Raw genomic sequence first — 57,671 nt, 5'->3', positions numbered from 1 at the left:
CATGTACTTATATTTATTATGCTTATTAATATTGCAATAAAAAGTAATAGAAAAGCTTCTTTACGTACACTTGGGTAACCAAAATAAAGCCCTAAAAATAATAATAAAAGCCCTTCGACACCCCAAATTAAGCCTAAAAAGTTGGGGGAAATCATCATTAATAATGCAATACCAATAAAAAGACCCGATAGGATAATAGAGATAATGTTTATTTCTTGCGTATGAGGCACTTGCATTTTTTTTAGCTTAAATTTGCTTATTAAAAATAGACTGCCTGTAATACAGGCGTTCAATAATAACAGATAAGCGTATTGGGTATTGTTGAGCGTTGTCTGTTCTAAGGTTAATAAAATAAATGCAACAATAGTACTGAGTTGAATTATGCAATTTGCATGACTTGATTTGAATTTATACCATTGAAAATAAATATTAATGAGTAGTTGATAAAAAAAGATGTGCAATAGGAAAAGTATAAAAAATGAAGGGGTTAAATCGGCTTGAGCTAATATAAACTCCACCATTGCGATGCTTAAAACAAGACTCATTTGAGATAATAGTGGCCAACGTATGGAAAATGCTAGTGGCAAAGCACCTATACAGATCAAGCATAAAAAGGATAAATAAAGTAGTGGTGTTTGCTCTGCAGTACCAGATATCAAAATTGGCGCTATTGCCCCACCTAATAAGCTAATAAAAGCCACAATGCGGGTTTCATATTGTTTAGCTAATATATAACCTATTAAAGTAATTAAACTGAGTAATATAAACGTAACTAAATCAGAAGTCAGTTGATAAAAAGGGCCTAAGAAATAACTGCTGAGATAAAATAAGATTAAACTTAAACCGATAAGACTGGCTGAGAATTCTGACATGTCAGGTCGTTTTTTATGTAGCTTCATTGCAAAGATCATAAGCGTTATACATATTAGGTAAGCGCAAACAACCTTTCCAGATGGGGGAAGATATTCATTAAAAGAATATTGAAGCAAATATCCAAAGCCCATCACCAAAGTAATAATACCTGCAATCGTTAAGAAAAAAGCCGGTGCTTTTCCTTGTTTTTTGTAATGTTGATAGATATCAATAAATGAGCTTAATAAAGCTGTAATGGGTCCAAAAATAGTTGATAAAATTGTTTCTGATATTTTAGAAAGACATCTGCTAATTAAATGATGATTGTTTGAGGTGACAATGCTTTTTTCATCGCTATGAAGTGTTGACTCGGGCGGTGTTAAGTTTTGCTCTTTTATAATTTGTGTATGTTCATTTGTGTATTGTTCTTCGGCTGAAAAAGCTTTGCTAATAGTTGGGCCCTCGAATGATTCTGTTAAGGGGATAGCAGTGGGCTCATTTGTTATTGGGTTGTCTATTGAATTTTCTTTATCTAACTGAGCTTTTTGCTTAGGAATATGTGTATTTTTTTCTAATAAAAAAACTCTGTGTTTTAATTTGTGATTGCTATCAAATAGATAAAAAAACATGGCGATAGTAAAACCATAGAAGTATTCTTCCATAACTATGCCTATAATAAAAATAAATATAGCAATAATACCCATCTGAAATCCTTTTTATTTTTTATTTTAATAGGTTATGTTTTTTATGTTTCATTTACAATTTTTGTTTCATACAGAATTATAAATCTACTCTGCTACTATTAATTTAAACCAAAATAGGAAAGCATTTATTTTATGATAAAACTGAGATTGATTGCTCTAATATTAAGTCTTTTATTACCTGTAACTGTTTTAGCAGAACAAAAGAAAGAGCAAAAAAGCACAGTTGAGATATTGCATAGTAATATCAATATGATGATGCAAGATACGGCATCTTGGCTTGATAATTTAGCTGGAAATGACAATGAAAATAAAGTGGCATCTGCTAATGGTTATTTATTGTTAGGTTGGCTTCCCAGAACTTCAGACTTAGCAGATATTGATGCTAAATTTAAAGTGCGTTTAAAATTGCCTAATTGGAATGAGAGGATAGCACTAGTGATAGATAATGATGAGGACGACCTTAAATTAGACTATGAAGCCGATGAAATTGAAACTAATCATGAAAATGAAGATATTAATTTGGCTGTTCAATATATAAAACAGGTTAATTCAAATTTCAAAATCAAAAATCGCATTGGGATTTCAAGAGCGCAACTCTATGCACGAACGGAATTAAAACGTACTTGGCAGTTTGAGTCGTATCAAGTTCAGTTAACACCCAGAATAGACTATTTTAGCAGTGATGGCTGGGCACCTGCCGTTAAAACAGCATTTGAATACCCGCTTATGTCTAGCTCATTATTGTCACTCTCAGCAAGTTGGCAAAAAGTGAAAAAAGAGAAAAATCCAAGGCAAAAAGTCGGTTTTTATCATATAAAAAAAATCCAACAAAAGCAGCTGCTAGTGACTGGGTTGCAATATACAAATAATAAATATTCTGATGAAAGTTATTTAGCTTCAGTGCGATTTAGAAATCAGTTTTATAAAAAATGGCTGCATTTCGAATTAGAGCCTTTCGTAGAATTAAATCAAGATAATCGCTATAAAACTGAACTGGGCCTAGCATTACGTTTGATAGGTTATTATGGCAAGTAACGCTAATTCTGTGTTATTAAACTATGCACAGAATGCATAAATACTATTATGTTTGTATCCTGTAAATAAATGAATCTCTAATTGACTGGGGCTTAAGTGTTGCCAAATTGAATGTGCTTTGTTTGGACAAATTGCCTTTTGAATGTAATTTTGTTGGTATTGTTTATCAATTTGAAGTTTTTCTGGGATTTGAATAAAAACTCGGATTTCATTTTTTATTATTTCAGAGTTAACATAGCGCCAAGAACCCATTCTAAATTTGTGAGAGATAAAATTACTCACTAAGTTTAAATGTTCAGTGGTGAGTTCAGTCTGTATGTCTTGTATTTGAGAATGACTGTCATTAGAAATGAAAGTATTTATTTTAAAGCAAGTCAAAATGATCAACAAAAGTAAAAAGAGCATCACCGCAACAATTTTGATATTTTTATATAGACGACTTTTTATTCCTAATTTTAAGGAAACCCAAGATTCATTTGGCATCGTTAATTTTGCTTGAGAATCTTCAATATATTGATTTTTTTGTATCATCATTTTAGTTACAGGTTTATTTTCTATGGCTTCATTAAACTGTGAAAATGTGTACAGAATATGGAGAAACTAATATTTAAGTTATGATTTATTTAAAAGTTAAACTCCATAATTCATCCACAATTATCATGTTTAATGTCTGTGAAAATTGTAATTGCAGTTCAATATTAAAGTGAGTAATTATATAATTCATTTTAATTGAGTTAATGATGTCAGTGAATGAGTAGTGCTTGTATGGAAGATATTTTAATTGTTGAAGATGAGCATGAGATAGCCGATCATCTTGCGCGTTTTTTTCAAGCCAGTGGCTTTTCAACCAGTCATATAGATGAAGGAACGGGTGTTGTTGATGCTGTAAAACGCAAGCAACCAAGTTTAATTGTGTTAGATTTAATGTTGCCTGGTAAAGACGGTTTAAGTTGCTGTAAAGAAATCAGGGAATTCTCAAATGTACCTATTATAATGCTAACTGCCAAAGTAGATGAAATTGACCGATTAATCGGGTTAGAAGCTGGAGCAGATGATTATGTCTGTAAACCTTTTAGCGCACCTGAGTTAGTTATGCGTGTGAAAGCAATTTTAAAACGTACTAAAAATCAAGTGTCGTATCAATTATTAACAGTTGATACCGACAAACAGTTGGTTTTTTATCAAAAAACAAAAATAAACCTTACTTCGCTCGAATATGCACTATTTTCGTTGTTGTATAAATATCCAGAACGAATTTATTCGCGTCAACAGATTATAGATTCAGCATATCCTGACCTAAGAGATATTACTGATAGGGCGATCGACAGTCATATCAAAAATATTCGAAAAAGATTTAAACAAGCAAGTGTTGAAGAAAAAATAATAGAGTCTGTTTATGGTGCTGGATATAAATTGGTTTTACCTTAGTGCATATATTCCTATTGTTATTCGTGTTTTTTTCATCTTTTTCTTTAGCAAAAACAAGTTTATCTGAACACGTTGAGCACGCTTTCAATCAAGAAAATAATGATGAAAGGGTCAGATTATTAAATTCTCTTTCTATTGAAGTTAATCAACAGCAAAATACCAAACTAAAAATGCGATATTTTAGACTATTAGCACGTAGTTTAAAAAATATATCTGAATATGAAAAAGCCCATGAATCAATAGACTTGGCTATTTCGTTTGCAAAAACGCACACTTCTAATTTAGAGTATGGCAAGTTAATTCATACTAAGGGTGTCATTTATAATAAACAGCAAAAGTATCAGCAAGGTATTAAGTTATTATCAGAAGCCGTTGTAATATATAAACAATATAACTTATTATTGCTTGAAGTTAATGCGATGAGAAAAATCGCGACTGCTCATGAGAAAATGTCAGATTATCAAAATGCTTTACGGTTATTAACACCATATTTATCTCGATTAGGTGAAATAAATGATCAAAAAGAGGTATCTTATTTATATTCTTCAATTGCACGCATTCACGGTAGTTTACAATTATACCCAGAGGCTTTGGAGTTAGAACTAAAAGCACTGAATATATTGAAAAAAAGTGGTGAACCAGATATAAATTTGACAGAAAGTTTTTATGCAATAGGGGAGATCTATCGTGCGCTAGAAGAGTTCAATTCTGCAAAAATTTATTTTAGCAAAGCGTTATCTCTGGATTTAGCATCAGGAAATAAAAATGATTTAGGTCACAGCCAAGTAAAGATGGCCCAGGTTGTTTTAGGATTAAATCAAACAGAAGATTCATTAGAGTATGCACAACACGCTTTTGAAACCTTTAAAAATGATAAAAGCGTAAGAAACCAAGCCTGGGCGCAATCAAATATTGGTTTGGCTTATTTTAAATTGAATCAATTAGAAAAAGCTGAAAATAACTTATATCAAGCCTACCTTGTTATTAAACAAGAGCCTAACGATAATTACCTTTTGAGTGGGATTTTACATGAATTGGCTGATGTAAAGTACCAGCTTGAGCAATATGGCGAAGCACATGACTTGGCAAGGAAATCTTTGGCAATAGCAATAGAAAAATCTTATATAAAATATAAGGTTAATGCTTTAGAGATTTTGGTTAAAATTGAAATTCAGATACAAAATTTTGAAGCCGCCTCACAGTTCCAAAGTCAACTTTTAAGTGCGACAAAACATTTTAATCATAAAGTATATAATAATCGTCTTTCGGTTGTTATGAACTCCTTAGATATAGTCAATAAAGACCTAGAAATTAAGGCTTTAGAGCTTGAAAAGTCAAATAAACAGACCCAGTTAGATCAAGAAAAAGCACATAATAAGATAACTTTACTGATATTTGTCATCGTTTTTATTTTACTTATTGGCTTTATTCTTAAGTTATGGAATAAACGTAGATTAATTAAATTAGAAAAACAACTATTGTCAGAATCAATAGAGCGGAAAAATGCTTTATTTTCTGATATATCTCATGATTTACGTACACCGCTATCAGTGCTTAAATTACAGTTAGAATCGTTAGAATTTGATCTTGTAAATGATAGAAATGCAGAGTTCAAAAGCATGCATCAAAAAATTCATGACATTAATCAATTAATCTCTGATATATATGAATTATCTCGTTTAGAGAGTGGCACGTTAAAAATTCAAAAAGAAGTTTTTGAATGCAAGGCTTGTCTCAATAATTTTTCCAATGAGTTCAAAGCACTTGCAAGAAATTTTAATTATACCCAAGAAATTACTCTTAAAGATGATGTAAAGTTATATGCCTGCAGGAAAAAAATACAGCAAGTATTGGTTAATTTAGCCTCTAACTCGATTAAATATACAGATGTACCAGGACGTATTCATTTCTCATGCAAACAAACAAGAAATAAACTTATTTTAAGTGTTTCAGACTCTTCACCTGGCGTGAATAAAAAAGCGCACAATCAAATTTTTGAACGTTTATACCGGGAAGAAAAGTCTCGTAATAGAGATTTAGGTGGCAGTGGTTTAGGTTTAGCTATTTGCAAAAGTATTATTGAATTACATCAAGGGTCGATTATGGCAAAAGACAGTAAATTAGGGGGGGTAAAAATAATCGTTACTTTACCTTTAATTGAAAATGAAGCGCATAACTTAAATGTGTAATAATAAATTTTAAGTATTAATTAAATCAGTATTTAATTAATATGACGTTTTGTTATTTTAAGAAATAAAGCAGTGACTGAGCAAAAAATTTTTATTATCGGGTTGCCTCGAACAGCCACAACCAGTGTATGTGTTGCAATGTTAAACTTAGGGTTTAAAACGGCGCATACGGCTTATACCAACCAATCAATGCATCATGCACAAGTTATTGCTGATACGCCTATTTTTTGCGATTACCAAAAGTTAGATACAGAATATAAAAATGCAAAATTCATTTATCTAGAACGCGAATTTTCAGTATGGTTACCTTCTATCAGGCAGCTTCTTAAGCGCATGTATAAAAATTTACAACGCACTGATGGTGGTTTTAATCCAACTTTAAAGCGATGCTACAACAGTGTTTTTTATCCGCTAACTGAAGACAATATTAATAACGATGCGTTTTTATTATCATGTTATCAGCGACATCAAAAAAATATAAATGAATTTTTTAAAGGGCGAGAGCAAGACTTACTTACAATTAATGTCAACGATAAATCAAGTTATCGGAATTTATTAACATTTTTAGATATTAATATCCCTGAGTCTGAACAAACAGGCTTTGAGCGTATTAATATCGGTGGAAAAGTGACAGCTTGGAAACAAATTAAAAGCCCATTAAAAATTGAAGCAACACAAAAGGGTAAAGTAGATAAAGTTAAATAATTTCAACTAGCCCTTTTTTAGCTTGGTGAACACAGGTAAAATTACGTTTTTTATTAGTAAGTTTTTATGGTTTTGAAATGTTTGAATTAAAATACGATACCCCTTTTGAATGGACCGAAGCAGTTCTTTGTGACTTTGATAGTTTCTTACAAGATCACGCATCAGCAGAGAAAAAAGCGTCAGGTATGGCAACATCCATGTTATCTCATTACCCAGATAGAGAAACGCTTGTCAGAACGATGACTGATTTAGCAATTGAAGAACTCTTCCATTTTAAAGAAGTATTAAAGCTGTTAACAAGTAAAGGTCTTACTTTAGGAAATGACAAAAAAGACAGTTATATCAAGCAAATGCGTGGAGTATTTCGTGGTGATCCGCTGCAATTCTTTTTAGATAGATTATTACTTGGCGCAGTCATTGAAGCCAGAGGCTGTGAGCGTTTTGCACTTGTAGGTGAAGCCTTACCTGAAGGGAAAGAAAAACAGTTTTATATTGAAATTGCAGCTTCTGAAGAAAAACATAAAAATTTATTTGTAGAATTAGCATATGAATATTTCGAGAAAGAAGAAGTTGATTTACGTTTAGAAGAAATCTTAATTTATGAAGCAAAAGTATGTGAAAGTTTGCCGCATAGAGCTGCATTGCATTAATTTTTATTTCAGAGATATTCAATGGAAATAATCGCTGGATTCACCCAAATAAATCAAAAGCAGACTGAGCGTTATACAGCTGCTTTTAAAGATTTCTCTCATAAAGTCAGTGATATTGAACAACTTGGTTTTGATATTACAACTTTAACAATTGACCCACTTTCAACTGATTGGCATAGCCCTGAAAAAATGAATCATTTTCGCAGTGGTTGTGCGCCGATATTAGCGTTAAAACATGCCCAACATTTAGTTCAAAATGGGTGTGATGCGGTGGTCATTAGTGGTGAAGAACCATTAAAAACGGGTTATAGTAAAGCTGAACGCCATAAATTGATGTCTATTTATAATGACAAAACGAGCATTGCTCAGTTATATGATGAATTAGCACATAAATTTATAGATCATCATGACTCTGATAAAGAAACTTTTTTGTATTTTGCAGATTTAATATTTCAAAATCATACTAAAAGTCATTCACTGGCGATTAATGAACAACGTGCTCATTTTGAGTCTCCAGAGCCAAAGTGGTTTAATCATGTAACAAGTTTATTTAGAGGGGTCGACTGCGCTAATCCTTTAGTCGACTTTACAGGTAAGCTTTTACTATGTAGTGAAAAGTTAATTGATAAGTTAAAAATAGAGAATAAAAACCGCGTATCAATAAAAGGGGTTGGTTTAGGTATACTTGATATTGATGAGCCAAAATCTTTATCACAAATCGTTAAATATACTCATTTGACTCAAGCGTATAATACTGCGTGTGATCAGGCTAATTTAGACTTTAATCAATTAGTGCATGATAAAAAAGCACTCATGAAAGTTTATACTTGTTACCCTGTTGTTCCCATGGCTTTTTTACTCAATACCGGATTAGTGAATTCCATTGACCAGATCCCCGATTTTTTGTCTGAACATTTATTAACGCTAAGTGGTGGAATGAACTTGGCACGTGCACCGTGGAATAATCCTGCACTTTATGGCTTGATTGAAATGTATCATCAGTTATGTCAAACAGATATTAACTATGGCATGGTGCATGGTAATGGTGGTATAGGGTATAAACAAGGCGTCGCAATACTCTCATCTGTTTAATATCAATAATTAAGATATCAGAAAAGTAAAAACCTGAGCTGAGCTCAGGTTTTTTTATGACTATTTTTTAGGGCCAATTGTTAAATAGATGTCATGTAAAAGTATTGTTTAAATTAATTAATCACTTAGCCTTAAAATACGATTGTAATTGATAATGATTTCCAATAGCATTCCGTTTTGTCAGGTAAATGAATTTATTTAGGATTATTATGAAGCATTCAACAATGTATTTAGCGATTTCAATTGCATTATCGGTTCCTAGTGTATACGCAAGCGATAAAAATTTAGAAGTGATTGAAGTTCAAGGTTCATATTTTAATGATTACAAAATTAATGATGCAAGAGGCGCGATGCGTACAAATACTTCATTATTAAGCACTGCACAGTCTGTGACGGTGATCCCAGATACAATTATAAGTGAACAGTTAGCAACAACATTAGGTGAAGTACTACTCAATGATGCAAGCTTAACAGCTGGCTCTCAGCAGAGAAATCGAGAGGTATTTAATTTACGTGGTTTTACACTTAGCTCATCAAATGGTTATTTAAGAGACGGGCATCAGCATTGGTCTCATTATCAGCAGCCTATAGAAACACTTGAAAGTGTTGAAGTTATTAAGGGACCATCAAGTATTTTATACGGCCAATCAGCGCCTGGTGGCTTAGTTAATATGGTCACTAAAAAACCAACGAGTAAAACGCTTTTAAATGTAGGGGCAGATGTTGATGGACAAGGATCAACGCGCTTTGTATTAGATGCCGGTGGTGCGCTTACTGAAGATGAATCATTAAGATATCGTAGTATATTAGTTAAGCAAGATGTTGAATACTGGCGTGAATACCAAAATGATGAACAAAGACAGCGAGATAGGTTTTTAGGTGCCGTTGTTGTTGATTATGATTTATCTGACAATGCTGTGGTTAGCGTTCATTTTGACCGAACTGATGATAAAGCGGGTTTAGATACCGGCGCTTGGTTAAATAGCGATGCTGAGGTAATAGGGGAGGATAAAACAATACGTGATATGTCTTGGGCCTTTACGGATATTACAGTTGAAAATATGGGTTTTGATATTAATTACTTTTTCAATGCACAGTGGCAAGTAAAACTCGGTTATAACAAACAAAACTTTAGCCGTCAGCGTTTTGAATCATCACCTAGAAAGCCTGATGATAACTTTAAAGAAGGTGAAAGTTATATATCAAAACCTTACGACAGGTTTGATGATTGGCAATTTGAAACTCTGTTTGCTGATTTTATAGGTGAATTTGAGCTCGCAGGTATGGAACATCAATTATTGATTGGTGCGAATTCATTAGATTATTATTATGGTCAGTTAAGAGTCAGTGGTGATAATTTTGAATATCAAGCTGGCATGAATGAACCTGAACGTCCAGATATCTCTTATACAACAGATGACTCTTTATATACCAGTGAATATGATTATTATGGTATTTATGTCCAAGATTTAGTGACTTTAAATGAGCAATGGCAAGTATCCTTTGGTGGTCGATATGATAAACAAAATAAAGAGGGCGCAGATAACGAATCTTTTGTACCTAAACTTGGTGTGCTTTATCATCCATTAGATACAGCTACAATTTATGCCAGTTATTCTGAAGGGTTTGAGCCGCAAAGTAGTGATACACTTGATGAAATTGATGATAGAAATCATGGTATGAAGTTAGATGCAAAGACATCAAAACAACTCGAGATCGGTGCTAAATGGCAGTTATTTGATGAACGCTTATTATTAACAAGCGCTATATATGACATCAGTAAAACTGGAACGCTCATTACTGAAAATTTAGAAAGTGACCCTGATTATAAAACGATTACAACACAAGCGGGTGAGCAACGCCATAAAGGGTTTGAATTAGCAGCACAAGGCGCGGTAAATGATAAATTATTTATTATGGCATCAAGTGCTTATTTAGATGCTAAATATGAAAAAGATAACGAGAAATATCATGGGAAAACACCTATTGATGCACCTAACTGGTCAGCTTCTTTATGGTCTCGTTATGAATTCAATGAAGCACTGGCAGTTAATGCTGGCATTTTTTATGAAGGTGAACGTTTCGCAAATACAGACAATACAATAATTAAAGAGGCTTATACAAGAGTTGATATTGGTGCAACTTATGAAGTGGCATTAGGTCAAAAAGATGTAAACTTTAGATTTAATATTGAAAACTTATTTGATAATGAGTATCTAGCTGGTGGCTCTGATTCTAATGTCACAATAGGTGAGGGAGCTAATTTTAGATTTGCGGTACAGTTTAGTCTATAAGCGCATTTAAAATGAATTTAAAGCACCTATCGGTAAAGAATAGGTGCCTTTATAAAATAGTTTATTTAAACAATCTATCAGACTCTTTAATTGGCATTTCATTAATGCTGGCATCTCGTGTTTGCATTAAACCCTCAGAGTCAAAATGCCAATTTTCATTGCCATACGCACGATACCATTGGTTATTATCATCATGATATTCATATTGAAAATGGACCGAAATTTTATCATCAGAAAAAGTAAACAACTCTTTTTTAAGTGTGTAGTTAAGTTCTTTATTCCACTTTCTTTTTAATAACTGGGCAATTGCAGTGCGACCTTGAATAAACTCATTGCGATTTCGCCACTTACACTCAGGTGTATAGGCTAAAGCGATTGCTTCTGGGTTTTTACCATTCCATAGGTCTTCAGCACGTTGTATTTTTTCTTTTGCAGATCCCAATGTAAAAGGAGGTTTTATTTGTTTAGCCATGTTTTGATCCTACGTAATTTAAAGGAAACCGATCGGTTTCTTTTGTTGATAGTAAACCGATCGGTTTATTGTGTCAATAATAAAAACTGGTATGCTACACCAATTGGTTTTCATCTAATTTAAATTATCTATGGCATCAGTTTCTAAACGTGAACACATCATTTCCCATGCATTGCCTCTTTTTTACCAAAATGGTTTTAATGCGACAGGTATTGAGCTGATTATTTCGCAAGCGGGCGTTTCAAAAAAAACCTTATACAAGTATTTTAAATCTAAAGATGATCTTATTTTATCTGTATTAACCAAGCGAGATGAAATATTTAGACGTAAACTTATTGATAAAACTGAGTTTTTAGGGAAAACAGCTGAAGGAAAATTACTCGCACTTTTTGATTTTTTACATGCTTGGTTTAATGAAGTGAATTTTTTTGGTTGTATGTTTATTAATGCTTCAGCTGAATTCACAGATATAGAACACCCAAGTCATATTGTATGTTCAGAACACAAAAATAAAATAAAAGCGTATATAAAATCTTTGGCATTTGAAGCTAATATAAAAAAATCAAGTGAACTGAGTGCGCAATTAAATATATTAATGGAGGGAGCGATAGTAGAAGCACATGTGAGTGGTGATAAAAATTCGGCCATTAAAGCAAAAAAAATGGCGGAGGTTTTTATAAATTTAGCTTTATCAACCGACTAAAACGAAGTTAAATCTAGCGGATTTTCAATAATGCGATATTTAACTTTTAGTTTTTGAACAAAGTCAGCATTTTGTTGCAAAAACACGTTAAATTTAGAAATTATTTCAGGGTGCTTAATTGTAGATAAGTGAAATACAATTTTTTGATATGGTAAATTTTTATTCATAATCAATTTCTTGTTTTGTTTTAATTGATTTAAGTGAAAGTTAATAACAGAGTAATCAAGATTGGTTACATCAACGATATTGTGAAGGACCATTTTTATCACAGATAATACCGTTGTATCTTCAATTAAAAGCAGTTGTTTATTTTTTATTTTTTTTAGCCATAAAGTGGAAGAAAAACCAGAAATCGTACCTAAACGCTGTATGTCTTTAACTGTATAATCTGAATGTTTATCTTGAGTTATACCCCCAGCTAATGATGAAACCACAGCGATACTATATTTGATTGATTGTTTTATTGATTCATCTTGTCGCCAAATAGCATTATCAGGGTATTTTAAATCGATATGATCTTTTAAATACCATTGATGAAACCTTTTAAGCGGCAAGGGTACAAATTCATACTTTATTTTGTTTTTGTTGAAAAAAGTTTCAAGTAATTCTTTTGTAAAACTATTTTTTCTATGACCAAAAGCATAGTGAGGATAATAATCTATATTCTCAACACCGATTTTATAAATTTTTTGCTGTTCGGCAGAAATTGAAAAGCTGAATATAAAAAAAATACAAAGCAATTTAATAGCTTTCATATCATTATCTTCAAATTTATTCTTAACTACAGTCTAAACTATAAAAAAAAGCTTTGTGAAGGTTTATTAATGAAACTCACTATTTTGGTTATATTTATGCTTTTCATTTGTAGTTGTCAAAATGTAAACAACAATACCAACATTATTGCTGTCTTTGCGCATCCTGATGATGAGACTTGGATTTCGGGTACATTGGCTAAATTAGCATCTCAAGGATTAAATGTTACTCCTATTTATTTAACATCGGGGGATAAAGGAAGAGATCTGTCTGGTTCAAAATTGTCAGGAGCCCAATTAGCTATAAAAAGAGAAAGTGAAGCAATAAATGCGTGTCAGGTTTTAGGTTTGTCATCACCTATATTTCTGCGTTTCCCCGATGGTAAAGTTCATTTAAATCAAATTGAGGTTAAAAATAAATTACACCAAGTGATTCATGAAAAAAAACCTATGGCTATTTTTACTTTTGAAGCTCAAGGTATTACGGGGAATAGAGATCATAGATTTGTTAGTAAAATAGTCAGGACTGAATTTGATAATAAAGTCATTTCATTTGCTGTATCACAAAATAGGGCTAATAAATTTTATGATTATGCAAAAAAACACGCAGTTGAGTATAAAATTAAAAACCCAATTTTAGATTCTGAGGTTTTTTATCAAATAGATGTTGGAGCGTTTCATCAAAAAAGAGTTGAGGCGATGTCGCAATATAAAACACAATTTCCGATGGAATTAGTATCTGCATTTTCAGACTTTGCTAAAGAAATAAAAGTTGAAGAATTGACTTCACCTCCAAAAGATCCCAGCTTATCGTATTTTAAATCAAAGTATCTTTTAAACAGTATTATAGCCAATTAATCGCTGTGTATTTTGCAGTTCCTTGATTCCATTCTACACTCTAAAAGGGTTAATTTATTGCACTTTTCTGAATACTTGTAATTATTTGTTCAAGATTTAGTTGGAATACTTCTTATGATGCATTATGAAAAAGACCATATAAATTTATTGTTAATTGAGGGAGATGATAGCGTTCGCAATATTTTTATTGGTTTCATTAAAGAGACATCGCTCAATATAAGCATAACAGAAGCGATAAGTGGTCAGTCAGCCATAGATTTTTGTAAAAAGAATACTTATCAATGCATTTTATTAGACAACGAACTACCAGATATGAATGCACAAAACATTATGTCGTATTTGCATGAAGGTAAAAATATTTCTACACCTGTCATTGTATTTACCGATAATGAACAATACAGCTTAGATTTAGAGATTTTAGAGGCCGGGGCGATTGATTTTATTCCAAAGCATCATTGCAATGTTGTGCTTTTGAAGCGACTAATTTTATATGCACTGGTTAGAAATCATTATCAAAGATCCCATACTGATTATTTAGAGCAAGAAAGGCAAGTCAAAGAAAAGGAACGTTTGCATGCAATTTTGGTTGCCATGGAGCGAGCTGAGGCAGCAAATGAAGCAAAATCACAATTTATTTCTTCAATGAGCCATGAATTAAGAACTCCGCTTAATGCGATTTTGGGTTTCGCCCAATTGCTTGAGTATAAGCAAGAGCCTCCTATAACGGATGAGCAAAGATCTTTTGTTGAAGAGATACTAAAAGCCGGAGGGCATTTATTAAATTTAATAAACGAAGTGTTAGATTTATCAAAAATTGAAGCCGGACAATTACATATTAATATTGAAGAGGTTTTATTCTCTAAAGTCTTAGCTGAGTGTTTAACACTCACGCAAGACTTAGCAAAAACACACAATTGTACGCTTATCGACCAATCTGAAAATTATAGTAATACGCTTGTTTTAGCCGATCATACAAGATTAAAGCAGGTATTATTAAACCTGATCACAAATGCGATTAAATATAATAAGGATAAGGGCACAGTCTCTATTAGTTGTGATATTAAAGCGGATTATTTACATATAAATGTAATAGATACTGGGATAGGCATATCTGAAGACAAGCTAACAGAAGTATTTGAACCTTTCAGTCGTATTAATGAAACTAAACTTAATGTGGAAGGTACCGGCATAGGTTTAACAATAGCTAAAAAAATGATGTCTTTAATGGGCGGTGATATTTTTTTAGAAAGCACATTAACTAAAGGAAGCCATTTTTGGCTTGAGATCCCAATAAAGCTGGATGCAGAGATAGTGAGTAATGCGCAATTTAATGAAGTTAAAAAAAATAAAAGTGAATTATTGTTTATAGACTGTAATGCACAATTAAACCATTCAAAAAAAGTATTTATCCAAACAGTGGAAGAGTATGAGTTTATTAAAATAGAATCGATTGAAAATGGTATTTTATGGGCTGAAAATCAGTCTATTTCATTTGTTTTTATTTATATGGATGCATTATCAGATTCAATATTAAATTATTTTTGTAAATTAAAATCCTTAGCATCACTTTCAAGTGTGCCTATTGTCGTAATTATACAAAATAGCTCTCAAAACGATATTACAAATATACTGCAAACAGGTATAGAACAATGTTTAACAGAACCTTTAGAAAAAAATACCTTACAACAAATAATTAATTTTAATTTAAATGAAGTTGATAAAACAATTTAATCATTTTTGAGTCCAAAAATAAGGAGGCTTAATGTCTCATTTAAAAATACTTGCAGTGGATGATAACCAACAGAATCTTAATTTACTTAACGCAGCGCTAAGTAAACAGTTTAGTGTTACTTTATCTGATGGGACTGAGTCATTAGAGTTACTTTGTAATGAACATAAACCGGACCTTATTTTATTGGATATTATGCTAGGGGATAAAAGTGGTTATGATTTATGTCGCCAATTACGTCAATCAGATGTAAGTGATGATATTGTAATTATTTTTGTTTCGGCACTGTCTTCATTAGAAGATAAATTAATCGCTTATGGTGCTGGTGGTGATGACTATATTTGTAAACCAATTGACATAAAAGTACTTGAACAAAAGCTACTATCTTTAGAAAAACGCATAGATCAACATCACATGCTTGAAGAGCAATGTGAAATAGCATCCGATGCTGCATTTACTTCAATGACATACTCAAATGAATTAGGGCAATTGATGTCTTTTTTTTCACAAACTCTCAGTATTTCAGATGTGCAATCATTATATAAAGCAACAGAAATGATCATGAGATCTTTTGGTGTTGTATGTTTAGTGGAATATAAACTCGAAAATGAAACATGTCGTTTTCCCGAAAAAACGATTTCATCTCTTGAAATGGAAATATTCGAGATGAGTTCTCGTGCAAAGCGTGCAGTTAGTTTTGGCAGTAATTTATTGCTACATTCAAAATATTGCACTTTACTTATTAAAAAAATTCCGATTGGTGATGAAGAAAAGTCAGGGCGTTTAACTGAGCATTTTTCGATGTTACTTGAAATTATGGATAGCCGATTATTATTTATAAATAGTGAAATGCAACGAGATAAAGAGCGCAGCCGCGCGATTGCAGAGCTTAGCTGTAAATTAGAGCAAGGGTTTGAAAAAATCAAATCAAGTATCAGCATCCAAGAGCATGAATCTCAGCGTATTTTATCTCAACTAGAAATGTCACTTAACTTAAAATTAGTATCAATTGGTTTAGCAGAAGAAGAAGAAACTGAAATAATTGGTGTTTTACAAGATACAAAAGAACAGTTTGAAGAAATGATGAATAAATCAATTAATCTTGATAATGATATTAGAGACATTATTAATTTACTCAATAATGTGAATTAATGATTGTTGGCACGGTGGTAACATGACTTATAAAAACAGTAAAATTTTCATTGTAGATGATAATCCGGCGAATACTTTAATGTTGCATAAATTATTGGAGTCGGAAGGATATTTGAATGTTAAAGTTTTTAATGATCCCGAGCTTGCGTTAAAAGCGTTTTTTTTACACCAGCCACAGTTAGTGCTATTAGATTTGGTTATGCCTAAAATTGATGGCATAAGTTTTTTAACAAAGATTCAAACTAAAATAACAGTAGCGGATGTTTCAGTCATTGTATTAACGGCAAGCCATGTTGAAGAAATGAAATATAAAGCACTTACGTTAGGTGCCCAAGATTATATTGAAAAACCAATTAATATCATTGAAACCATGCAAAGAGTTAAAAATGTATTGCATTCGCAGTTAAATAAAAACAAATTTAAAGACTTAAATGAAAATTTAAATATTGAGTTACTAAAAAGAAATCAAGATTTATCGTCTATTTCGGTTACCTTAGATACTATTTTTGAAACCTCTTCTGAATTTGTATTTATTACAAATGAAAATGGTGAGCTGACCAATTGTAATAAAATCGCAAGCCAAAGGTTTAATATTTCAACCGAAGGTCACTGGAACTTATTTGACTTTTTTAAAATTGATTTAAACTCTTTAACTAAAAACAATCAAGAAATGACGGTTAAAGATGCTAATAAACACCGTTTAATTGTTTCTGTTAATTCAACTAAAGTGCTTATTAAAGGTGTCATTAGTTATATTTATATATTTAAAGATATTACTGCACAAAAAGAAGATGAACTTAATCTAAAATATTTAGCCGAAACCCATTACATCACGCATTTACCAAATCGATTACAGCTAAATAGTGTTTTAAATAAATGCCTTGATAATCACTTAGAGCTGTCAATTATCTTTGTTTCTTTTTTTGATAACAATAAAATAGTTGAAGTATACGGACATGATAAGCTTGAATATTTACTACTTTGTATCGCGAGTAAATTACGAACCCTCTCGGATGAAAATAATGCTGGATTACTTCATTGGGGAGGCAATGATTTTGTGATTGCCGTTGAGGCCAGCATTTATTCAAACTTAATTGAAAAGTTATTTTCAGACTTTAAAGAACCGATGAATATTTTAGGTGTTGAATTATATTCTATGCCTACAGCAGGAGTATTTTTAAACGAAGCTAGGTCTAAAGCAATGGTATATGATGATTTAGTACATAAAGCACTACTAGCTAGTTATGAAGGATTTAGAAATAATCAAAAAGTAACAGTATATGATGAAAAGCTACAGCACAAGATTCAATATCGGGCACTTATTGAAAAAGAGTTAGTTGAAGCAATTGATAATCATGATTTTAAAATAGCATATCAACCTAAAGTGGAGTTAGACTCTAAAAAAATAGTGGGAGTAGAAGCATTGGTGAGATGGAACCACCCTAGCTTAGGTTTGGTAAGCCCTTCAGTTTTTATTCCCATTGCTGAAAGTGCTGGTTTAGTTAAAGAAATAGGTAGGATGGTACTAAATATTGTGACCGATGATATTCAGTTCTTAAAAGATAAATATCCCAAACTACAACATGTTGCAATTAATGTGTCTGCACCTCAATTAGATCACTCATTTATTCAAATTTTATCTGAAGTCAGTAAAAGTAAAGATATTGACAGTAGTTTCATCGAATTAGAAATTACAGAAACAACTTTTTTAGACGACTTAGAGCGTGTTGTGCCAATTTTGAATAATATAAGAGCATTAGGGTATAAATTAGCAATTGATGACTTTGGTACTGGGTATTCATCATTAAGTTATTTACATGAATTACCTATTAATACATTAAAAATTGATAGGTCGTTTATTTTATCTATGATGGATTCAGATAAAGGACTTAAGTTAGTTAAAAGTATTATTTCAATGAGTTTGTCATTAGATTTAAATATTGTTGCTGAAGGGATTGAAGATAATGCAACAGGAATGCTGTTATCAGAACTTGGTGTTCAGCTAGGGCAAGGTTTTTATTACCATAAACCTGAATTTTTAAATGAAAAAGTGATAACAAAACTTCAAAATTAAGCATTGTTGTTATTTAGCTAAATAACTTTTAACTTTTTGGTTTAGTCGCTACATGCCAAAGCCTTTAATTACTGAATATTAAACTACCTGCAAAGCCAATAAAAAAACTACCAGTTATACGAGAAATTAATTGACCATTAGCCTGTTTTAAAAGAAACCCTTTACATTTATAGGCGATAAGAACATAAAACGAAGTAAATATAAATGCATTAATAAGGCTGGTACTAATCAACAATGTAAATTGTGGAAATAGAGCCTGATCTGCATGAATAAACTGTGGAAATAAAGCTGTAAAAAACAATAGCGCTTTAGGGTTACTTAATCCTAAAATAAAACTGTTACTAAATAAATTAATAGATGAAGGAGTAATATTATTGTGTTTAGCAAGTCTAAAAACACCTTTATTTCGCCATAATTTTATTCCCAAAAAAATTAAATATGAAGCGCCTAAATATTTGATAATTAGATAAGTAAATTTAGATGACATCAGAATAAAGCCTAAGCTAGATGCAGAAATGATTGCCAAAGTGAGTATCGCACCTACATGGCCAAAAACCCCAACTAGAGCCATTTTCCGACCAAAATTAATACTATTACTCGCAGCTAAAAGTACTGAAGGCCCTAAACTAGCTGATGCTAAAATAGAAATCATCAGATATGTAAAGTATAACGAAAGGTCCATTTTAATCTTATTGGGCATAAAAGAATGCATACTAGCTTTTATAATGTTTATCTCAAGCTAAATAGTAATAAACATTGATTTAACTCATAAAATTAAAATATTTTTATAAGAACAACTTGATTTAAAAGATAATATTTAAGTTTAAAAGCGTGCTGTCGATAAGTAGACAGAGATACTTAAGTGATAAGTTTAGGGACTATTTTAGGAGTAAGTTTTATGGATAAAATTATAGGAAATGTAAGTCGGTTTGCTCAAATGGTAACAAGTCATCAGCAAATAAATAAAGATCAACCTAAAGAAGAAGTTGCATTGAAAGCGAATTTATCAGATCAAGTCAATATATCTGATGAGGCAAAAACAAAGTTATCTGAAGAGTCTCAGAAAAGTGTTAATGAAGCTTTGCAAAATATCACAGGAAAAGGGAAGCAAAAAACAGATGACAGCATGACTGAAATGGAAAAGTTAGATGAAAAAATAGCAGAACTTCAAGAAAAACTAAAAGAATTACAGCAAGAAATGAGCACACTCAGGTTAAAGGGTGATGAGGCATCCCTTGCAAAACTCAAATTATTAGAACTCGAAATGGTCAGTATTAATGAGCAATTATTAGAGTTAAATAATCAAAAAATTGAAATGATGAAATCAGGTTAACTAGTTATTTTAATCAAATTTTAGTTACAATATGTTTTATGAGCAATATAGGATAAAACATCATGTCAGCAGATAGGTTTGGTACAAGTGAGCATTATAAACAACAAGAAAAGGGTTATCGGGAACGAGCTCTAAAATTATTTCCTTGGATCTGTGGCCGTTGTGCCCGAGAGTTTCAATACTCAGGCTTAAGTGAGTTAACAGTACACCATATCGATCATGACCATACGAATAACCCAAATGATGGCAGTAATTGGGAGTTATTATGCATATATTGTCATGATAATGAACATGATAAATATACTCGCCATGAAGAATATCCGACTGAAATTGAAGCCGGTGATAATAATCAGGATATGGCAACTTATAATCCATTTGCTGATTTAAAATCTATGCTTAAGAAGTAGGTTTAAAATAATTTAAGTCAATACCTCTCTATGTATTGGCTTTTTATTTGTTTGGACTTCCCAGGTTTCACTAGACAGATTTCAGTACTGCGCATATTTGAGGAGAATGCGATTTTAAAACCAGTTGTTATACGTAATCTTACAATTGAAAAATTGTTAATTGAGGTTTTGTGTTTAAGGTTTTAATTTTATAGGTACAGACGCTGCATCTCTGTGATTGTACATCAAAGAGGCTATAGAACGACTAAAGTTGATTAAACACTTAAATGGTTAAACTCTTAACTGGAATTAAATTTTACATTACAAATTTATTAGATGAGCCATATTATCATCCAGGTGGAGAACAAGCAGGTTTATGTACTGACTTTACTTAAAGAGCAAAAGCTTATAAAAGCTCTTTATTTCTAAATGTTGTCTGCCAATGGTTGTTTATCTTGCCATAAAATTTTAGCCATAGGCAGTCTCATTCATTTGCTTTTATATCAATATGACACGATCAAAGTATTCTATTTCAAATAAATCTATATTATCCCTTTAAATCATTGAGAATGTTTAGGTATTGAAGGGGAGATATAAGTTATTTGGTTTTGTCATAATTTAAAATGAAGTCATCTAATTCTAAGAAAAATTCTTCATTATCTTCCATTTCTTTTAGCTTTATTTGTGAGCTGGTAACTAATAATATTTTTACTTTTAATTTTATTATTTTATTTAAATATATATCACCGACTTGCATTTAATGCTCCTTCATTTTTTATTAAAGTTATCATTTAAAGTTTTTTGATTAAGTATTGTCTCGGGGGACATCGAGCAAAGGTTCCGCTAAAATGTTGCCGTTATTTGCAGTGATTTCAGCCATAAGTGTATAATGAAACTGATCAATCGGGTGTTTTAATGTCATAGAGACTTCAAAAACACGCTTTATAGATTTTGCTCGCAAATACCATAACAGATATTTATTACCATCAATGTCTATTTTAAACCAAGATTCAATTTGCACTTCTTCATCTTGCAAAGTTGCGGCTGCTTCATCAAGTCTTGAAGCAATTGTATTTTTCCACTCATCAACTTTATCTTCAGTTCCGGGTTTAAGTTTAATTAACCCCGATGCAAATTCCATCATTCAAGTCCTCGTAAAAAATGTATTAATTGTGGCTTTATAAAAATCTTGGCCTCAAACTTTATCGCACTCTAATATCCCATAACTAAAAATAATTGGGAACACTATTAATATTATATTTTTATGAATCATGTTGATTGGGTTTAAAAACACAGCTTAGAGTAATTAATCCAATTGATTTTAATAAAAAGTGAAATGTTTACTTGTTTGTCTTGAATTATTGTTTATTATCTGCACGTTGCAAATTTGTGTACAAAGAAAATTTATTAATTACAACATATTAACAATAAAAGCAAGGAAACAGGATGGAATTTAAATACGCTAACCCTCTTTTGAGTTTAGTCATTGGTGCATGTATTTGTGCACCTTCATTAGCAGAAATACCTGCTAATTATTATGATGCTGCTGATACATCATCTGCTGGAGCATTAAGAAATTCATTACATGCAATAATTGATGATCATAAAAGATTTCCATATACCTCTTCTGAAACTGATACATGGGATATTTTAGAAACTGCTGATCAAGATCCAAATAATTCGCAAAATGTTATAACCATATATCGTAATGCAAGCTATGCAAAAGAAGGTGGTGGTAACTCTTTTTATAACAGAGAGCATACATGGCCAAAGTCTTACGGTTTTCCAGATGATGGTTCTAGCAACTACCCGTATACAGATGCCCATCATTTATTTATTGCAGACAGTGGTTACAATTCAAGTAGGTCTAATAAACCTTATGCGGATTGTAGTGAGAGCTGTAGTGAAAAAGTAACCGAAACTAATAATGATCGCGGTGGAATTAATTCTAATTGGACTGATGGCTCTTTCTCTGCGGGAAGTTGGGAAACTTGGGATGCAAGAAAAGGTGATGTTGCCAGAGCACTTATGTATATGGCTATTCGTTATGAAGGTGGCGTGCATAATGAAACGGGTATTACTGAGCCTGATCTTATTTTAACTGATGATCGTAATTTAATTGACTCCTCTAATACCGGATCTAACGGTTCAGTTGCATATATGGGACTGAAAAGTACATTACTTCAATGGCATAAAATTGACCCTGTAGATGACTTCGAAAGACGCCATACAGATACTGTTTTTAGTTTTCAAGGCAATAGAAACCCATTTGTCGATCACCCAGAATATGTCGCCTGTGTATTTGAGTCGGTTTGTAATGGTGAAGTTGACCTTATTGCACCTAATGCACCAAGTGGATTAGCGGGAACTGAATTAGCAGGAAAAGTTGCTTTAACTTGGAATGCCAATTCAGAAGCCGACTTAAATGGCTATAATATTTACCGAAGTGAAACTGCTGGTGGGAACTATACAAAACTGAATGCATCTGTTGTACGAACAAATACTTTTACTGATGAAAATGTAATCGCTTTAAAATCATATTTTTATGTGGTAACAGCAAGTGACTATTCTGCAAATGAATCAGGTCATAGTAATGAAATTACAGCTGCGGCAACTGAAGTGGTGATAGTTTCAAGCAATGCATGGATCAATGAATTTCATTACGATAACGCAAGTAGCGATGTGAATGAATTCATAGAGATTGCAGGCATTGCAGGAACAGATTTAACGGGATGGTCGTTAGAATTATATAACGGTAATGGTGGCGCAATATATAATACAACTCAGTTAAGTGGCATTATTTCGGATCAACAAAATGGTTTTGGCGCATTGAGCTTTTTAATATCAGGCATTCAAAATGGTGGTCCAGATGGTTTTGCATTAATCAATTCAGCAGGTGAAGCGGTTCAGTTTTTAAGCTATGAAGGGGCATTTTCTGCAAGTGGTGGTACAGCTGATGGTATGCAGTCTATTGATATAGGTGTTTCAGAAACATCTTCTACCGTCGCGGGTACTTCATTACAACTTATCGGAAATGGCGCTAATTACGCTGAATTTACTTGGCAAGCATCAGCTGCAGAGTCAAAGGGTAATATTAATAGCAATCAGCGTTTTCCTTTGCCAAATGTAGCACCTCAAGCGGCTTTTACATATTCGTGTGAAAACCTAAATTGCCAATTTGATGCAAGTTCAAGTATTGATGAAGATGGCGAAATAACACAATATATGTGGGACTTTGGTGACCAAAGTCAAGGTGAGAATATGCGCACTGAGCATGTTTTTGCTAATGAAGGGTCTTTTACTGTTACTTTAATTGTTACGGATAATAGTGGTGCTCAAACGAGTATTACTCATACATTTGATGTAATTGTGGTTGAACAATCTTATTTTGAAAATAATACAGTGATGGCAATTGAAGATAAAAAGCGCACTGTCAGTAAAATTGATGTAGAGCGTGAAGCGTTTACCAGTACAATTGATGTTAAAGTGGATATTACGCATTCTTATCGTGGTGATTTAAAGATCAAACTTAAATCTCCAGAAGGTCATGTTTATAAACTAAAATCAAAAGACCGTCATGATGATGGCCAAGATGTATTAGAAACCTATACCCTAGATGTGTCAGGTAACGCTTCTGGTACATGGAAACTTGTCATTAAAGATAAAGCTAAAAAAGATGAAGGTCAGCTAAACTTTTGGTCAATTCAGTTTTGATTTAGTCGGTTAATAATTTAAAATAGTTTGAATTAAGAAAGCCCAATGTGAAACATTGGGCTTTTGTTTTTAAGATGCTAATGGTGTTAGGTATATATGGTTGAGAGAAAATATGAACACCAGTGCGTTGAGGGTACTACGTTCACAGTCATTGCTAAAAATAGCCTAACAATGACTGTTCAATTGCTGATTTAACACTATCTTGATATGGTACTACGACAAAGTCGCTCGGTAATTAGTCCGACAGTTTCCCTTGGTAATGACACTACTACAAATTAGTACCTTTTAGTAAGCTAACCTAATCTGGTTTTAAATTATTATAATTGTGATAAGAACAACCAAGCTATATAATTCTCGCGTTTTATCAATGCATTTGTGAAAAGTGCAACATTTGATCATGATTTTAAAACGTAGGAATCATGTAAGTAGTTAAATAAACGGATTATTATGAAATTTTATCAATTTTTAAAAATATCACTTAGCATAAGTGGTTTAATTTTAATGGGCTGTGGCGGGAGTAGTGATACTAAAGAAAGCATTTCAGAGGTTAATATAACTCCCACGATCACAGTCGCAGATTTAACTGTGAATGAAAAGGCTGATGTGATTGTCGATGCGATTGTTAGTGGCCAAGGTAGTTCTTTGTACCGTTATCAGTGGAAACAAACGTCTGGCCCGGCTGTAACCTTAATCGATGCTGATAAAGCCAATGTTTCTTTTACTGCACCTGAAGTATCAGAAGATGCCATAATTGGTTTGTCTCTAACTTTTACTGATACTGATGGAGATATTATAGTATCTGAAAGTGTTGTAAATGTGGAGCAAGTAACCTTAGCACTTACAATCACTGGACAGGCAATCGGATCAACCTTAAGCAATGCAAAAATTGAAGTTAATATTGCAGGACATGAAGCCCCAATTGAAGTTTTAGCCAATGAAAATGGTGAGTACACGGTTGATTTATTACTGGATGACTCTGAAGCAGATGCATTTATTTCAATTATTGCCAAAGGTGTTGAAACACACACTAAAACGGGTTTAATTTCATTACTGGGTACTCTAGCTGAATTAAGAGAACTTGCTGGTGAAGATAATATACTTACCAGAGATGAAGAGTTTTCAGTCAACATTTCCATCATTACCACAGCGCAATATGCATTAGCTAAATTTGCAAATAATGATCAAGCCATGTTAAGTGGCGTTCAATATGAGAATATTTTGCAAAATATAGATGGTGTTGAAGTCATCAAACTTGCAACTGCAATAAAAATGGCGACTGAAAAATCTGATTTAAATGAAATATTAACACTTCCTGAAGAAGTATCTGATACTCTGGCATTAATTGAAAGCCCACTTGTAATGGATAGTTATTTACGTGGTGTGGAAACATGGCCTGAATATAAAACCGTAGAGCAAGAAGTTTATAACGATAATGCGTTAATAGATACATATTCACCATTTACAGCACCTAAAGCCTATTCTTTTATCAATAGAAATATTACAGGGGGCTTAACTTTTCGTTTTGATGCTGGGCAGGGTACACAAGAAGGTAATACTTTTGATTTTACTGAAACCAACGGTGTGATCTCAGCAGTAGTGAGTAAACCGGTTACAACATACAGAATTGAAGAAATTTTAGATTATGTTTATATGACTCCTATTTATGTTTATGTTGATGCTGAAATAACAGATATGAGTTATGAATTAAAACGTCTTGATAGCGGAGGCAATTCAGATGTCATTTTATTAACCACAACTAAAAAGAAACATTCACCAGAGGGGTTGTTTGAAGATGAAATATTTACAGAAACGTTAATTTCTACAGCAATAAGAGACTCTGGAAATGTTTCAATAAACCAAATTGATGCTGGTATAGCCTACTTACCAGTCGATAATATATTTATCAGTGATGAAAGCAAAAAAATATACGCTAAAATTGATGAGTTTAAATTAAATGAAGATGGAACTGGCCATGCGACTTTATTAGATATTGATTTTAACTGGCAAAATACTGATGGGGTGTTAGAACTGACTTTTCCTGCGGATGGTGAATCTGAAGAAAGGGTTGTGTCCTGGAGTCAGTTAACAAATGAAGTTGGTGGAAACCACTTTCAGTGTGAAACCAAGGGGTATATCTACAATTTTTGCAATAACATTACTGGCAATGCCACTGATAGTGATGAGTATATAAATAAAGGTGCGATTATAAGCTCTAAAATGAGTTGGGACCTTGCGGATATTCCCGGAAAGTATACATACTATGGTACACCTTTTACTCTAGGAATAGAGTATGAATTACATGAAAATGGTGAGGCAGATTCAAACTATGGTATTGGCAGCTGGAAGCTGAACGAAGACGGCACCTTAACCATTAGTAGAGTAGTTAATGATAATGGTCAATCTACGCGTGAGTGTCGTTATGAAGAAACTGAAGGATGTGTACTTTATTTGACAGATACTTGGCGATTAATAGGCCAGTTTGGAAATCGTTCTGATATTATCTATACAAGGGATAGAAAGTATTCAAATTTTTATGAACGAAAAGATGCAATATACAATCATCCTAGAACTGTTTATAAATTAAACTCTACATCTGAATAAAAACTTATATTTAGTTTTTTTAAGATTAATTTATTAGCAAAAATGGTGATAATGAGTAAAGTATTACTATGAATACTTTACTTATTTTTTTGACTTTTTATATTTTAAACACATTAACCGGTCCGCCAGTACTTTTATCTCGTGTGATTGCATACTCAACAGCTTGTATTGCATTTTTGCCAAAGTCCATTGCAGCCATGGCCCATAACTTTCCTGAACCTATAGCAAAATTATAAGTTAACGGCTCGATGTGTTTTCGACCATTTTGAATAAAGCCGTAAAATACTTTTTTTTCTCGCATTAAAATAAACTCACATTTTAAAGGAGAAAATTTATCACTTTCCCAGTCTCGCTGTAGCTCATAAACATCTGAGCATTCTCCACAGGCCAGAACTTTATCTTTACCATAAGTAAACCATTTTTTCGCATCATCAATGCATACAAAATTATGAGTGCTTATTCTGCTATCTACGGCAATACTTTTCGACTTATGATGATAGGTAATTGTTGTCATTTTTTTCCTGCATTTATTCATTATCTTTAATTCTTTGCTTGAACTGCTTTTAAATTAGGCAAAGAAGTTTTTGTATTATGCCAATCATCTCAGTTTCAGAAATATATCAACAGGTAATACATGACCGGTTTAAGAGCAGATATGTGAATCGAAAAATAAAAAAATTTTTAATGCAAGATAAGTTAAAAAATAGGAATTTGTTCTTATTGTTTATTTTAATCTTGTTAACTAGAATTTTTATTTTACGGTACGGCTATGAATAATTTATTTCATTGTTATTAACTCGTTATTTATCAATTTATTACAAGGACATGTAAGTTATGAAAATTCGAATGTTTCAGTTCTTAAATTTATCTGTATTGCTGTTATTAATATGTATTAAACCTATTAATGCGACACCTGTTGAATCAGTTGAAATTATTAGCTCTCAAACCTTAGGACCTGCGCCATTAAGTGTACATTTTGATGTCGCAAAAGTGCTTCATAATAATCAAGAATTAGACCCTTTTCGTGATATTAATTATTCATGGAATTTTGGAGATGACCAAGGTGAATATTGGGCTACTAACCAAAAACCCAAAAATACTGATCAGGGTTTTATTACCGGGCATATTTTTGAAACGCCGGGGCATTATGAGGTAAGCGTTGAAATTTCAAGTAAAGCGGGGGTTTTTGAGTCGATTATAAAAACAATATCTGTTGAGGTAACAGATCCTGATGAATTCTATTTTGATGAAAATACAATTTGTTTTTCAATGTCTGGAGATTTTACAGCTTGTCCTGATAATGCGCAGCAAGTGCAATTAACGCCTGAACCTAACATAGATGAGTTATTAGCTTTAGGACAATTTAAAGGAAGCATGCAAAAAGAACAGCGGATCTGGAATCCTTATAAAGAGTATGCGCTGAATTATGACCATAATAGTACTTTTGAATATTTAGATTATGAACAGCAATGGGATTGTCAAACTGAGGTTGAAAAATATAAAGCCTCTTTAATACCTGTAGAACAAATCACACCTTATATTAATTCAAATAAACGTTTATTGTTTCATCGAGGAGAAAGCTTTATTTTCTCTCGTTCATTATATTTAAATCACTTTAGTGGAAGTACACTTGGTGCTTTTGGCTTGTGTAAAAATATAAGTCAAGACAGATGTGGTAATGCGCCAATACTAAAAACCTTAGGTGCGAAACGTTACTCAGACTTGTTAATTTTGGCAGATGGCAGTACAGATATTAGAGTTTCAGATTTGTCGATGACACATATTTGTGGTGATTCTAATAGAGCGATAAATTTACATGGCAGTGTGAGTAAAGTGACACTTAATCGTCTTGATATTGAAAAGTTTGATACGGCTGTTATTGGACGTACTTATGGACAAAAGGTACCTCATGATCTTATTGGTATTTTTAATTCTAAATTTGAAAAACTAGGTGCAGGAAGTGCTGATATTTACGATCCTGAAAATACCGAATGTGCATCACCTAGTATGCCTGATTGGCATATTGGGGATAAAAAAACAGCTATTTCTGAAATGCAATGGGATACATTATGGAATAACTATAAACTTCAAATGATGACTGTTTTAACAAATAATAACTGTAAGTCTGGAGGCAATGTTACTTATTTACCCGCCCATAGACATATGATTATGGGAACAACGATGAAAGATGCTAAAACACGACGTGCAGAGCATATATTAAGAATGCCATTAGCCCAAAAATCTGTGATTAGTCATAATGTTTTTTCTGAACCTTCTCCTAATAAACATGCACTAAAGCTACATAATATGGGTGACTGTATTGTATTGGATGATTGCGATGTTAACCCTGTGCAGGCGGCTGAAAATTATCCGACTAGCAGGGTCTTGATCAAAGAAAATCTTTTTAAATCAAACACAGATATAGTTGTAAATATAGGTCCAGGAACGAGTAAAGTTGGAGAGCAGGTCAATAATATATTCTTTGAGTCAAATAAAATTGAGGCAAGTGGAGAGGAAAATCAAGTTGCTTTGGTACTTACAGGGCATGACTCTATTGTTGAAAATAATCAAATGATACAAAATTTCCCAACAACAAGTTGGGTTGGTGTGAGCATAGATAAAGGCCGTAATGAGGTTGTGCAAGGTAATAATAACCTAGTTAATAATAATCATTTTTCAGTTAATGGATCTGTATATATGGTGAGATTAGGTAGCGAAGCAAATGATACTCAAATTGTTAATAATCAGGTCTGTGCTACAGCACAAGTTAATTTTATTGATTTAAATGATGCTAACCTTACTTATAGCGCCAAAAATAATGTCCTAAATTGCACGGAAAACAAAGTGACTGCCGCGATGTTTCACCTGAATTTTGATAATACACAGGCGCCAGCAATGGATGTAATGAATAATGTTTCAACTGAAGTTAAAGGAAATATTGACTTAGTTGAAGGAGTCGTTGGTAAAGCCGTTGTTTTTGATGATATTAATGATGAAATTATTATTTCAGATCCCATGATAAATACTGAGATTAACCAAGATTTCAGTTTAATGTTTTGGATCAATGTGAATGATTTTAGCTTAGGAGGTGAGGCATTTGGCCGACCTCGTTTAAATCGCCAAGGTGACATATCTTTGAGTATTAATGATAAAGGGGAAGTACTTTTTTATATTAATTCAAAGCATATCATTCCTAATATCGTATTAGAACGCAATATATGGTCTCACTTAGCTTTAACTTTTAATAATGCAACGCGCAGCGTTAAAGTATTCTCTAATGGGCGTGAAGTTTATCAATATGTTTTTCCTCAAAATATTGAGTTATTTTTTAATACTGAACAAGAATTTAGATTAGGTGTTGGACAATGGCGTTCAGGTTCAAGGTATTTCTCAGGTATGTTAGATGAATTTAAATTTTATCAAAGTGCATTATCTAGGCAGGAAATAGAAAAACAAATCAATACAGGTTTAGCAATTACAAACAGCGAATAATTTTAAGCTTTGTCTAATAATACATGCTTTGAATGGAATTATGTGAGTCTAATAAAGCATGTATTAAGTTATGTTTAAATTACTGATAAACGCCAGAACATGCTTGATCACCTTTTTTATGCGTTTTCATGTATTGGTTATAACTAAAATAATCTCTATGCTCGATGACTTTACCCTCTTTAATATTAATAATTGTTGTAATAGGCGCACACGCTGTTGTTAAATTATCTCCTTTACCTGATGAGAGCTTTAAGTCCGCAATAAATGTAACATGTCCACCAGCTTCATATTTGTGTTTCAGATCAAAATCAAGAACGATCCCTCCTGTTTGTTCAATTAATTTACTGAGCGTATCTACAATGACTTTTTGACCTTTCATATTATATGTATTTTTTGGACCAAAAATTTCTGATGTTGGGTCAATAAATACAGAATCTTCTTGATAAAAGCTTGCCATTTTTTTTACATCAAAGACTTTGTAGGCTTCTAAATATTCATCGGCAATTTTAATATTATTTTGGTTTTCTTTAGCGTTTATTAAGGTCAGTGGTAATAAACACACACTTAAGGTAATTATTTTTTTCAACATAACAAGGCCTTTATGTAACAAAACTTAGCGAAATATAAATTGTTGGGTATCAACAAAACGACCTAGATTTTATTCATGGTCTAAATGTGGGATTAACATAATAATTTAAAGGGAATGTGTCTTGAAAATGACTATGTATTTTATTGAAATATTTTTGAAGTTAATAAAATGCAAGTAAAAACAACCGGTTGAGTTCAAGTTTTTATTTTAAGTTAGAAAAATAAAATGTGTTTTTATGTGCTTGTATTCGAAAGTAAAAACGAATTGAATTATTTTTCACTGTAAATTCTAGTGTGATATTAAATAAAAAAGTTTACATAAAATGAAACTTATTAGCACGATAGATGTTTTATTAGATAATTGTAAAGTGATAATAAAATGTAAACATCTTGACGGGCCTTCATTGATCATTTAAAACTGCTTGCAAGGTGATACTGAGTACCTTGTTTGTTAAGAGTCACCACAATAATAAAATAATACAGTTGAGACATAATGAAACCTAATACAGCATCTGCAACATCTAACTTTTCGGTGGGAGAATTTAATGTGCTTAGCTCTCGCAATCTTGTTACAAAAGATGCTGAAGAAATTCTGATCACACCAAAAATGCTCAATGTTTTGACTGAGCTTGCAATGCATCAAGGTAAAACGCTTTCAAAAGAACAGCTCATTTTATCTGTTTGGGGATCCATTCATACCTCAGATATGGTGCTAAGTCGCGCGATATCAGATTTAAGAAAAGTATTTGGTGATTCAGCTAAACAGCAACATTATATTGAAACTGTAACAAAACAAGGGTACCGGCTTAAAAAGAAAGTTGTTTGGTATGAATATCAACAAGAAGTAGTTGTTGAATCTATAACTGATACGCAGATAAAACCCCTTCAAGTTGCAAAAGCTTGGTATTTAGATTTAAAAAATCAAGTGATGGTATTTTTAGTGATTACTTTTAGTATCGTATTTTTAATGTTTATCAACCAAAACACTACACACATAAACTCGGATAATAAATCACAGATACAATTAACTTATTTAACCAAAGATGATGATACTGAACGTTTTGTACGTTTTAGCCATGATGGTCAGTATCTGGCGTACACAGCTAATAATAAAGAGAAAGCACAATTAAGAATTCGGCTACATTCTCTTATAGATAATAAAATAACTTATGTGGGTGAGTCAGATACAATAAACGCTAGCCAAAAACACAGTGATATATCGCCAGCATTTTCTCCTAATGGTTTTGAGGTCGCTTATAAGCAGTTGTCTGCTTCTGGTTGCTACATTAGAATCTTTAACTTTATCAATTTACAGGACCGTGAATTGGCGGAGTGTCCATATTCACAAACTCATGCTTTAGATTATTCACCTGACGGAAAATATCTCGTCACGACAGTTTTTAATCATATAAAAAAAATTGAAAGTCTAGTTTTAGTATCGTTGGCTGATGGGACGTTTAAAACATTGTCAGCACCTATCCACAAGGCATCAGGCCATCTCTGGCCTCGTTTTTCTCCTGATGGTCGTAAAATAGCGGTTGTGCATTATCGCCCCAATAGTAATTTATGGAGTATAGGTTTGGTTAATGTAAAAACAGAGGAATATACAGATATACTTGTTATAGGGGAGGAGATCAGCCAAGTTGTTTGGGACGAAACCGGTGATTCAATATACTATTTGGTTGTTAAAAGTAATGATAATGGTATTTGGAAAATAGACTTAGAAACTAAAGCGACACACAAAGTAGAAAGTATTAGCAGTAGCAGCTTAGATTTTGATGAGGTAAGCAAAAAATTTGTTTTTATTGAAAGAGAAAGTAAATTTAATATTTGGCAAACTTTTAAGTCACAAAGTGGTGATATTAAGTCAGAACCTGTATTTAAAAATTTGCCGCAAACACATTACCCAAGTTTGTCATCAAATAACAAAATGTTGGCTTTTGTATCGACAGCTTCAGGAATAGACTCTTTATGGCTTAGAATGCTCAATAATAATGCTAATGTATTATTATTTCAAAGTAATATAAAAGAAAAATTATCAGAACCTACATGGTCTTTTGATGGGAAAAAACTTTTAGTTAGTGTATTGGGCCCAAACTCAAGTCGGATTATGCAGTTTGATGTGGAATTAGGAAATGCGAAACAATTAGAAAGTAAAAATAATGTCAAAATGGGAAAATGGTCAAGTGATGGCAATATTTTGTACTGGTACGAAGAAATTAATGGCACTTGGCATATTATGGAGAAAAACTTAACATCAGGGCTGCAACATATTATTTTAAGCCAACCAGTTTCAAGGTTTGAAGTACTTGATAAAAATACTTTGTATTATCAAAAGATTGGTACATCTCAAGTTCATTCTAGACTAATCAAGAAGTCAAATATGCAAAATATAAAAGATGAGATGTTACTTGTTTTGCGGGGAAGTTATACTTGGGAAGCTAAATCAGGTGCATTGTTTTATATATCAAAGTCTTTAAAAAGCAAAAAACAAATGCTGTTTAAAATGAATTTGTTTACGGGTGAGTCAAAGGAACTATTTGCTATTGATACCATGTTAACATTATCGGGTCGCCACCTAAGCGTTAAGGATGATGAAAGTCATGTTTATTATACGCGACAACAAAAATACCATACAGATATTGTATTGATGAAATCCAACTAGTTAAGAGCGTTTTTTTAGGCTTGATTGGTTTATAATAACTCTGAACTAAATTTAGAATCAGGTTTAAGGATTTCCCATCGTTGCTAAAGTTGGCGGTACTCTGACTTTATACTAAAAATGCTTATTAAATAGAAGTATTCGCTTATTTTCCTACAATAAGTAGTAGGCAATGATTTAATTGTTAATATCTAATAAAGGGTTAATACTGTTAATTTCACTCAGTGACTTTTTAATTTTATCAATCGTTATTTGAGATGTTCCTCTGCTTAATGCAATACAATTATCTCCAACACTTTCATTTTTTAACTTATAAGCAAATGCTAATTTAGATTTTTCTATATCTAAGGAATCGAGCATTTTCAGCAGAGAACCTTTTGATTGGATCATTAAATCTATTCTCCCTTTCATCAATTTTCGTAAGGAACTTAAATCGTCAGCATTTGCATCTAATTGTAGCCCATTTTTAAAACCATTTTTTAATAGAAAATGGTGGTCATAGTCATTTCTAATTAATCCGATAGTATATTTTTTCGCGTCTGATAAAGACGATATTTTTATGTCATGTCTTGATGAAAGCTTAACAAAATATAAATTAATTTTTTTTGTTAGTGGGCAAATAAAATGAAATAAATCTTCGCGTTTATTCGTTCTGAATATAGGGAAAATTAGGACATTCTTTTTCGTTAAGGCGAATTGGTATGCTCTTGACCACGGATAGATATCAATCGAATAAGAAAGGTCAGCGTTAGTCATAATTAGCGCAACCTTTTTGACTAATACTCCTGAAATAACTCCATTACCATCAATATTTATATGAGGTGGCCACTGTTCAGAAACAATCCTTATATCAACAGGTTTAGCATAGGCTATTGAAATACATAGAATGAATATTCCAGCCCCCTTTATCAATTCGTATGTAAACGATATCAAACTCAAACTCAAACTCAAACTCAAACTCAAACTCAAACTCAAACTCAAACTCAAACGCACCAAGCTAACTATATATTTCATACTTTAAAATTTTAGTATATTAGTATAATTAATCAACAACTAGCCTTGGTTCTGCATTTATGCAATTCTGACTTAATTGACCAGTTTGAATTTACTGGTATTTTAATATGTACAATTGATAATCAATTATTACCTGGTGCTGCAATTACGGGTTCAAAAATTGAGGATAGATAATTAAGGTTTGAAGGTTATCTTGTGCGCAATATATTTTTTCTTATGGCTAAGGCCACCAGCGTATCGTTTATTACTCACTATGGGGCAATACACATACAGTCCTTCAGCACCATGTATTGTTTCTTTGAGGTTTTCTGAAGTAAAATCTGAATGAAATTGTTCGCTTAAAGTTTTAGAGAGAATATTATCAAATTTATAGCCTGACAATTGAGATAATCGCATAAAAACCTAAGTTTTCAAATGGACAGTTTATTAATTTAGTCAATAGTTCGACAGCTGTTAATATTATTAAAAATAAAAACCAATAAAATCAAAACTATAATTGACAACGCTTTTATTTAGGGGAAAGGAGTTTAATTTCTTCAATTAAAAAAGGGCTTCCCCATTGTTGAATTGTTTTTATGTCTTTAATATATCTTCCTGAAAACGCAACAATTGCACCATCTTGTTTATATTGAGAAAGTAATTTTATGGGTAATAATTTCAAATTACTTTCGGTGATGATGCCGTAAAACCCGCCTTCAAATGGCATATATTTGATTTCACCTGTATAAATTTCTCGTTTCATCGTTAGCCCGTTTTAATTTGAAATTGAACTTGTTTTAAATAATTAAGGCTGATAATCTCACAAAATGAAAATAAATAATGTTTTTTCCTTCATCTTAAATTCTTGGTGGCGCTCTCTTTTATAGAGCGGTACTGAATCCTTTTATTCAAAAACCGCCAGTTGGCAGTGATTGAATAAAATAATTATGTCTCTGGTGGTAAATTTCGGAGATATATCATGCAAAAAACTCACACATCTCAAAAAGAAGTTATTAAATCAGAAAAAATCCTGACTGGCGATCGTGCTACAGGACCACTCCATTTAGGGCATTTTGTAGGATCATTACAGCAAAGAGTCAAGTTACAACACCAATATACCCAAACAATTTTAGTTGCGGATATGCAAGGTTTAACCGATAACGGGCATAACCCTCAAAAGGTCTCGTCAAATATACTAAATGTTGTTGCTGATTATCTTGCTGTTGGTATTGACCCACTCAAAACCACGATATGTTTACAGTCAAAAATTCCAGCACTTGCAGAGTTAACAATGTATTACGCTAATTTAGTTTCCATTGCTAGGCTTCAGAGAAACCCAACAGTTAAAAATGAAATTGCAAGTAAGTCTTTTGGTCAGTCCATTCCAGCTGGCTTTTTAACATATCCAATTAGTCAGGCTGCAGATATTACAGGCTTTAATGCAACTTTGATCCCTGTGGGTGAAGATCAATTACCTATGCTTGAGCAAACAAATGAAATTGTTCGAAGGCTAAATCATATTGCCCAGGCTGATGTGCTAATAGAATGTAAACCACTATTGAGCAAGGTTTCGAGACTGCCAAGCGTTGATGGTAAAAATAAAATGTCTAAATCTTTAGGCAATACAATCATGCTGGGATCAAATGAAAAGGAAATATCTAAAGCGGTAAAATCTATGTATACGGACCCAATGCATTTGAATATTAATGATCCAGGACAAATCGATGGTAATGTCGTATTTACTTATTTAGATGCTTTTCATGAAGATGATACATATATTAAAGATTTAAAAGCACATTATAAAGCTGGAGGACTGGGCGATGGTACAACAAAAAAGATTTTAGAATCATGCTTGCAAGATGTTTTAAAACCTATTCGTGAACGAAGATCACTTTATATGAATGATAAAGCTCAGCTGATTAAAATTTTAAAACAAGGCAGTGAAAAATCACAAGAAGAGGCAAATCAAGTTTTGCAAAAAGTAAAATCTGCTTTTGGCTTAAATCTATTTTAATTTGCAATTTGCTGAATAAATTGACTTAACGATGTTGGAAATATACCAAAGCCTATCACCAAAAAGAGTATGAGAATATTAAGTGATAGGTTATTTCCATCAGAGAGTAGATTATTAAACGCGATGTCATTTTTGGGTCTTTTAACCATAGCTAAAATGACTTTTAAATAATAAAATAACCCTACAGTACTGCCTAATACCAGAGCTGCGAGTAATAACCAAAGCTGTTGGCTTATGGCTGCCATCACTAAGTAAAACTTTGCCATAAAACCTAAAGTTAAAGGAATGCCAGCGAGTGATAACATTAGCAAGATTAAGGTAATAGCAATAAAAGGTTTGTGCCAAAATAAGCCATTTAAATCATCAAGCATTTTGACTTTTGGTAATTGAATTAAAATAGAAAATACACCTACCAGTGTAAATAAATAGGCAACTAAATAAAAAAGTAAAGTTTGAGTATTAAAACTTTGAGTTGAAAATAAAACTTTATCGTTATTTATTAATAATAAAACAATAAGTAAATACCCAAAATGTGCAATTGAAGAGTAGGCCACTAAGCGTAATAGATTTTTTTGAAATAAAGCTAATACATTGCCCACAAACATAGAAGCAATTGATGTGATAACAATAATATCTATAATAATTTGATATTGCTGCCATTGACCTAAGTTCATTAAACGCCATAAAACAATAAAGGCAGCTAATTTAGATAAAGTTGCAAGTAACGCTGTGGTGACAAGTGGGGCGCCTTCAAATAAGTCAGCTATCCAAAGGTGGCAAGGTACTAAAGAAAGTTTAAAAAATAAGCCCGTAAAAATAAAGATGATCGCGCATACAATTGTCCATTGCGGTAATACTTGTATTGAAGGTGTTTGCATTAAATTTGAAAATGACAAAGAACCAAATTGTAAATATAAAATAGCGGTACCCATTAATATAAATGCAGAAGCAATGGCCGATAAAATTAAGTATTTAATACCCGCTTCTTGTGCTTTTTGATCATGTCCACAATAAGCAATTAAGCCTATAAAAGATAAACTCATTAATTCTAAACCCATAAAAAAGCTCGCAAAGTGATTACTTGAAACCATAATTACACCACCTAAAGCAGTTAATAAAAATAGTAAATAATACTCTTCTTTTTGTTCACTAAGCGTTTCAAGCCAATGATAGATCTGAGACCAAATAAGGCCAATAATCATAAATAATAAAAGTGATATAAAACTTGTCTGTGCATTAAAAGTAAACAAGGGTTCAATTAAGCTCTCATTCTTTTGTAGATAGAGTTGTAAAAATAAAGCCGCTAATAAACTGAGTCCTGAAGTGAGATAGGCAAAAGAATGCCTTCTTTTAAAGCAAAGCTGGATCAATATCATTAATGAACCTAATACCAAAATGAATGATGGGATGTAATAAAAACTCATAATTAGCTTCCAATATTTGATGGTATAAACGTTAGGTTTGTGAGGGATGTATAAGTCAAATCAAAAAATGGTTGGGGGTGCAATCCTAAGTAAATTAAAATAAAGCACATAGACAATAGCGTGACCCATTCTTTAGTATTGGTATCTGATATTTTGCTATCGTGAGGGCCTTTTATTTGACCAAAAAAAGTTTTATAGATCAATAATAAAGAATATATTGCAGCTAAAATTAAACCTGATGCTGCAAAAATTGTGAGCTTAGGGTATTGTTCAAAACTGCCAAGTAAGATTAAAAATTCAGCTACAAAGTTACCTAATCCAGGCATGCCTAATGACGCGATACCAAAAAATAAACCAAATGCACTGAGTTTTGGCAATTTACTCCATAAACCCCCTAATTTATTTAAGTCCCGGGTATGATATCTGTGTTGTATCATGCCCACTAAAACAAATAATGCTGATGTACTAATGCCATGAGCTAACATTTGCATGACAGCACCTTGTAAAGCATAAATATTAAAAGCAAAGCACCCCAATAAAACAAATCCCATATGGCTAACACTTGAGTAAGCAACCAAGCGTTTTAAATCCGTTTGTACAAATGCCATCATAGCCCCGTAAATAATGCCAATAACACCAATGAGCATCATACTTGGTGCGAGTATTAACGAAGCGTCGGGAAATAAAGGCAAAACGAATCGAATGATGCCATAACCACCTGTTTTTAATAATACAGCAGCAAGTATGACACTGGCTGCCGTAGGGGCTTGAGTATGCGCATCGGGTAACCAGCTATGAAAGGGTAAAGCGGGTAGTTTTACCAAAAATGCGATGGTAAAGCCTAATGCAATCCAAAAGGCTAAATCGCCACTAATTGGGTTTTGTAATAAAATAATGTAATCGAAGGTTAAAAGGCCTGTTTGTTGAAAGTGAACACCCACTAAAGCACAAAGACTTAATAACATTAGTAGGCCACCTGCCTGGGTAAAAATAAAAAACTTAATGGCTGCGTAATGCCTATTTTCGTATCCCCAAATGGAGATTAAAAAATACATAGGCACTAACATGACTTCCCAAAAAACAAAAAATAAAAAGAGATCGATAGCTAAAAATACGCCTATAACACCAGCTAAGGTCCAAAGTAAATTTAAATAAAAAAAACCAGTTCGTTTTGTAATTTCATGCCAGGCAGATGAAAGTGCAACTAACCCCATTAATAACGTAAGTACTATAAGCAGTAGGCTGAGTCCATCCATGGCTAAATGTGCACCAATATTGAATATTGGGATCCAACTGTGGGGTTCGTTTAATAACCATTGAGATAGAGCAAAGCTATTATCATTAAATATGATGTTATTTAAGGGGGAAAATAAAGGGAGCCAACAACAAAGCAAAGAAACCAAAGCTATTTTTTTTGGTAAATTGGCGTTAAATTTTTCGCTATACCAGGCAAGCATGCCACCGATTAAAGGAATGAATAGCAAAATAAATAATGTCATGACATTAATGCTCCTTTAATAAACCAGGCAAAAGCTAATACGCAAAAAATAATCAAACTTGCGTTATAACACCTTAGTTTTCCATTTTGAAATTGGCTGAATTTTTTATGTAATAGTTTGCTGATTTTTTCTAATGCGCGATAATGTAAATCAATGATATCTGATTTATTTAATTGACATAAAAATTTAAAAGGTGATACAAAAATAACCTGATATATACGGTCAAACGCCCAGCCACTTTTAAGTAATTGGTGAAAGTATTGTAATGCAGGCACTGTGATTGTTTTGCCAAATAAATTAGTCTTAAACATCCACCAAGCAAGTGATATTGCAATAAAAGGTAAAACAATAGGCAGCCAATGTTGTAAAGTTGTTAAGCCTGAAGCATTGAGTTTAGGCATTAAAGTTTGAATGCCGCTAGGTTGTATACCACCAAATAATGAAAAGAAGCATAAAAGAAGAAGTACTAAACTCATTATTTTTTCTGGTTGTTTATCTGGGCTTTGTTTTGAATCACCTAAAAAAACGACAAAAAAGAGTCTGGCACTATAAAACGCGGTAATAAAAGCACCGAGTACTGCGGCCCACCAAAAATTAGTATGACCTGAATCAATTAGTTGCTCTAAGATTAATTCTTTACTGAAAAATCCTGAGGTAAAAGGTAAAGAAGCAAGAGCTGCACAACCAATTGCAAAAGAGGTGGCAACAATGGGAAGCTTTTTTAGTAATCCCCCCATTTTAAATATATTGTGTTCATGGTGCAGGCTGTAAATTAAGGCACCTGCAGATAAAAATAATAAAGCTTTAAAAAATGCATGTGTCATTAAATGAAATACAGCGCTTGCGCCTGCACCAACCCCTAATGCTAAAAACATATAACCTAATTGACTAATCGTTGAATAAGCTAAAATACGCTTTAAATCTGACTGCACCATAGCGGCACTTGCACCCAGTAATAAAGTAATGGTGCCTATAAATGCAATTAAATACATCACATCGGGTGCCATTTGAAATAATTGGCTATTGCGGGCGATTAAATAAATTCCTGCAGTGACCATAGTTGCGGCGTGGATCAAAGCACTCACAGGAGTGGGGCCTGCCATGGCATCGGGTAGCCAGTTCTGTAGTGGGAATTGTGCCGATTTTCCAAGCGCACCACCCAATAATAATAAACAGCATAAGTTTGCCATATTATTATTTGATGATGACCACACTGACAGAGCCTGAACTTGTAAATCTTGTATATTTAATGTGCCTAATTCTATAAATAATAAAAATAAACCAAGTGCCATTGCGGTATCGCCAATACGCGTCATTAAAAATGCTTTATTGGCAGCTAAATTATTATCTCGATCTTGATACCAAAAACCAATGAGTAAATAACTACATAAACCGACACCTTCCCAGCCTAAATAAAGCAGTAATAAATTATCGGCTAGCACTAAAAATAACATGGCTGAAACAAATAAATTTAAATATGTGAAGTAACGTTTAAAGTCTTTATCCTGGTACATAAATCCGATTGAATATAAATGAATTAAAGCACCGACACCTGTGATTATGGTGATCATAACCAAAGATAAAGCGTCTAAATAGAGTGAAAAATTAATGTGTAATTGCGCTATTTTGATCCAATTCCCTAAATTTGACGTTAAAACAAAATCGGTTTGTTGCCAAAATACAAAATTCAAAAATAAACTAATACATGCAGCACCGCTAATGGATCCAACGGCTAAAAGTGCGGTGGTTAATTTATTTGGCTTGGAAAATAATAATATTAATGCACTGAACAAGGGCAATAATGGAATTAGGGATAATAAACTTGCGTAATATGTCATATTAATCCCTTAACTGATTGAGTTTATCTATGTCTAAATGATGATGTTGGCGATACATATGTATCACTAAGCTTAAACCTATGGCTATTTCAGATGCAGCGAGTGTTAAAATCAAAATATACATAATTTGACCATCACTATTTGCGATGGAAGTTGGGTGATATCGACTCCCCGCTATAAATAGTAATACTACGGCATTAAGCATTAACTCTAATGAAATCAATATAAAGAGTAGGTTTCGTCTAGCGAGCACCCCAAAAATCCCTATGGTAAATAAACTTAAACTGAGAAAAAAAATCCAAGAAAGTGGGATCATAATTTGGCTTCCTGATTTTTTGTTGTTTTGGGAAGTATATGCGCACTTTTACTGATATGAATGGCTGTGATTAAGGCCGAAAGTAGCATCATGGCACTGATCACCACTAATAAAGAATATGGGCCATAGAGCTGCTTTCCTATTTGTTTTACGCTGATAAACTCAGAGTGATAAGTATGAGTTAAGGCATTATCGATATCTAGGGGCATAAAAAATAAAATAAAAATAAGCTCACAAAATAAAATAAGCGTTAATATAAATGCACCTATCGAGGTTGAAAAATGAAATAAATGACGCTCTTGTGCTAAAGACTTTTCACCCTGATGTAGCATCATAGTTACAAATATAAAGAGCACCATTATGGCGCCTGCATAAACTATGATTTGCAATGCGGCCGCAAAAGATGCACCTAATAAAAAAAAGACCATAGAGACTGCTAACATAGTGACCACTAAATACAGTAACGCATGTACTACGTTATGGGCAGTTATCGTTAAAAGTGCACTGATCAAAATGACAGCTGCAGAAATTAAGAATAAATTGTCTATCATAGAGTTAAAGTCCTTAGTTTCATGGCATTAAACTTTTAATATCAATTGGGGGGTTTTCATCGATGGCTTGTCCTTTATTTTTACCCTCAATTGCTTTTCCGCAAATTTCATAAAAGTTGTAATCGTGATATTTACCTGGTCCGCTGATCAATAAGTTTTCTTTTTCATACACTAAGTTTTGTCTGTCATATTCCGCCATTTCCACATCGGGAGTCAGTTGTATTGCATGAGTGGGGCAGGCTTCTTCACAAAACCCACACATGATGCAGCGTGAAAAGTTAATTCTGAATGTTTTTGCTAACCACCGGCCATCTTGGGTTTCATCTTTTTCTACTAAAATGCAGTCAACAGGGCATGCAGCAGAGCATAAATTGCACGCAACACAACGTTCATCTCCATTTGGGTCTCGGGTTAATATAATGCGGCCTCTATATCTAGGAGATAAATAAGGTTTTTGTTCTGGATATTGCACTGTATCGGGTTTGGTAAAAGTGTGTTGGAGTACTTTTATCAGGGTTCTAATTTGACTGATCATAATAACGCTCCCTTTTAACCTAAAATTGCCAGTTTAATGGCACCCGTAAAGAGTAAATTTGCCAAAGATAAGGGTAATAAAATATACCAAGAAAAAATCATTAGCTGGTCATATCTCGGTCTTGGAATAGCTGCTCGTAATAATATGAAAAAGAGAATGAAAAACCCTGTTTTTAAAATGAACCATACTATAGGCGGGAGAAATGGCCCTTGCCAACCACCAAAATATAAGGTGGTAATAAGGCTTGAAATTAAAATGACACCTAAATATTCACCGATGAAAAACATGCCAAACTTCATACTGGAATACTCGGTATGAAACCCTGCGACTATTTCGGTTTCAGCTTCTGGTAAATCGAAAGGGGCTCTGTGGATTTCGGCTGTACCAGCAATTAGAAAGAGTACAAAACCCAATGGTTGGTACACAATAAACCAAACATCTGATTGCGCTTGTACTATGGCACTTAAGCTAAAATCATCAGATAAAATGACCACCCCCATTAATGCAAGCCCCATAAAGACTTCATAACTGAGCATTTGAGCTGCGGTACGCATGGCACCTAATAAGGCGTATTTACTATTTGAAGAGAATCCAGCAAGCATTATGCTATAAACTGATAATGAACTAATGGCTAATAAAAATAGCAATGCATGATCAAATTGTGCAATTTGAATATTGGGAGAAAAAGGAATAATCGCAAAACCTAACAATGTCATGATCATGACTATCATGGGGGCAATTACAAATAAAAACTTGTCGGCAAAAGGTGGGATCCAATCTTCTTTTGTATAAATTTTTATCATATCGGCTATCACTTGAAATAACCCAAAAGGGCCAACACGGTTTGGACCTAACCTATCTTGCCATAAAGATAACAATCTTCGCTCCAACCAGGTCGACCAAGCACCTAAAAGTAATAATATCACTAATATAATCAGTGGAACTAACCAACTATTCATTGTGCTCTCCATCAGTAATAGATGAAACTTGAATATTACTTCCTAATTTAATGAACTCATTTATGGGCACTAATATAATGTCATCGGCAATGGTATCGTTGATGGTGCAGGGCAGTGATAAACAATAATCATCTGAATTAATATTAATTGACTCCCCTGATTTCACTGATAATTTATTGGACATATTTTGATTTAATGAAATTGCAAGTTTTGGAACAAGTTGTTGAATGCTATTCGCATATCCAGCTAATTCATCATTAGTGTAAATATGATGTTGTGGACAGACGATAGTATGAGCTAAAGATGAACTATGAGATGGGTCTTGTAATTTGGGTAGTTTGCTGTGTTTAGGTTTTAGATCATCAAAAATTTTAATACCTAAGTTTATATCAATTTTACAGCTATTATAGCCTGCCTTATTAATTGCTTGATGGGAGTTCCATTTAGGTGACCAAACACCCGTTATTGGGGTGTTTATTTTATGTTGGCTATTATTTAATGTTGATTGCCTAAAAGCTGGTAATCCTTCCATTGAAAAATTGAGCTGTGATTTATTATCTTTTTTAGGGGCGTACTCTTTCACATCTATGTTGGCATAAAAAGCTGTTCGAGCAGATGAACGCATGGCTTGGCGTGCGACTGAGAAATGAGTTTTATCATTTTGTAAGAATTGACTCATTGGTGTTAATTGTGGCGCTATATCTTGAATATATTTAACAATAGCTTGATTGTCTTCTAGTAAATTATGTTGACAAAGCCATTGCCAGCTTGTTTGTCGCATCTTTTCCATCGGCATAACTGCGTAGGAATGCTGCATCCTTGCTTCTGCATTTAACCAAGTTGCATCTTGCTCAAATAAAGAACTTGCTGGTAAAACTAAATCAGCCATTTTTACTGTATCAGTAATGATATGATCTATAACGATAATATTCTTAATTTTATTTAACCAGCTTGTTATTTTTTCATTTGAATAATAACGATATAAATCGGTTTCCATGATGATAAGGGAAGATGGTGGCTTTTCTTCAGTTTGAAAAATTAAATTATCAAGATCTTGCTCTGGTTGACAAAATAAAGATAAACCTAAGGCATTAATCGAAGAAGTTGCACAATAAAAACCTGAATGAGTTTTATGCTGTTTCAATAAAACACTGACTCTTAAACAGGTTGATAATAATGTAACATCAAAATTATATGTGCCCGTAATAATTGTGGGCCTATCGGCTTTAAGAAGTGCTTGCGTTATTTTAAGTGTTGCATCTGAATAGTCATTGTGAGGGTTCTTTAAATATTGTTCAATTTCCAATAGTAAAGAGAGCTGTTTATCAGGGCTAAGGTTTATATTGTATTTTGCAACATCAGATAGTCGGGTATTATGAGTATTTATAATTATAAGAGGTGATTTATCCTCTTGTCTTATATTTCTAACTGCTTCATCTTGCCAGGGTTTTATACCTAACTCAGCCGCTTTTTTTAGGCCTTCATTTTTGGTCATTTGCCTAATTGATAAAGCTAATCTGGGTGCAGTTTGTGTAACATCTTCGCCAATTAAAAAAACAGCATCACTGTGTTCAATTTCTTTTAATGAAGATAAAGATATTTGACTACTTTTATAAGCTTTAGCTAAAAATTGAAGCTGTGAAAGTTCGACTTGCTTGATACCAGCATAAAAATTTTTAGCACCTACGAGTTTATGTAAAGCTGCATTATTTTCAATTGAAGCACGTACAGAACCTATGCCAATGACATGTGCATTTGGCTCATTTATCCATTGCGCTAGCTTCATATGTGTTTGGTTATAACTTAGTATGTTGGTTTGGTGTTCTTGGTCACCTCGCAGCCAAACGTGAGTGGTTTTATTATCAATGTTGGCATGCTCATAGCCAAAACGACCTCGGTCACATAAAAAATGACCATTTATATCTGGATGATGGCGATTATTTATCTTACGTAATTTACCACCGCGCTCAGCAGCATAGGTATTACAACCTATGCTGCAATGTGTACAAATGGAAGGCGATGTTTGTAAATCCCATTTACGAATATAATGCTGACTAAAAGGTTTATCGGTAAAGACGCCTGTTGGGCAAACTTCGGCTAAATTCCCGCTGAATTCATTTTCTAAGGTGCCAGGCTCCGCCCGACCAAAATAGATATTATTTTTTGAGGCAAAAACATTTAAATCATCCCCGCCACAATAATCACGATAAAACCGTACACATCGATAACAGCCAATGCAGCGGTTCATTTCATGATTAAGAAAAGGGCCTAGATATTGATTATTATGAGTACGTTTAGTCCCTGGGTACCGACGTTTTATATGACAACTGAGTAAAGTCATATCCTGTAAATGACAATCGCCGCCTTCTTCACAAACTGGGCAATCATGAGGGTGGTTAGTCATAATAGCTTCAATGTTTGTGGCACGAAAAGTATGTGCCTTTTCATTTTTAAGAGATATTCGCATACCATCTGTTACAGGTGTCATGCATGACATGACTAATCTACCACGTGTATCTTCTTCATTTTGATATTGCATTACAGCACATTGACGGCAGGCTCCCACAGACCCCATCGCTGGGTGCCAACAAAAATAAGGTAGATCCATATTTAAGTTTAAGCATGCTTGTAGCAGATTGATATCATCCGATACTTGGTAAGCTATATTATCAACGTAAAGTGTCACTTTATTGGTCATTGATATCCTCCGAATATGCTTCAGAGCAATAAGGGCATGATTTTTGACTTATATGTAGTTCAAAATCATCCCTGAAATAAATAAGTGCACTTTGCAATGGCTCAACTGCGCCAGGTGCGAGTGCACAAAAGGTATTGCCGGGGGCTGCAAATTTACATAAATCTTCAAGCTGTTTGATGTCGGATAATTCACCTTTACCTTGCTCTATTTTTTCAAGTAGGACTTGCGCCCAGGGCAGTCCTTCTCTGCATGGCGTACACCAACCACAGGACTCTTGAGCAAAAAACTTCACTAAATTAAGCACCATAGCAACTGGGCAATATTTGTCATCTAATATAATAATGGTACCAGTGCCCATACGGCTTTTCTGTTTACCAATTTCGTCATAATCCATAGGGGTATCAAAATGTTTTTCTAATAAAAAATCGGTTGAACCACCACCAGGTAAAAAACCTTTTAATTTGTATCCATCACACATACCACCCGCATAATTATCAATGATTTCACCTATAGGCGTTCCCATAGGTAACTCCCATAAACCAGGCGTTTTAACACGTCCACTGACACCAAAAATTTTTGTACCGGCATCTTTAAATCGACCTAAAGATTTAAACCAAGAGGCACCAAAGTTTATAATATGAGGCAAATTACAGTAGGTTTCGACATTGTTCACGATTGTTGGTTTCCCCCATAATCCGGCTACCTGAGGAAAAGGTGGTTTAGCACGGGGGTTGGCGCGTTTACCTTCAAGTGAGTTTATGAGTGCTGTTTCTTCACCGCAAATATAACGACCAGCACTGGTATGTATGTGAATTTCAAAATTGAAAGCACTACCAAGAATATTTTTTCCTAATAGATTATTGTCGTAACACTCTTTAAGTGCAATTTCGATATGTTTGATAGCAGTGTAATAATCACCACGAATAAAAATATAGCCTATATCGGCATCTAAGGTATATCCACCTATGATTAAACCTTCAATGATCTGATGTGGCGTTTTTTCTAACAGTAATCTGTCTTTATAAGCACCAGGTTCCATTTCATCTGCGTTAACTATCATATATTTTGGATGGGGAGCATCATCACCTTGCGGCACAAAACTCCACTTTAATCCGGTAGGAAAACCTGCACCACCGCGACCTCTTAAGTTTGATTCTTTTATTTCGTCAAGAACAGCAGGTCCTGAGACAGTCAATGCACGTTTTAACCCATCATATCCCCCTTGCATTTGATATTGGTTAAGTTGCCAGCAATTTTCATCTTGAGTAATAAAACGGGTTAAAGGGTTATTTGGAGCGTGCACAGAATGACTCATTTGGCGTGCTCCTGTTGTAAATGATTCAAAATAGAGGGAAGAGACTTTTCTTCTAGTAATTCAAAAAGTTGTTTGTTGGCTATCATCACAGGGGCTTTATCACAGGCACCTAAGCAGGGAAGAGGGAGCAGGGTAAATAAATTATCACGGGTTGTTTCACCATTATTTATTTTGAGTTGTTTTTTTAGGCATTGGCGTATTTTTTTTCCGCCCATTAAATCACAACTGATGCCATCACAGGGATGTAATACATGTTTGCCTACAGGTTGGCGAAATATCAGGTTATAAAAAGTAGCAACAGAGTCTAAATCTGCAAGCGGTAAATTGATATATTTTGAAAGGGCTAACAGACTGGCATTACTTACCCAGCCTCGATGGTTTTGTATTATTTTTAAAGCGTCAATACTTGCACCTGAAACATAAAGTGTTTCTTGTAATAATGCATCTATTTGTTTTTTTTCAACATCACTGAGTTCAACTACTTCATTAGTTGGGATCTCTAGTTGTAATGTCATTAGCTGCTCCTTGTATTTATTACCGCTTTATTTTTATCTATCCACATCTGCCATAACAAAGTCTATACTGGCGATTATGACGATTAAATCTGCCAACATAAGGCCTTTTGATATTTCAGGGATCATCTGTAAATGTGCAAAAGAAGGTGTTCGGATCCGCGTCCGATAACTTGAGCTTGTACCATCACTAATTATGCTATAGCTGTTTATGCCTTTAGTTGCTTCAACGGCAAATGAGGATTCTCCTTTGGGCATAACCGCCCCCCAACTGGCATTTAGAAAGTGCTGAATTTGTGTTTCAATATCATGTTTGCTTAAGTTATTCATGGGTGGTGTTGTTAAAGGGTGTTCTGCTTTATACGGGCCTTGAGGCATATTTTTAATACATTGTTTGATAATAGAAATACTTTGGCGCATTTCTTCTACTCTGAGTTTACACCGAGAATATGCATCGCCTTTATCATCAATGGGTACTAAAAAATCATAGTTTTCATAACCACTATAAGGTGACTTTTTACGTAAATCGTAATCATAACCTGTAGCACGTAAACCTGCACCCGTTATGCCCCAATCTATAGCCTGCTGGCTTGTATACTGACCTATACCAATACTACGTTTTTTAATGATGCTATTTTGCATCACCATAATTTCATATTCATCTAATTTAGCAGGAAAATAATCAACAAACTCAGTCATCATCTTATCCCAGCCTTGAGGTAAGTCTTGTGCTAAACCACCAATACGAAACCAGCTTGGATGCATGCGAGCGCCTGTAATGGCTTCTATGATTGCAAATAATTTTTCTCTGTCTATGAATAAATAAAAGATGGGAGATAGCTGGCCTATATCTTGGGCAAAAGTACCAAAAAATAACATATGGCTTAATATACGAAAACATTCAGATAACATAACGCGAATGCATTTGACGCGTTCAGAAACCTCTATACCTGCCAGCTTTTCAATCGCTAAAATATAAGGGAAATTATTCATCACACCGCCTAAATAATCTATGCGGTCTGTATATGGAATAAAGCCATGCCAAGTTTGACGTTCGGCTATTTTTTCTGCTCCTCTATGATGAAAGCCTATATCGGGTACTGCATCAATGACGCGTTCACCATCAAGTTGTAAAGCAATACGAAATACACCATGCACACTCGGATGATTAGGTCCTAAATTCAAAAACATATAATCATTACTATCGTTGTTTTTTTTCATACCCCATTGTTCAGGAATAAACTTGAGTGCTTGTTGCTCTTTTTGTAGTTTCTGTTCATTTAATGAAAAAGGGTCTTTTTCTGTTGCTCTGCATGGGAATTCTTTACGTAATGGATGACCTGTAAAAGTCGGTGGAAGTAAAATTCGTGTTAAATGTGGATGATCTTTAAAGTTAATACCAAATAAATCCCACGCCTCTCTTTCATACCAATTTGCATTTTTAAATAAGTTTGAGATACTGGCTATGCTTATTTCTGTTTCGCTAAGGGCGACTTTAAATCGCACATGTTGGTTTCTTTGAATGGATAATAATTGGTATACAAGTGTAAAATCTAATGCGGGAATTTGGCTTTTATCTAGGCGTAATCTTTCGTCAACAGCATATAAATCATAAAGCATATCAAAGGGTTCAGATATACTTTTCATAAAAGATAAAATTGAAATTAACATTTTATTTGAAATCCACAAAGTGACAATCTGATCGACTGTTTTTTGTGGTGTAAAATGACTGTGTTCGAAATGGCTGAATAGTTCTGGAATTGCGTTTATTAAATGATTGTCAATTTTATTGTTATTATTAATTATTGGCATATTTTATACTCCATCAGGCGTTCGAAGTGTTGTTGTTGCCATACGATGTGTATTTTTTTCATCTCTTAAATTTCGAGTCGAAAATTGAGCAATTTCATCGGCCGTTACGACACGATTTAATGGTCTTTTTTGTTTATCATATCCTTGTGTTATGGCTTGTTGTAATAAAGTTAAACCGTACATGAGCGCTTCAGGTCTTGGTGGACAACCGGGAACGTAGACATCAACGGGTAAAAACCTATCAGCACCTTGAACCACACTGTATACATCGTACATGCCCCCTGAATTTGCACATGACCCCATACAAATCACCCATTTGGGTTCAAGCATTTGGTCATACAGGTGCTGAATAACGGGGGCCATCTTTAAAAATACAGTACCTGAAATTACAATTAAATCTGCTTCTCTTGGGGTTGCGCGTATCACTTCTGAACCAAAACGAGCAATATCGTGGCGACTTGTAAAGGAAGTTGCCATTTCAACATAACAACAAGATAGGCCAAAATTAAATGGCCAAAGCGAATTTCCTCGACCCCAAGCGACTAAATCTTCAAGTTTAGTTATCAAGATGTTTTTTTGTGTTAACTCTTCTATTCCTGCAGCTTGAGTATCAATTTGTTGTTCGGGTGTGGTTAATTTCCAGCGCATTTAAGCCTCCTTACCCCGAGAAATTGTTGCGTTTTCAACGGGTGTTTTTTCACCCCATAAAAATGCACCCTGTTTTATTTCATAAAGTAGCGCTATTAATAAAATGAATATAAAAAATGAAGTAATAAAAAAACCATGCCAGCCTGCTTCCATCACTACAATTGACCAGATGTATAAAAAAACAGCTTCAATATCAAAAATGACAAATGAAATAGCCACTAAAAAATAGTTTACGTTCCATCGAATATCGGTATCACCTTGTGCCACTATGCCAGATTCAAAAGGTAGGTTATTAGTGCGTAAAGGGACTTTTGGGTTCAATAAATGTGATACTAATAACATAGTGATAGTAAGTGCTAAAATAGCTATAAAATAAACGACAAAGCTGGTGGATATCATAAAACGCCTTAATTTTTTATTATTAAAAATCAATGAAATATATGAGAGTTACAGCATCTGATAAAAGCATAGTCTAATTTTTCTACAATCCAAGTCGAAATATATAAAATTTTGAATTAAATAAAGAAATCTATTGTTTTGTTTTAAAATAATGAGGTGTCTTGATAAATAGTTTGAAGCCCAAAAAATGCGCCTTTAAGTGTACTGAAAGGCGCGTTTTAATTTTATAACGGGTTTACTAAATTAAACGATACGATCATGACCTTTTTCATAAAAAGAACGTAGATGAATATCTATTGCATTGAGAATATTGTTTCTTGTTATTATACCTAATAACCTGCCATTTTCGTCAACCACAGGGTAAAGCTTAGGTTTGTTTTTAGTCATTTGTTCTGCTAAATCGAGCACTGAATCATCACAACCTACTGTTAACACATCGGTGCGCATAATGTCTTCTACAGTAGAGTGAGACTCACTTAAATAGGTATCTTTTAATAAGTGGGTGAGACATTCTTGTTCAGATAAAAAACCAATAACATGTTTATAGATATCTAATACTGGACCACCTATTTGATGGGATTGAATTAATTTTTCTGAGGCTTCTGCAACGGTCATATCAATTTTAAAGGTTACAGGGCGTTTATTCATGTAATCCGCAACTTTAATGGATTTCATTTAGTTCTCCTGATCTGTTTTATTCCACTTAATATAATTGTTCTTAGTCTATATAGACAAGCTTAGCTAGGTTTTTATATTTTGCATTAATTTCTTATATATAAGTCACTTCAAGATAAATTTGAAGGTGATTTTGTTAATCATAACTTTAATAACTCAGACTCTGATATCTATTTCATGTACTCCAAAAACGTCACCGGAGTTTGATAAAGCGATACTTGAATGTGTCATTTTGGCTTGCAACTGATTTTGTTTATCAAAAAAGTTGAAAGGTGTTTCAGTCGAATTTAATAAAATACCTTCAATTTTTGTATCACTTAATTTGATCCAAACTTCATCTCCTGAGTCGTTAACATGCCAAATATATAATTTGTCAAAAGCTTTATCTTCTGGATCAATGAACCCATTATTATTTTGATCAAGTTTTGATAATTCATTAAAACCGCTACCAGTATTTGGGCCAAATAATTCAGTACCATTATCAGCCTGACCATTTTGGTTTTTATCATGCACAAGGTAACCAACATTTCCTGAAAACATGGGTAAACTGTCTTTTTGTTGATCTTGATTTATATCTATTTGGCTTGTTTCACCGTTCAAACCAGATAAAGATGCACTTCCATACTGAATTATTAAAGGGTCTTTTAATTGAATCGCAGATACTTCTATTTGGGAGATTGAACTTTGCTTTTCTGTTAAGTTAAATTGGTAATCCACATTGAAATTTTTATTGTTTATTCCAAATTCACCTTTTAAATTAAAATTGAGTGTTTGTTCTCTCATATGTGTTTGAGTTACCTGCAACCAGTCATCGGATAAAAATACTTTATTGTTTATGGTAACAACTTCAGTCTGATTTCCTGGTGCAATATTTTGATTTTCTGAAGCTATATTATGAGACACCACTTTTAAATCAAGTTGCTTTTTGATGTTTATTTTTTTACCAAAAAACTTCTCTAGAATAAGTTTCTGTTGTAGCAACTCGGGTGAGAAATGGGATGACTCTTCCTCAAAGACTGAATTATCGTCATTACCTTGCTTAGTTAAGGCTAGGATTGAGAGCTGAACTAAAGCATCGGGTTGGGGTTGATTAGAAGTGTCTGTTTTTGCTTTTTTATTAAATTCAGCTTGCTTTCCTAGTACTTTGACTGTATTTGTAGTGCGGGTTTTATTATTGTAATTAACATTTAGTTGTATATTTTTTTCTAGAATAGACATCTGATTATCTCAATAATATGCACTATATTTTTTATATCGACCGAGACGCAAAAAATTGAACAAATAATAAGAAATAAATCTAAAATATAATGTGAACTATTTTTTATTGAGGTTTATATTTATTCAATTTGCGTGTTATTTAATTAAACTTAAATTTCAATGGGTTAGCGTGCAATAACGATACTTATTGTAAGATTTTTGAAAAATATAATGACAACGCTGTCATTAATTGTGTAACATTAATTAAACATGAGTTGAGAATAAAATACTTGTTTGGGGTTTTTCCTAAATAATAAAGTAAAGAATTATAGGCTAAGGGTCATTTAATGATTGAGATGAGTGATAAAGAAAATCAGTTATATATAGGGATCGATGGCGGTGGAACTAAATGTCGCGCAACTGTATTTTCTACTAAAGATGGTATTGTGGGGACTGGTCTGGGTGGACCTGCAAATCCACTACATGGTCTTGAACGTACTTTAGAATCTATCATGGTCTCAACTCAATTCGCTATGAAAGATGCAGGTTTAGGGAGTAATGATGTTAAACAAGTTGTGGCCGGTCTTGGCTTAGCGGGTGTTAATTTACCTGGTTTATATCAAAAAATTAGTCAATGGCATCATCCATTTAAAAAAATGTTTCTAACAACTGATCTTCATACTGCATGTATAGGTGCACATAAAGGAGAAGATGGGGCTGTAATAATTACAGGTACTGGATCTTGTGGCTTTTCATTTATTAATGGTAAAGGCACGAGTCTTGGAGGTCATGGTTTTTCTCAAGGAGATAAAGGTAGCGGTTCATGGATGGGCTTAGAAGCTGTTAAAGCGTGTTTACTTGATTTAGATGGACTTGGCCCACAAACTATGATGTCAGATTTAATGTTAAAACATTTTGATGCTACTGATGCTATGAGTGTTGCTGAAAAAATGGCTGGTAAGCCTTCAAGCGCATATGCTCAACTTGCGCGAATGGTGTTTGCAAGTGCAGAACAAGGCGATTTAATCGCTTCTGTGATAGTGCGAGAAGGCGCATCATATATCAGTGATTTAGCACGTAAATTACTTGAAAAAAACCCGCCAAGATTGTCTATGATAGGGGGTTTAGTTGAACCTTTACATAAATGGTTAGATCAAGATATTTCAATAATAGTTAAACCACCAATACAACCACCAGAGATAGGTGCTGTATATTATGCACAACAGTCGTTGGCAAATAACTAAAATTACTAAATGATACTTTTATATATTTTATGTAGGGCAAAATTAATATGGCACAGTTTTTTCGGGCAAAAAATGTTTTTACAGGAAGTGAATTTATTAAGAATGTCACTTTAAAAATAGAACAAGGTAAAATAACCGAAATAAACCAGCTCGAAGTTGAAAATGCTCAACAACTTGAGGGATTACTTGTTCCTGGCTTTATTGATGTACAAGTTAATGGTGGTGGAGGTGCATTTTTTAATGCAAAACAAACGCCTACATGCTTGCATGACATTGCAAGCGCTCATGCTCAGTTTGGTTCAACGGCCATTATGCCTACTTTGATAACAGATAGTATTGAAGTAATGAATCAAGCTGCAAATGCGGTAGCTCAAGCAATAAAAGATAAAATGCCGGGCATAGTTGGAGTGCATTTTGAAGGACCTCATTTATCGCTACCAAAAAAAGGCACCCATAGTGAAAAATTCATACGCGGTATTTCTGAGGCTGAATTTACAGTTTATGAACGTCAAGACTTAGGTCTTAAAATGGTCACCTTAGCACCTGAAAATGTTTCTATTGAAGATGTAAAGCGTTTGGTGAAATGTGGTGTAAAAGTATGTTTAGGTCATACAAATGCAGACTTTGAAACTACCATGAATGCACTGGATGCGGGAGCGGATGGTTTTACCCACTTATTTAATGCAATGTCGGCTTTTACTTCCAGAGAACCTGGTGTTGTTGGTGCTGCACTTTGGCATCAAACAAGCTGGTGTGGCTTGATTGTTGATGGTCACCATGTACATCCTGCATCGGCAAAACTTGCTATAAATACAAAACCAACTGGTAAAATTATGCTTGTAACCGATGCAATGCCTGTTGTTGGTACAGAAGACATGCAATTTGATTTCTTTGATGGTCGAACAGTGATACGTACAGGCGATAGACTTAATTCTTCTACAGGTGAATTAGCTGGAAGTGTTTTAGATATGGCGTCGGCTGTACGCAATACGGTAAATACTTTAGATATTAGTTTAGATGAAGCTTTGCGCATGGCGTCAGCCTATCCCGCAGAATATTTAGGCTTAGGAAAAACAAAAGGCAAAATTGAAATTGGTTATAATGCTGATTTTGTTTTATTAGATGAAAACCAATACCCATTAGCAACGTACATTTCTGGTAATAAAATCACAGAGTAATAATTTGTAAAATCCCTGGACAAAAACCCCGCTCCTATAAGTAGTATAAGCGGGTTTTTTTATTTATAGATGATGTATATTTTAAATCAATAACAAGGTTAGATTATGACAAAAGAACAGACCAAATCTAATGAAAATAAAAATACAACTAAAAAAAGGTTAGCTTCTTTAGATGCATTACGTGGCATAGATATGTTTTGGATTTTAGGTGGTGAAAAAATATTTGCTGCCTTATTTATTTTAACAGGTTGGGCTGGTTGGCAGGTTGCAGAAATGCAAACATTACATAGTCAGTGGCATGGCTTTACATTTTATGACTTGATTTTTCCTCTATTTATCTTTCTTTCAGGTGTTGTGATGGGGTTATCACCAAAGCGAATAGATCATCTCGCCTTGTCAGAGCGTTTACCCATGTATAAAAAAGCAATTAAGAGATTATTATTATTATGTATTTTAGGCATATTTTATAATCATGGGTGGGGAACAGGCTTGCCAGCCTCTTTTGATGAAATTCGCTATGCAAGTGTATTGGGTCGTATTGCGATAGCATGGTTTTTTGCCATCATGTTGATATGGCATACTTCATTAAAATTTCAAATAGTTACTGTTGCTAGTATTTTAGTTGGTTATTGGATTTGGCTTTGTTTTATTCCCGTTCCTGGTGGCAATGCTGGTATTTTGACTATGCATGGAAGTTGGAACGCTTGGATAGATCAACATTTTTTACCTGGAATTAGTTATCAAAACAGAGCAACGGATCCTGAAGGTTTGTTATCAAACATACCTGCTATTGCGAATGCTGTTTTAGGGGTATTTGCAGGAAGGTTAATTGCAAAAGCGCCCACTTTAGGTGAATGCAAAGCAGCTGGTATTTTGGTTGGTTCAGGTTTTATGTGTTTAGCATTAGGTTGGAGTTGGGATTTAATATTTCCGGTTAATAAAGATTTATGGACCAGTTCATTTGTTTTAGTTACATCAGGATGGAGTGCTATTTTTCTTGGAGTATTTTATGTGTTTGTGGATGTATTAAATTACAGAAAATGTGTTTATCCATTTGTGATTATTGGTGCTAATTCAATTATGATTTATTTAGCCTCAAGCATAGTGAACTGGGAATATATCGCAAACAGCATATTTGGTGGGTTGGTTTTATCTGGCCCTGAAACGTGGCAGCCATTACTGAGTATTTTTTCATTACTAGCTGTGCAATTATTGTTATTACATTGGATGTTTAAACGTAAAATTTTAGTGAGTGTATAAATCTAATAATATTTACTTAAAAATTATTTTACTTTTACTTTACAGACGTAGTTAAAAAAGCAATAATGACAGCGTTGTCAATTATGGTTGAAACCTAATATATATCGTATCCCGTTTAGGTTTTTGATCTATGGTTAATTATATCTTGCACGGGTTATTAACCATAGATCCCATTTTCTAATTTTTATAAGAGTTAATTCATATGCAAATTGTTATCTTAAAAGATGCTACAGAAGTGGCTCAATACGGTGCTAATATTTTTATTGAGCAAATTAAAAATAAAGCTAACTCTGTAATTGGTTTAGCAACAGGTTCAACTCCGGTCGCACTTTATCAGGAATTAATAAAAAAAAATCAGCAAGATGAAGTTAGTTTTGCTGAAGTTTCCAGCTTTAATTTGGATGAGTATTTAGGTTTAAAAGGTGAGCATCCACAAAGTTACCGTCATTTTATGACTGAGCAGTTATTCAACCATATTAATATTGTAAATAGTAATACGCATGTACCTCCTGGAGATGCGGTTAATCCAGTTTTAGCGTGTAATGAGTATGAAGAAAAAATAGTACAGGCTGGTGGTATTGATGTGCAACTACTTGGTATTGGTCGAAATGGACATATTGGCTTTAATGAACCTTCTTCAGGCTTAACATCTCGCACTCGAGTAAAAACCTTAACGCAAGCAACAATTGACGATAACGCACGTTTTTTTGCTGAAGATGAATATCAGCCCCACTTATCTATCACCATGGGAATAGGGACTATTTTAGATTCCAACAAAGTTGTATTATTAGCAACCGGTGAAGGTAAAGCTGATGCAATTAAAGACATGGTTGAAGGGCCTCTGGCAGCTATTTGTCCTGCTTCTGCATTACAACTTCACCGTGATGCAGTAATCGTAATTGATGAAGCTGCTGCATCAAAACTATCTGATACAGAATTTTATAAACATATCGAATCTGAAAATCAAAAATTATTGGCACAGCTTGCTAATTTGAATTGATTTTTAAAAAATAATTTCATATTTTGTGCAAAAAGATCCTTAATTGGATCTTTTTTATGTTTTTTCTGCTACATATTTTGTAGCGGTGGTGTTATAGTCAATTTAATTAAAAATTAAAGGATTTAATATGGCACTTCCA

Annotated in this window: 50 protein-coding genes (1 of these 50 running past the window's edge); 23 read left to right on the top strand and 27 right to left on the bottom strand. The window is 33.4% G+C overall.

Features of this window, described 5'->3' with window-relative positions:
* Positions 1 to 1,556, bottom strand: partial view of a DUF2339 domain-containing protein gene (locus tag BM088_RS16470; protein WP_091986793.1) — the 5' portion only. It extends 1,534 nt beyond the left edge of the window; only the first 1,556 of its 3,090 coding nucleotides appear in the window; its start codon is at positions 1,554 to 1,556; its stop codon lies beyond the left edge, outside the window.
* A gap of 132 nt (positions 1,557 to 1,688) precedes the next feature.
* Here BM088_RS16470 and BM088_RS16465 point away from each other — a divergent pair, with 132 nt between their 5' ends.
* Complete coding sequence (locus BM088_RS16465; RefSeq protein WP_091986790.1) at positions 1,689 to 2,591, top strand: hypothetical protein; 903 nt, start codon at positions 1,689 to 1,691, stop codon at positions 2,589 to 2,591.
* Positions 2,592 to 2,612: 21 nt separating this feature from the next.
* Here the strand turns inward: BM088_RS16465 and BM088_RS16460 are convergent, their stop codons facing one another.
* Positions 2,613 to 3,125 carry a hypothetical protein gene (locus tag BM088_RS16460; protein ID WP_091986787.1) on the bottom strand — a complete coding sequence of 171 codons (513 nt, stop codon included), beginning with the start codon at positions 3,123 to 3,125 and terminating at the stop codon, positions 2,613 to 2,615.
* Positions 3,126 to 3,356: 231 nt separating this feature from the next.
* Between BM088_RS16460 and BM088_RS16455 the strand changes: the two genes are divergently transcribed.
* From BM088_RS16455 to BM088_RS16430, 6 genes are all read left to right on the top strand, one after another.
* Positions 3,357 to 4,019, top strand: a complete 663-nt coding sequence (locus BM088_RS16455) for a response regulator (RefSeq protein WP_091986785.1) — start codon at positions 3,357 to 3,359, stop codon at positions 4,017 to 4,019.
* Entirely contained in the window at positions 4,019 to 6,208 is a 2,190-nt protein-coding gene (locus tag BM088_RS16450; protein WP_143085100.1) for a tetratricopeptide repeat protein, read from the top strand. The genes BM088_RS16455 and BM088_RS16450 overlap by 1 nt, the downstream gene beginning before the upstream one ends.
* Positions 6,209 to 6,280: 72 nt before the next feature.
* The gene (locus tag BM088_RS16445; RefSeq protein WP_091986779.1) at positions 6,281 to 6,913 is read left to right on the top strand and encodes a sulfotransferase; all 633 of its coding nucleotides are present in this window, start codon (positions 6,281 to 6,283) and stop codon (positions 6,911 to 6,913) included.
* A 77-nt stretch (positions 6,914 to 6,990) separates the two neighbouring features.
* Positions 6,991 to 7,563 carry a MiaE family protein gene (locus BM088_RS16440; RefSeq protein WP_091986777.1) on the top strand — a complete coding sequence of 191 codons (573 nt, stop codon included), beginning with the start codon at positions 6,991 to 6,993 and terminating at the stop codon, positions 7,561 to 7,563.
* A gap of 21 nt (positions 7,564 to 7,584) precedes the next feature.
* Complete coding sequence (locus BM088_RS16435) at positions 7,585 to 8,655, top strand: hypothetical protein (protein ID WP_091986774.1); 1,071 nt, start codon at positions 7,585 to 7,587, stop codon at positions 8,653 to 8,655.
* A gap of 209 nt (positions 8,656 to 8,864) precedes the next feature.
* Positions 8,865 to 10,949, top strand: a complete 2,085-nt coding sequence (locus BM088_RS16430) for a TonB-dependent siderophore receptor (RefSeq protein ID WP_091986772.1) — start codon at positions 8,865 to 8,867, stop codon at positions 10,947 to 10,949.
* A 61-nt stretch (positions 10,950 to 11,010) separates the two neighbouring features.
* On the opposite strand, the gene BM088_RS16425 is transcribed toward BM088_RS16430, so the two are convergent.
* On the bottom strand, positions 11,011 to 11,421 hold the full coding sequence (locus BM088_RS16425) for a nuclear transport factor 2 family protein (protein ID WP_091986770.1): 411 nt from the start codon (positions 11,419 to 11,421) through the stop codon (positions 11,011 to 11,013).
* A gap of 130 nt (positions 11,422 to 11,551) precedes the next feature.
* Between BM088_RS16425 and BM088_RS16420 the strand changes: the two genes are divergently transcribed.
* Positions 11,552 to 12,124, top strand: coding sequence for a TetR family transcriptional regulator (locus tag BM088_RS16420; protein ID WP_091986767.1), 573 nt, complete (start codon positions 11,552 to 11,554; stop codon positions 12,122 to 12,124).
* Here the strand turns inward: BM088_RS16420 and BM088_RS16415 are convergent.
* Positions 12,121 to 12,879, bottom strand: a complete 759-nt coding sequence (locus BM088_RS16415; RefSeq protein ID WP_091986766.1) for a hypothetical protein — start codon at positions 12,877 to 12,879, stop codon at positions 12,121 to 12,123. The two genes, BM088_RS16420 and BM088_RS16415, sit on opposite strands and share 4 nt — an antisense overlap.
* Positions 12,880 to 12,948: 69 nt before the next feature.
* Between BM088_RS16415 and BM088_RS16410 the strand changes: the two genes are divergently transcribed.
* From BM088_RS16410 to BM088_RS16395, 4 genes are all read left to right on the top strand, one after another.
* Positions 12,949 to 13,734, top strand: coding sequence for a PIG-L deacetylase family protein (locus tag BM088_RS16410; RefSeq protein WP_091986763.1), 786 nt, complete (start codon positions 12,949 to 12,951; stop codon positions 13,732 to 13,734).
* Positions 13,735 to 13,848: 114 nt separating this feature from the next.
* A complete protein-coding gene (locus tag BM088_RS16405; protein ID WP_091986761.1) occupies positions 13,849 to 15,465 on the top strand; it encodes an ATP-binding response regulator in 1,617 nt (538 codons plus the stop codon).
* 31 nt (positions 15,466 to 15,496) lie between these two features.
* Entirely contained in the window at positions 15,497 to 16,615 is a 1,119-nt protein-coding gene (locus BM088_RS16400; RefSeq protein WP_091986758.1) for a response regulator, read from the top strand.
* A 22-nt stretch (positions 16,616 to 16,637) separates the two neighbouring features.
* Positions 16,638 to 18,689, top strand: a complete 2,052-nt coding sequence (locus tag BM088_RS16395; protein WP_091986755.1) for an EAL domain-containing protein — start codon at positions 16,638 to 16,640, stop codon at positions 18,687 to 18,689.
* Between the two features lie 64 nt (positions 18,690 to 18,753).
* On the opposite strand, the gene BM088_RS16390 is transcribed toward BM088_RS16395, so the two are convergent.
* A complete protein-coding gene (locus BM088_RS16390; RefSeq protein WP_177208079.1) occupies positions 18,754 to 19,371 on the bottom strand; it encodes a LysE family translocator in 618 nt (205 codons plus the stop codon).
* A gap of 216 nt (positions 19,372 to 19,587) precedes the next feature.
* Here BM088_RS16390 and BM088_RS16385 point away from each other — a divergent pair, with 216 nt between their 5' ends.
* Positions 19,588 to 20,022, top strand: a complete 435-nt coding sequence (locus BM088_RS16385; RefSeq protein ID WP_091986750.1) for a hypothetical protein — start codon at positions 19,588 to 19,590, stop codon at positions 20,020 to 20,022.
* Positions 20,023 to 20,084: 62 nt separating this feature from the next.
* Positions 20,085 to 20,429 carry a YajD family HNH nuclease gene (locus tag BM088_RS16380; protein ID WP_091986748.1) on the top strand — a complete coding sequence of 115 codons (345 nt, stop codon included), beginning with the start codon at positions 20,085 to 20,087 and terminating at the stop codon, positions 20,427 to 20,429.
* 577 nt (positions 20,430 to 21,006) lie between these two features.
* Here the strand turns inward: BM088_RS16380 and BM088_RS27280 are convergent.
* Positions 21,007 to 21,165 carry a hypothetical protein gene (locus BM088_RS27280; protein ID WP_177208078.1) on the bottom strand — a complete coding sequence of 53 codons (159 nt, stop codon included), beginning with the start codon at positions 21,163 to 21,165 and terminating at the stop codon, positions 21,007 to 21,009.
* Positions 21,166 to 21,213: 48 nt separating this feature from the next.
* Complete coding sequence (locus BM088_RS16375; RefSeq protein WP_143085099.1) at positions 21,214 to 21,552, bottom strand: DUF6176 family protein; 339 nt, start codon at positions 21,550 to 21,552, stop codon at positions 21,214 to 21,216.
* Positions 21,553 to 21,854: 302 nt separating this feature from the next.
* On the opposite strand from BM088_RS16375, the gene BM088_RS16370 reads away from it, so the two are divergent.
* Both BM088_RS16370 and BM088_RS16365 read left to right on the top strand, forming a co-directional pair.
* Positions 21,855 to 24,122: an endonuclease gene (locus BM088_RS16370; RefSeq protein ID WP_091986742.1), complete on the top strand. Its 2,268-nt coding sequence runs from the start codon at positions 21,855 to 21,857 to the stop codon at positions 24,120 to 24,122.
* A gap of 447 nt (positions 24,123 to 24,569) precedes the next feature.
* On the top strand, positions 24,570 to 26,723 hold the full coding sequence (locus BM088_RS16365; protein WP_091986739.1) for a PKD domain-containing protein: 2,154 nt from the start codon (positions 24,570 to 24,572) through the stop codon (positions 26,721 to 26,723).
* A 97-nt stretch (positions 26,724 to 26,820) separates the two neighbouring features.
* Here the strand turns inward: BM088_RS16365 and BM088_RS16360 are convergent, their stop codons facing one another.
* Positions 26,821 to 27,237 (bottom strand): Ntn hydrolase family protein, encoded by a 417-nt coding sequence (locus BM088_RS16360; protein ID WP_091986737.1) that lies wholly within the window; start codon positions 27,235 to 27,237, stop codon positions 26,821 to 26,823.
* 320 nt (positions 27,238 to 27,557) lie between these two features.
* Here BM088_RS16360 and BM088_RS16355 point away from each other — a divergent pair, with 320 nt between their 5' ends.
* On the top strand, positions 27,558 to 30,215 hold the full coding sequence (locus BM088_RS16355; RefSeq protein ID WP_091986733.1) for a LamG-like jellyroll fold domain-containing protein: 2,658 nt from the start codon (positions 27,558 to 27,560) through the stop codon (positions 30,213 to 30,215).
* A gap of 79 nt (positions 30,216 to 30,294) precedes the next feature.
* On the opposite strand, the gene BM088_RS16350 is transcribed toward BM088_RS16355, so the two are convergent.
* Positions 30,295 to 30,804 carry a nuclear transport factor 2 family protein gene (locus BM088_RS16350; RefSeq protein WP_091986730.1) on the bottom strand — a complete coding sequence of 170 codons (510 nt, stop codon included), beginning with the start codon at positions 30,802 to 30,804 and terminating at the stop codon, positions 30,295 to 30,297.
* 492 nt (positions 30,805 to 31,296) lie between these two features.
* On the opposite strand from BM088_RS16350, the gene BM088_RS16345 reads away from it, so the two are divergent.
* Positions 31,297 to 33,468 carry a winged helix-turn-helix domain-containing protein gene (locus BM088_RS16345; RefSeq protein ID WP_091986727.1) on the top strand — a complete coding sequence of 724 codons (2,172 nt, stop codon included), beginning with the start codon at positions 31,297 to 31,299 and terminating at the stop codon, positions 33,466 to 33,468.
* Positions 33,469 to 33,642: 174 nt separating this feature from the next.
* Here BM088_RS16345 and BM088_RS16340 read toward each other — a convergent pair whose 3' ends face one another.
* From BM088_RS16340 to BM088_RS16330, 3 genes are all read right to left on the bottom strand, one after another.
* Positions 33,643 to 34,479 (bottom strand): substrate-binding periplasmic protein, encoded by an 837-nt coding sequence (locus BM088_RS16340; protein WP_091986724.1) that lies wholly within the window; start codon positions 34,477 to 34,479, stop codon positions 33,643 to 33,645.
* A gap of 174 nt (positions 34,480 to 34,653) precedes the next feature.
* Entirely contained in the window at positions 34,654 to 34,875 is a 222-nt protein-coding gene (locus tag BM088_RS16335; protein WP_091986721.1) for a hypothetical protein, read from the bottom strand.
* 112 nt (positions 34,876 to 34,987) lie between these two features.
* Complete coding sequence (locus tag BM088_RS16330; RefSeq protein ID WP_091986719.1) at positions 34,988 to 35,221, bottom strand: hypothetical protein; 234 nt, start codon at positions 35,219 to 35,221, stop codon at positions 34,988 to 34,990.
* A gap of 216 nt (positions 35,222 to 35,437) precedes the next feature.
* Here BM088_RS16330 and trpS point away from each other — a divergent pair, with 216 nt between their 5' ends.
* Complete coding sequence (gene trpS / locus BM088_RS16325; protein ID WP_091986716.1) at positions 35,438 to 36,472, top strand: tryptophan--tRNA ligase; 1,035 nt, start codon at positions 35,438 to 35,440, stop codon at positions 36,470 to 36,472.
* Here the strand turns inward: trpS and BM088_RS16320 are convergent.
* The 15 genes from BM088_RS16320 to BM088_RS16250 all read right to left on the bottom strand — a co-directional run bounded on the left by BM088_RS16320 (position 36,469) and on the right by BM088_RS16250 (position 52,871).
* A complete protein-coding gene (locus BM088_RS16320; protein WP_091986713.1) occupies positions 36,469 to 37,896 on the bottom strand; it encodes an NADH-quinone oxidoreductase subunit N in 1,428 nt (475 codons plus the stop codon). The two genes, trpS and BM088_RS16320, sit on opposite strands and share 4 nt — an antisense overlap.
* A gap of 2 nt (positions 37,897 to 37,898) precedes the next feature.
* Positions 37,899 to 39,395 (bottom strand): complex I subunit 4 family protein, encoded by a 1,497-nt coding sequence (locus BM088_RS16315; protein ID WP_091986710.1) that lies wholly within the window; start codon positions 39,393 to 39,395, stop codon positions 37,899 to 37,901.
* Positions 39,392 to 41,233, bottom strand: coding sequence for an NADH-quinone oxidoreductase subunit L (nuoL, locus tag BM088_RS16310; RefSeq protein WP_091986707.1), 1,842 nt, complete (start codon positions 41,231 to 41,233; stop codon positions 39,392 to 39,394). The genes BM088_RS16315 and nuoL overlap by 4 nt, the downstream gene beginning before the upstream one ends.
* Before the next feature lies 1 nt (position 41,234).
* Complete coding sequence (gene nuoK / locus BM088_RS16305; RefSeq protein WP_091986705.1) at positions 41,235 to 41,549, bottom strand: NADH-quinone oxidoreductase subunit NuoK; 315 nt, start codon at positions 41,547 to 41,549, stop codon at positions 41,235 to 41,237.
* A complete protein-coding gene (locus BM088_RS16300; RefSeq protein ID WP_091986702.1) occupies positions 41,546 to 42,100 on the bottom strand; it encodes an NADH-quinone oxidoreductase subunit J family protein in 555 nt (184 codons plus the stop codon). The genes nuoK and BM088_RS16300 overlap by 4 nt, the downstream gene beginning before the upstream one ends.
* A gap of 19 nt (positions 42,101 to 42,119) precedes the next feature.
* A complete protein-coding gene (gene nuoI / locus BM088_RS16295) occupies positions 42,120 to 42,635 on the bottom strand; it encodes an NADH-quinone oxidoreductase subunit NuoI (RefSeq protein ID WP_091986699.1) in 516 nt (171 codons plus the stop codon).
* A gap of 14 nt (positions 42,636 to 42,649) precedes the next feature.
* Positions 42,650 to 43,594, bottom strand: coding sequence for an NADH-quinone oxidoreductase subunit NuoH (gene nuoH, locus BM088_RS16290; RefSeq protein WP_091986696.1), 945 nt, complete (start codon positions 43,592 to 43,594; stop codon positions 42,650 to 42,652).
* Complete coding sequence (nuoG, locus tag BM088_RS16285; RefSeq protein WP_091986693.1) at positions 43,587 to 46,292, bottom strand: NADH-quinone oxidoreductase subunit NuoG; 2,706 nt, start codon at positions 46,290 to 46,292, stop codon at positions 43,587 to 43,589. The genes nuoH and nuoG overlap by 8 nt, the downstream gene beginning before the upstream one ends.
* Positions 46,282 to 47,607, bottom strand: coding sequence for an NADH-quinone oxidoreductase subunit NuoF (gene nuoF / locus BM088_RS16280; RefSeq protein ID WP_091986690.1), 1,326 nt, complete (start codon positions 47,605 to 47,607; stop codon positions 46,282 to 46,284). Before nuoF ends, nuoG begins: the two co-directional genes overlap by 11 nt.
* Positions 47,604 to 48,122 (bottom strand): NADH-quinone oxidoreductase subunit NuoE, encoded by a 519-nt coding sequence (gene nuoE, locus BM088_RS16275; RefSeq protein WP_091986688.1) that lies wholly within the window; start codon positions 48,120 to 48,122, stop codon positions 47,604 to 47,606. The genes nuoF and nuoE overlap by 4 nt, the downstream gene beginning before the upstream one ends.
* A gap of 33 nt (positions 48,123 to 48,155) precedes the next feature.
* Positions 48,156 to 49,931 carry an NADH-quinone oxidoreductase subunit C/D gene (nuoC, locus tag BM088_RS16270; protein ID WP_091986685.1) on the bottom strand — a complete coding sequence of 592 codons (1,776 nt, stop codon included), beginning with the start codon at positions 49,929 to 49,931 and terminating at the stop codon, positions 48,156 to 48,158.
* Between the two features lie 3 nt (positions 49,932 to 49,934).
* Entirely contained in the window at positions 49,935 to 50,579 is a 645-nt protein-coding gene (locus BM088_RS16265; protein WP_091986683.1) for a NuoB/complex I 20 kDa subunit family protein, read from the bottom strand.
* Positions 50,580 to 50,978 carry an NADH-quinone oxidoreductase subunit A gene (locus BM088_RS16260; protein ID WP_091986680.1) on the bottom strand — a complete coding sequence of 133 codons (399 nt, stop codon included), beginning with the start codon at positions 50,976 to 50,978 and terminating at the stop codon, positions 50,580 to 50,582.
* 243 nt (positions 50,979 to 51,221) lie between these two features.
* Positions 51,222 to 51,653: a CBS domain-containing protein gene (locus tag BM088_RS16255; RefSeq protein WP_091986678.1), complete on the bottom strand. Its 432-nt coding sequence runs from the start codon at positions 51,651 to 51,653 to the stop codon at positions 51,222 to 51,224.
* 156 nt (positions 51,654 to 51,809) lie between these two features.
* Entirely contained in the window at positions 51,810 to 52,871 is a 1,062-nt protein-coding gene (locus tag BM088_RS16250; protein ID WP_091986675.1) for a hypothetical protein, read from the bottom strand.
* Positions 52,872 to 53,197: 326 nt separating this feature from the next.
* Between BM088_RS16250 and nagK the strand changes: the two genes are divergently transcribed.
* The 4 genes from nagK to nagB all read left to right on the top strand — a co-directional run bounded on the left by nagK (position 53,198) and on the right by nagB (position 57,532).
* Positions 53,198 to 54,094, top strand: coding sequence for an N-acetylglucosamine kinase (nagK, locus tag BM088_RS16245; protein ID WP_091986673.1), 897 nt, complete (start codon positions 53,198 to 53,200; stop codon positions 54,092 to 54,094).
* A gap of 47 nt (positions 54,095 to 54,141) precedes the next feature.
* Positions 54,142 to 55,272, top strand: coding sequence for an N-acetylglucosamine-6-phosphate deacetylase (gene nagA / locus BM088_RS16240; RefSeq protein ID WP_091986671.1), 1,131 nt, complete (start codon positions 54,142 to 54,144; stop codon positions 55,270 to 55,272).
* A gap of 105 nt (positions 55,273 to 55,377) precedes the next feature.
* Complete coding sequence (gene nagX / locus BM088_RS16235; RefSeq protein WP_091986669.1) at positions 55,378 to 56,532, top strand: transmembrane glucosamine N-acetyltransferase NagX; 1,155 nt, start codon at positions 55,378 to 55,380, stop codon at positions 56,530 to 56,532.
* A 202-nt stretch (positions 56,533 to 56,734) separates the two neighbouring features.
* The gene (gene nagB / locus BM088_RS16230; protein WP_091986666.1) at positions 56,735 to 57,532 is read left to right on the top strand and encodes a glucosamine-6-phosphate deaminase; all 798 of its coding nucleotides are present in this window, start codon (positions 56,735 to 56,737) and stop codon (positions 57,530 to 57,532) included.
* The last annotated feature ends 139 nt before the right edge of the window (positions 57,533 to 57,671 follow it).

The sequence above is a fragment of the Pseudoalteromonas denitrificans DSM 6059 genome (assembly GCF_900112265.1).
GTDB classification, from domain to species: domain Bacteria; phylum Pseudomonadota; class Gammaproteobacteria; order Enterobacterales; family Alteromonadaceae; genus Pseudoalteromonas; species Pseudoalteromonas denitrificans.
Note: the sequence above shows the minus strand (reverse complement) of the source record. Positions and strands in the feature narration are given on the sequence as shown.

Coding starts and splice junctions, on each gene's coding strand:
- nagA (WP_091986671.1), top strand. CDS start 54,142: ATGGCACAGTTTTTTCGGGCAAAAAATGTTTTTACAGGAAGTGAATTT.
- BM088_RS16405 (WP_091986761.1), top strand. CDS start 13,849: ATGATGCATTATGAAAAAGACCATATAAATTTATTGTTAATTGAGGGA.
- BM088_RS16350 (WP_091986730.1), bottom strand. CDS start 30,804: ATGTTGAAAAAAATAATTACCTTAAGTGTGTGTTTATTACCACTGACC.
- BM088_RS16365 (WP_091986739.1), top strand. CDS start 24,570: ATGAAATTTTATCAATTTTTAAAAATATCACTTAGCATAAGTGGTTTA.
- trpS (WP_091986716.1), top strand. CDS start 35,438: ATGCAAAAAACTCACACATCTCAAAAAGAAGTTATTAAATCAGAAAAA.
- nuoE (WP_091986688.1), bottom strand. CDS start 48,122: ATGACATTACAACTAGAGATCCCAACTAATGAAGTAGTTGAACTCAGT.
- BM088_RS16430 (WP_091986772.1), top strand. CDS start 8,865: ATGAAGCATTCAACAATGTATTTAGCGATTTCAATTGCATTATCGGTT.
- BM088_RS16340 (WP_091986724.1), bottom strand. CDS start 34,479: ATGAAATATATAGTTAGCTTGGTGCGTTTGAGTTTGAGTTTGAGTTTG.
- BM088_RS16390 (WP_177208079.1), bottom strand. CDS start 19,371: ATGGACCTTTCGTTATACTTTACATATCTGATGATTTCTATTTTAGCA.
- BM088_RS16255 (WP_091986678.1), bottom strand. CDS start 51,653: ATGAAATCCATTAAAGTTGCGGATTACATGAATAAACGCCCTGTAACC.
- BM088_RS16335 (WP_091986721.1), bottom strand. CDS start 34,875: ATGCGATTATCTCAATTGTCAGGCTATAAATTTGATAATATTCTCTCT.
- BM088_RS16435 (WP_091986774.1), top strand. CDS start 7,585: ATGGAAATAATCGCTGGATTCACCCAAATAAATCAAAAGCAGACTGAG.
- BM088_RS16345 (WP_091986727.1), top strand. CDS start 31,297: ATGAAACCTAATACAGCATCTGCAACATCTAACTTTTCGGTGGGAGAA.
- BM088_RS16425 (WP_091986770.1), bottom strand. CDS start 11,421: ATGGCTAAACAAATAAAACCTCCTTTTACATTGGGATCTGCAAAAGAA.
- BM088_RS16360 (WP_091986737.1), bottom strand. CDS start 27,237: ATGACAACAATTACCTATCATCATAAGTCGAAAAGTATTGCCGTAGAT.
- BM088_RS16410 (WP_091986763.1), top strand. CDS start 12,949: ATGAAACTCACTATTTTGGTTATATTTATGCTTTTCATTTGTAGTTGT.
- BM088_RS16455 (WP_091986785.1), top strand. CDS start 3,357: ATGGAAGATATTTTAATTGTTGAAGATGAGCATGAGATAGCCGATCAT.
- BM088_RS16380 (WP_091986748.1), top strand. CDS start 20,085: ATGTCAGCAGATAGGTTTGGTACAAGTGAGCATTATAAACAACAAGAA.
- nuoC (WP_091986685.1), bottom strand. CDS start 49,931: ATGCCAATAATTAATAATAACAATAAAATTGACAATCATTTAATAAAC.
- nuoF (WP_091986690.1), bottom strand. CDS start 47,607: ATGAGTCATTCTGTGCACGCTCCAAATAACCCTTTAACCCGTTTTATT.
- BM088_RS16330 (WP_091986719.1), bottom strand. CDS start 35,221: ATGAAACGAGAAATTTATACAGGTGAAATCAAATATATGCCATTTGAA.
- nuoL (WP_091986707.1), bottom strand. CDS start 41,233: ATGACATATTACGCAAGTTTATTATCCCTAATTCCATTATTGCCCTTG.
- BM088_RS16250 (WP_091986675.1), bottom strand. CDS start 52,871: ATGTCTATTCTAGAAAAAAATATACAACTAAATGTTAATTACAATAAT.
- BM088_RS16355 (WP_091986733.1), top strand. CDS start 27,558: ATGAAAATTCGAATGTTTCAGTTCTTAAATTTATCTGTATTGCTGTTA.
- nuoG (WP_091986693.1), bottom strand. CDS start 46,292: ATGACCAATAAAGTGACACTTTACGTTGATAATATAGCTTACCAAGTA.
- BM088_RS16320 (WP_091986713.1), bottom strand. CDS start 37,896: ATGAGTTTTTATTACATCCCATCATTCATTTTGGTATTAGGTTCATTA.
- BM088_RS16315 (WP_091986710.1), bottom strand. CDS start 39,395: ATGACATTATTTATTTTGCTATTCATTCCTTTAATCGGTGGCATGCTT.
- nagB (WP_091986666.1), top strand. CDS start 56,735: ATGCAAATTGTTATCTTAAAAGATGCTACAGAAGTGGCTCAATACGGT.
- BM088_RS16265 (WP_091986683.1), bottom strand. CDS start 50,579: ATGCGCTGGAAATTAACCACACCCGAACAACAAATTGATACTCAAGCT.
- BM088_RS16370 (WP_091986742.1), top strand. CDS start 21,855: ATGGAATTTAAATACGCTAACCCTCTTTTGAGTTTAGTCATTGGTGCA.
- BM088_RS16300 (WP_091986702.1), bottom strand. CDS start 42,100: ATGATAGACAATTTATTCTTAATTTCTGCAGCTGTCATTTTGATCAGT.
- BM088_RS16395 (WP_091986755.1), top strand. CDS start 16,638: ATGACTTATAAAAACAGTAAAATTTTCATTGTAGATGATAATCCGGCG.
- BM088_RS16440 (WP_091986777.1), top strand. CDS start 6,991: ATGTTTGAATTAAAATACGATACCCCTTTTGAATGGACCGAAGCAGTT.
- BM088_RS16420 (WP_091986767.1), top strand. CDS start 11,552: ATGGCATCAGTTTCTAAACGTGAACACATCATTTCCCATGCATTGCCT.
- nagK (WP_091986673.1), top strand. CDS start 53,198: ATGATTGAGATGAGTGATAAAGAAAATCAGTTATATATAGGGATCGAT.
- BM088_RS27280 (WP_177208078.1), bottom strand. CDS start 21,165: ATGCAAGTCGGTGATATATATTTAAATAAAATAATAAAATTAAAAGTA.
- nagX (WP_091986669.1), top strand. CDS start 55,378: ATGACAAAAGAACAGACCAAATCTAATGAAAATAAAAATACAACTAAA.
- BM088_RS16460 (WP_091986787.1), bottom strand. CDS start 3,125: ATGATGATACAAAAAAATCAATATATTGAAGATTCTCAAGCAAAATTA.
- nuoH (WP_091986696.1), bottom strand. CDS start 43,594: ATGAATAGTTGGTTAGTTCCACTGATTATATTAGTGATATTATTACTT.
- BM088_RS16465 (WP_091986790.1), top strand. CDS start 1,689: ATGATAAAACTGAGATTGATTGCTCTAATATTAAGTCTTTTATTACCT.
- BM088_RS16400 (WP_091986758.1), top strand. CDS start 15,497: ATGTCTCATTTAAAAATACTTGCAGTGGATGATAACCAACAGAATCTT.
- BM088_RS16375 (WP_143085099.1), bottom strand. CDS start 21,552: ATGATGGAATTTGCATCGGGGTTAATTAAACTTAAACCCGGAACTGAA.
- BM088_RS16415 (WP_091986766.1), bottom strand. CDS start 12,879: ATGAAAGCTATTAAATTGCTTTGTATTTTTTTTATATTCAGCTTTTCA.
- BM088_RS16260 (WP_091986680.1), bottom strand. CDS start 50,978: ATGATATCCACCAGCTTTGTCGTTTATTTTATAGCTATTTTAGCACTT.
- nuoK (WP_091986705.1), bottom strand. CDS start 41,549: ATGATCCCACTTTCTTGGATTTTTTTTCTCAGTTTAAGTTTATTTACC.
- BM088_RS16385 (WP_091986750.1), top strand. CDS start 19,588: ATGGATAAAATTATAGGAAATGTAAGTCGGTTTGCTCAAATGGTAACA.
- nuoI (WP_091986699.1), bottom strand. CDS start 42,635: ATGATCAGTCAAATTAGAACCCTGATAAAAGTACTCCAACACACTTTT.